The sequence below is a fragment of the Cellulomonas triticagri genome (assembly GCF_003696205.1).
GTDB classification, from domain to species: domain Bacteria; phylum Actinomycetota; class Actinomycetes; order Actinomycetales; family Cellulomonadaceae; genus Cellulomonas; species Cellulomonas triticagri.
The window spans coordinates 1-47,994 of record NZ_RFFI01000015.1; the positions used below are offsets into that span (position 1 = coordinate 1).

The 47,994-nt window shown below is 75.3% G+C and carries 44 protein-coding genes and 1 pseudogene; 12 read left to right on the plus strand and 33 right to left on the minus strand.

What is annotated here, in order from left to right:
- Positions 1 to 265: 265 nt before the first annotated feature.
- The 7 genes from EBM89_RS04250 to EBM89_RS04280 all read right to left on the minus strand — a co-directional run bounded on the left by EBM89_RS04250 (position 266) and on the right by EBM89_RS04280 (position 11,298).
- Positions 266 to 1,540, minus strand: a complete 1,275-nt coding sequence (locus EBM89_RS04250; RefSeq protein ID WP_122148219.1) for a hypothetical protein — start codon at positions 1,538 to 1,540, stop codon at positions 266 to 268.
- Between the two features lie 13 nt (positions 1,541 to 1,553).
- Positions 1,554 to 2,561: a sugar phosphate isomerase/epimerase family protein gene (locus tag EBM89_RS04255; protein WP_233571529.1), complete on the minus strand. Its 1,008-nt coding sequence runs from the start codon at positions 2,559 to 2,561 to the stop codon at positions 1,554 to 1,556.
- Between the two features lie 65 nt (positions 2,562 to 2,626).
- A complete protein-coding gene (locus tag EBM89_RS04260) occupies positions 2,627 to 6,031 on the minus strand; it encodes a PQQ-dependent sugar dehydrogenase (RefSeq protein ID WP_233571530.1) in 3,405 nt (1,134 codons plus the stop codon).
- 223 nt (positions 6,032 to 6,254) lie between these two features.
- Complete coding sequence (locus EBM89_RS04265) at positions 6,255 to 7,403, minus strand: Gfo/Idh/MocA family protein (RefSeq protein ID WP_122148257.1); 1,149 nt, start codon at positions 7,401 to 7,403, stop codon at positions 6,255 to 6,257.
- A gap of 121 nt (positions 7,404 to 7,524) precedes the next feature.
- Positions 7,525 to 8,592, minus strand: a complete 1,068-nt coding sequence (locus EBM89_RS04270; RefSeq protein WP_122148221.1) for a substrate-binding domain-containing protein — start codon at positions 8,590 to 8,592, stop codon at positions 7,525 to 7,527.
- 103 nt (positions 8,593 to 8,695) lie between these two features.
- Complete coding sequence (locus EBM89_RS04275) at positions 8,696 to 9,778, minus strand: ABC transporter permease (protein WP_122148222.1); 1,083 nt, start codon at positions 9,776 to 9,778, stop codon at positions 8,696 to 8,698.
- A complete protein-coding gene (locus EBM89_RS04280) occupies positions 9,775 to 11,298 on the minus strand; it encodes a sugar ABC transporter ATP-binding protein (RefSeq protein ID WP_122148223.1) in 1,524 nt (507 codons plus the stop codon). The genes EBM89_RS04275 and EBM89_RS04280 overlap by 4 nt, the downstream gene beginning before the upstream one ends.
- A gap of 117 nt (positions 11,299 to 11,415) precedes the next feature.
- Here EBM89_RS04280 and EBM89_RS04285 point away from each other — a divergent pair, with 117 nt between their 5' ends.
- The 3 genes from EBM89_RS04285 (at position 11,416) to EBM89_RS04295 (ending at position 13,565) form a co-directional block, all read left to right on the plus strand.
- Positions 11,416 to 12,651: an ROK family transcriptional regulator gene (locus EBM89_RS04285; RefSeq protein ID WP_122148224.1), complete on the plus strand. Its 1,236-nt coding sequence runs from the start codon at positions 11,416 to 11,418 to the stop codon at positions 12,649 to 12,651.
- 199 nt (positions 12,652 to 12,850) lie between these two features.
- Positions 12,851 to 13,072, plus strand: coding sequence for a hypothetical protein (locus EBM89_RS04290; protein WP_122148225.1), 222 nt, complete (start codon positions 12,851 to 12,853; stop codon positions 13,070 to 13,072).
- Positions 13,056 to 13,565, plus strand: coding sequence for a type II toxin-antitoxin system VapC family toxin (locus EBM89_RS04295; RefSeq protein ID WP_122148226.1), 510 nt, complete (start codon positions 13,056 to 13,058; stop codon positions 13,563 to 13,565). The genes EBM89_RS04290 and EBM89_RS04295 overlap by 17 nt, the downstream gene beginning before the upstream one ends.
- Here the strand turns inward: EBM89_RS04295 and EBM89_RS04300 are convergent.
- The 4 genes from EBM89_RS04300 to EBM89_RS04315 all read right to left on the minus strand — a co-directional run bounded on the left by EBM89_RS04300 (position 13,555) and on the right by EBM89_RS04315 (position 17,880).
- Positions 13,555 to 14,460: a 3-methyladenine DNA glycosylase gene (locus EBM89_RS04300; protein ID WP_439647161.1), complete on the minus strand. Its 906-nt coding sequence runs from the start codon at positions 14,458 to 14,460 to the stop codon at positions 13,555 to 13,557. The two genes, EBM89_RS04295 and EBM89_RS04300, sit on opposite strands and share 11 nt — an antisense overlap.
- Positions 14,457 to 15,395: a DMT family transporter gene (locus EBM89_RS04305; protein WP_439647162.1), complete on the minus strand. Its 939-nt coding sequence runs from the start codon at positions 15,393 to 15,395 to the stop codon at positions 14,457 to 14,459. Before EBM89_RS04305 ends, EBM89_RS04300 begins: the two co-directional genes overlap by 4 nt.
- A gap of 137 nt (positions 15,396 to 15,532) precedes the next feature.
- Entirely contained in the window at positions 15,533 to 16,120 is a 588-nt protein-coding gene (locus EBM89_RS04310) for a TetR/AcrR family transcriptional regulator (protein ID WP_122148227.1), read from the minus strand.
- A gap of 44 nt (positions 16,121 to 16,164) precedes the next feature.
- Entirely contained in the window at positions 16,165 to 17,880 is a 1,716-nt protein-coding gene (locus EBM89_RS04315; protein ID WP_233571531.1) for a bifunctional 3'-5' exonuclease/DNA polymerase, read from the minus strand.
- A gap of 54 nt (positions 17,881 to 17,934) precedes the next feature.
- On the opposite strand from EBM89_RS04315, the gene EBM89_RS04320 reads away from it, so the two are divergent.
- Positions 17,935 to 18,798 carry a PAC2 family protein gene (locus tag EBM89_RS04320; protein ID WP_122148228.1) on the plus strand — a complete coding sequence of 288 codons (864 nt, stop codon included), beginning with the start codon at positions 17,935 to 17,937 and terminating at the stop codon, positions 18,796 to 18,798.
- Between the two features lie 46 nt (positions 18,799 to 18,844).
- Here the strand turns inward: EBM89_RS04320 and EBM89_RS04325 are convergent, their stop codons facing one another.
- The 4 genes from EBM89_RS04325 to EBM89_RS04340 form a co-directional block, all read right to left on the minus strand.
- Entirely contained in the window at positions 18,845 to 20,761 is a 1,917-nt protein-coding gene (locus EBM89_RS04325; RefSeq protein WP_122148229.1) for a glycoside hydrolase family 127 protein, read from the minus strand.
- 29 nt (positions 20,762 to 20,790) lie between these two features.
- The gene (locus EBM89_RS04330; RefSeq protein ID WP_122148230.1) at positions 20,791 to 21,606 is read right to left on the minus strand and encodes a carbohydrate ABC transporter permease; all 816 of its coding nucleotides are present in this window, start codon (positions 21,604 to 21,606) and stop codon (positions 20,791 to 20,793) included.
- Positions 21,603 to 22,454 (minus strand): carbohydrate ABC transporter permease, encoded by an 852-nt coding sequence (locus tag EBM89_RS04335; protein WP_122148231.1) that lies wholly within the window; start codon positions 22,452 to 22,454, stop codon positions 21,603 to 21,605. Before EBM89_RS04335 ends, EBM89_RS04330 begins: the two co-directional genes overlap by 4 nt.
- Before the next feature lie 103 nt (positions 22,455 to 22,557).
- Positions 22,558 to 23,820 (minus strand): sugar ABC transporter substrate-binding protein, encoded by a 1,263-nt coding sequence (locus tag EBM89_RS04340; RefSeq protein ID WP_158609481.1) that lies wholly within the window; start codon positions 23,818 to 23,820, stop codon positions 22,558 to 22,560.
- Between the two features lie 196 nt (positions 23,821 to 24,016).
- Between EBM89_RS04340 and EBM89_RS04345 the strand changes: the two genes are divergently transcribed.
- The gene (locus tag EBM89_RS04345; protein ID WP_122148233.1) at positions 24,017 to 25,027 is read left to right on the plus strand and encodes a LacI family DNA-binding transcriptional regulator; all 1,011 of its coding nucleotides are present in this window, start codon (positions 24,017 to 24,019) and stop codon (positions 25,025 to 25,027) included.
- A gap of 4 nt (positions 25,028 to 25,031) precedes the next feature.
- Here the strand turns inward: EBM89_RS04345 and EBM89_RS04350 are convergent, their stop codons facing one another.
- The 8 genes from EBM89_RS04350 to mshC all read right to left on the minus strand — a co-directional run bounded on the left by EBM89_RS04350 (position 25,032) and on the right by mshC (position 31,163).
- Positions 25,032 to 25,967 (minus strand): sensor histidine kinase, encoded by a 936-nt coding sequence (locus EBM89_RS04350; RefSeq protein WP_122148234.1) that lies wholly within the window; start codon positions 25,965 to 25,967, stop codon positions 25,032 to 25,034.
- Positions 25,968 to 25,987: 20 nt separating this feature from the next.
- On the minus strand, positions 25,988 to 26,710 hold the full coding sequence (locus EBM89_RS04355; RefSeq protein ID WP_122148261.1) for a response regulator transcription factor: 723 nt from the start codon (positions 26,708 to 26,710) through the stop codon (positions 25,988 to 25,990).
- Positions 26,707 to 26,982, minus strand: coding sequence for a DUF4190 domain-containing protein (locus tag EBM89_RS04360; RefSeq protein WP_122148235.1), 276 nt, complete (start codon positions 26,980 to 26,982; stop codon positions 26,707 to 26,709). Before EBM89_RS04360 ends, EBM89_RS04355 begins: the two co-directional genes overlap by 4 nt.
- Before the next feature lie 40 nt (positions 26,983 to 27,022).
- Positions 27,023 to 27,511 carry a DUF3060 domain-containing protein gene (locus EBM89_RS04365; protein ID WP_122148236.1) on the minus strand — a complete coding sequence of 163 codons (489 nt, stop codon included), beginning with the start codon at positions 27,509 to 27,511 and terminating at the stop codon, positions 27,023 to 27,025.
- A complete protein-coding gene (locus EBM89_RS04370; RefSeq protein WP_122148237.1) occupies positions 27,508 to 28,716 on the minus strand; it encodes an OmpA family protein in 1,209 nt (402 codons plus the stop codon). The genes EBM89_RS04365 and EBM89_RS04370 overlap by 4 nt, the downstream gene beginning before the upstream one ends.
- Before the next feature lie 132 nt (positions 28,717 to 28,848).
- Positions 28,849 to 29,229 (minus strand): GNAT family N-acetyltransferase, encoded by a 381-nt coding sequence (locus EBM89_RS04375; RefSeq protein ID WP_122148238.1) that lies wholly within the window; start codon positions 29,227 to 29,229, stop codon positions 28,849 to 28,851.
- Positions 29,230 to 29,454: 225 nt separating this feature from the next.
- The gene (locus tag EBM89_RS04380) at positions 29,455 to 29,769 is read right to left on the minus strand and encodes a hypothetical protein (protein ID WP_147463446.1); all 315 of its coding nucleotides are present in this window, start codon (positions 29,767 to 29,769) and stop codon (positions 29,455 to 29,457) included.
- A 131-nt stretch (positions 29,770 to 29,900) separates the two neighbouring features.
- The gene (gene mshC / locus EBM89_RS04385; RefSeq protein WP_122148240.1) at positions 29,901 to 31,163 is read right to left on the minus strand and encodes a cysteine--1-D-myo-inosityl 2-amino-2-deoxy-alpha-D-glucopyranoside ligase; all 1,263 of its coding nucleotides are present in this window, start codon (positions 31,161 to 31,163) and stop codon (positions 29,901 to 29,903) included.
- Positions 31,164 to 31,321: 158 nt separating this feature from the next.
- On the opposite strand from mshC, the gene EBM89_RS04390 reads away from it, so the two are divergent.
- The gene (locus EBM89_RS04390; RefSeq protein ID WP_158609485.1) at positions 31,322 to 32,302 is read left to right on the plus strand and encodes a CorA family divalent cation transporter; all 981 of its coding nucleotides are present in this window, start codon (positions 31,322 to 31,324) and stop codon (positions 32,300 to 32,302) included.
- 6 nt (positions 32,303 to 32,308) lie between these two features.
- On the opposite strand, the gene EBM89_RS04395 is transcribed toward EBM89_RS04390, so the two are convergent.
- The gene (locus tag EBM89_RS04395) at positions 32,309 to 33,190 is read right to left on the minus strand and encodes an undecaprenyl-diphosphate phosphatase (protein WP_122148242.1); all 882 of its coding nucleotides are present in this window, start codon (positions 33,188 to 33,190) and stop codon (positions 32,309 to 32,311) included.
- A 109-nt stretch (positions 33,191 to 33,299) separates the two neighbouring features.
- On the opposite strand from EBM89_RS04395, the gene EBM89_RS04400 reads away from it, so the two are divergent.
- Entirely contained in the window at positions 33,300 to 34,262 is a 963-nt protein-coding gene (locus EBM89_RS04400; RefSeq protein ID WP_122148243.1) for an aldo/keto reductase, read from the plus strand.
- Between the two features lie 93 nt (positions 34,263 to 34,355).
- Here EBM89_RS04400 and EBM89_RS04405 read toward each other — a convergent pair whose 3' ends face one another.
- Positions 34,356 to 34,652: a primosomal protein gene (locus EBM89_RS04405; protein WP_122148244.1), complete on the minus strand. Its 297-nt coding sequence runs from the start codon at positions 34,650 to 34,652 to the stop codon at positions 34,356 to 34,358.
- A 72-nt stretch (positions 34,653 to 34,724) separates the two neighbouring features.
- On the opposite strand from EBM89_RS04405, the gene EBM89_RS04410 reads away from it, so the two are divergent.
- On the plus strand, positions 34,725 to 34,973 hold the full coding sequence (locus tag EBM89_RS04410; RefSeq protein ID WP_122148245.1) for a DUF5703 family protein: 249 nt from the start codon (positions 34,725 to 34,727) through the stop codon (positions 34,971 to 34,973).
- 62 nt (positions 34,974 to 35,035) lie between these two features.
- Here EBM89_RS04410 and EBM89_RS04415 read toward each other — a convergent pair whose 3' ends face one another.
- The 4 genes and pseudogenes from EBM89_RS04415 to ald form a co-directional block, all read right to left on the minus strand.
- A complete protein-coding gene (locus EBM89_RS04415) occupies positions 35,036 to 36,388 on the minus strand; it encodes a M20/M25/M40 family metallo-hydrolase (protein ID WP_122148246.1) in 1,353 nt (450 codons plus the stop codon).
- A gap of 59 nt (positions 36,389 to 36,447) precedes the next feature.
- Positions 36,448 to 38,508, minus strand: a complete 2,061-nt coding sequence (locus tag EBM89_RS04420) for a M3 family metallopeptidase (protein WP_233571533.1) — start codon at positions 38,506 to 38,508, stop codon at positions 36,448 to 36,450.
- 144 nt (positions 38,509 to 38,652) lie between these two features.
- A pseudogene (locus tag EBM89_RS21980) lies at positions 38,653 to 39,156 on the minus strand (GNAT family N-acetyltransferase); the annotation flags it as partial.
- 55 nt (positions 39,157 to 39,211) lie between these two features.
- Positions 39,212 to 40,336 (minus strand): alanine dehydrogenase, encoded by a 1,125-nt coding sequence (gene ald, locus EBM89_RS04425; RefSeq protein ID WP_122148248.1) that lies wholly within the window; start codon positions 40,334 to 40,336, stop codon positions 39,212 to 39,214.
- Between the two features lie 212 nt (positions 40,337 to 40,548).
- On the opposite strand from ald, the gene EBM89_RS04430 reads away from it, so the two are divergent.
- On the plus strand, positions 40,549 to 40,983 hold the full coding sequence (locus EBM89_RS04430) for an Lrp/AsnC family transcriptional regulator (protein ID WP_233571532.1): 435 nt from the start codon (positions 40,549 to 40,551) through the stop codon (positions 40,981 to 40,983).
- 4 nt (positions 40,984 to 40,987) lie between these two features.
- On the opposite strand, the gene EBM89_RS04435 is transcribed toward EBM89_RS04430, so the two are convergent.
- On the minus strand, positions 40,988 to 41,932 hold the full coding sequence (locus tag EBM89_RS04435) for an aminoglycoside phosphotransferase family protein (protein ID WP_122148250.1): 945 nt from the start codon (positions 41,930 to 41,932) through the stop codon (positions 40,988 to 40,990).
- A gap of 162 nt (positions 41,933 to 42,094) precedes the next feature.
- Between EBM89_RS04435 and EBM89_RS04440 the strand changes: the two genes are divergently transcribed.
- Positions 42,095 to 42,904, plus strand: coding sequence for a fructosamine kinase family protein (locus EBM89_RS04440; RefSeq protein ID WP_122148251.1), 810 nt, complete (start codon positions 42,095 to 42,097; stop codon positions 42,902 to 42,904).
- 367 nt (positions 42,905 to 43,271) lie between these two features.
- Here EBM89_RS04440 and EBM89_RS04445 read toward each other — a convergent pair whose 3' ends face one another.
- Positions 43,272 to 43,658 (minus strand): hypothetical protein, encoded by a 387-nt coding sequence (locus tag EBM89_RS04445; RefSeq protein WP_122148252.1) that lies wholly within the window; start codon positions 43,656 to 43,658, stop codon positions 43,272 to 43,274.
- Between the two features lie 302 nt (positions 43,659 to 43,960).
- On the minus strand, positions 43,961 to 44,920 hold the full coding sequence (locus EBM89_RS04450; protein WP_122148253.1) for a cation diffusion facilitator family transporter: 960 nt from the start codon (positions 44,918 to 44,920) through the stop codon (positions 43,961 to 43,963).
- A 100-nt stretch (positions 44,921 to 45,020) separates the two neighbouring features.
- Here EBM89_RS04450 and EBM89_RS04455 point away from each other — a divergent pair, with 100 nt between their 5' ends.
- Both EBM89_RS04455 and EBM89_RS04460 read left to right on the plus strand, forming a co-directional pair.
- The gene (locus EBM89_RS04455; protein ID WP_122148254.1) at positions 45,021 to 46,820 is read left to right on the plus strand and encodes a metallophosphoesterase family protein; all 1,800 of its coding nucleotides are present in this window, start codon (positions 45,021 to 45,023) and stop codon (positions 46,818 to 46,820) included.
- Positions 46,821 to 47,051: 231 nt separating this feature from the next.
- Entirely contained in the window at positions 47,052 to 47,480 is a 429-nt protein-coding gene (locus tag EBM89_RS04460; protein WP_122148255.1) for a winged helix-turn-helix domain-containing protein, read from the plus strand.
- 5 nt (positions 47,481 to 47,485) lie between these two features.
- Here EBM89_RS04460 and EBM89_RS04465 read toward each other — a convergent pair.
- A partial coding sequence (locus EBM89_RS04465) for a M15 family metallopeptidase (protein ID WP_199731971.1) occupies positions 47,486 to 47,994 on the minus strand: 509 nt, incomplete at its 5' end.

Below are 47,994 nucleotides of genomic sequence, written 5' to 3' on the forward strand. Positions count from 1 at the left end.
GGCGTCGGCGGCACCGGGGGCAGGGTCCGCCGGGGGCGCTGGTGCGGCTGCCACCGCGGGCGCCGCGCCGAGCACGGCGGCGACGGCGAGCGCGAGCAGGGCGGCGGGGACGCGGGTGCGGATCACGGCGGGGCCTCCGGGTCGACGGTGACGACGGGTGCGGGTGCTGCGGGGTGCTGCGAGGTTGCTGCGGGAGCGGGTGCCCGTCCCGCCCGCCGGCGACGAGGAGCCGGCGGGCGGGACGGACGGGACGGGTCGCCCGGTGCTAGCTGAGCGCGGTGAGCGTCAGCGTCGCGGTGAACGTGCCCGACGGGGTGTCGAGCGGGAGCTGCAGGTCGAGGTCCGCCCCGACGACCGAGGCACCCCGGGCGTGCCCGGTCTCGGCGCTCGCGAGCGTGCGGGCCACGGACAGGCCGTCGCCCTCCTCGAACCCGGACGGCACCGCGGGCCCGGCCACGGCGTCGCCGCCGTTCTCCAGGACCTCGGGCGTCCAGCCCAGGTGCTTCGCGGACAGGGTCTGGTCCCCGGCCGTGAAGTCGCTGACCTGCGCGGTGATCGACCACTCGGGGTCTCCCGCCCGGGTGTCCTGCACCCGGACCGGGACGATCTCGCCCGTGGCCTGGTACCGGTCCTCGAGCTCCTCGGCGACGCCGAGGTTCACCAGGCCGGAGGTGCCCTCCAGGGACCACACGAGCTCACCGGCCCGCTGCTCCGGGACGGTCACGGCGAGGGACTGGTCCCCCGCGGCGACCTCGCCCGGCGCGTCGCCGGTGTGCTCGCCGTCGACGGCCCCGGCGGTGTTGCCCGGCCCGAAGGCCGCCGCGGGGTCGTTGTCGGCGAGGCGGATCGTGCCGAGGACGGTGGTGCCCGCCACCCGCAGGTTCGCGGTGTTGCCGGTGAGCACGAGGTCCTGGCCGATGGTGTTGCCCCACGTGTCCGCCGCACCGTCGGCGGTGGCGCCGACGAGCACGTCCCGGCTGCTGCCGGTCACGGACACCGAGCCCCGGACGACCGCCCCGGCGACGGTGACGCCCCAGTCGGAGTCCGCGACGGCGACGTCGCCGCCGACACCGGTCTGCAGCAGGTCGACGTACGTCGCCGCCTGCGTCGTGAGGCTCCCGCCGATCTCCGACGCCGTGACCTCGACGTCGAGACCGCCCGCGGCGACGTCGCCGCCGACCGTGAGGTCGTTGAGGTACAGGAACCCGACGCGGCTGCCGGTGGTGTACGCCGACACGTCGCCGTCGACCCGCGTGCCGTCCAGCAGCACGCCGTACGGGTCGGTGGCGACGACGTCGCCGGTGACCGTCACCGACGTGGCGTCGAGCCAGCCGTCCGCCTCGACGGTGATGCTGCCCTCGACGGTCGCTCCGCCCAGGACGCAGGTGGCACCGGCGGGGACCCGCAGGTCGCCGGTGACGGCCTGGTCGCCCAGGTCGGTGGTGCAGTCGGTGCTGACCGCCTGCGCCGCCGTGGCGCCGAGGAGGACGAGCCCGACCGTCCCGACCAGCGCGGTCGGGACCGAGTAGATGCGCTTCATGGTCGTCTCCCTCTCAGCCGCGCAGGCCGGCGATGGCGTCGTAGCTGCGGTCCGCGTTGCCGAACGAGTCGACGGCGTTCGGCGGCACGGCCGTCGAGGACGCGTTGTCCTGCTCGTAGAGGCCGAAGTGCTGCCCGCGGGTGCGCAGCTGGGACAGGAACTGCTGGTAGGGCAGGTCGCCGGCGCCGAACTCGATGATGTCGTAGCCGTTGGCGCTGGCCTCGTTGGCCTTGCCGTCCTTCAGGTGCAGCAGCGGGTAGCGCCGCGGGTTGCGCAGGACGTAGTCCACCGGCTCGAAACCGGGGTACTTGTGCTGCCCGACGTAGGCCCAGTAGATGTCCATCTCCAGGTACACCAGGTCCGGGTCGGTGTTGTCGTAGAACACGTCGTACAGCCGCACGGACGGGTCGACCGGGTCGAACCGGAACTCCCCGTCGTGGTTGTGCTGGTAGAGCTTCAGCCCGGCGGCCCGGACCTGCTCGCCCCAGCCGTTCCACTCCTCCGCCGCGGCGAGGTAGCCCTCCTTCGTGGCGGTGTTGGTCGGGGCATTGCCGGTGCCGAGGTGCGGCATGCCGAGGGTGTGCGCGATGTCGATCTGGTTGGCCAGGTCGGTGCGCAGCAGCTGGGTGCTGACGTGGCTGCCCACGGCCCGCAGGCCGTTGTCGTCGAGCAGCGTCCGGATCTCCGCCGGGGTGATCGCCCCGACGTTGCCCTGCGTGTAGCCCGCGAACTCCACCTCGGCGTAGCCGATGCGGCCGAGCTCCTCGAACACGGCCCGGAAGCCGAGCGAGCTGACCTTGTCGCGGATGGTGAACAGCTGGATGCCGATGCGGTTGGCCGGGACGAGGCGGGTGCGCCCCACCCCCGGTGCCGCGGCGGGCAGCGGGCCCGCGGCGCCCGCGGCGGAGCTGCCGAGGGCGGTCCCGACGCCCACGGCCACCGTGGAGGCCGCGAGGGCCTTCATCAGCGACCGCCGGCTCATCGGCCGGGCGGGCAGGGAGGCGTGCTGGTGCGTGCTCATGTCTCTCCTTCGAGACGGCCGGTCCGGCCCGGGCTGACGCGCAGCCCGGGCCGGCCGGCGCGCGGTCAGCTGCGGACGGTCAGGGTGGTGCTCGCGGTGGCGCCGCCGATGCCGGGGGTCCCGGCGTAGGCGACGTCGACCTTGTAGGTGCCCACGGGCAGGCGCCCGAGGGTGACGACGCTCGCGCCGGAGGCGTCGAGGGTCCCGGTGAGCGTGGCCACCACCGCGTTGTTGCGCTTGACAGTCACGGTGACGTCGCCCGGGGCCGCGACGCCGCTGGCCGTGGTCACCTGGACGGTGGCCTTGGCGGCGACGGCGGGCTTGACCGGGTTGGGCGACACCGTGGCGGTCACGGTGGAGGTGGTGCGCGCGACGGTCAGCCGCACGGTGCCGGACGACGGCTGGAAGACCTCGCCGCCGAGGAAGGACGCGGTCACCGTGTGGGTGCCGACGCCCAGGGTCGGGTCGAGCGCGATCGACGCCGTGCCGTCCGCGCCGAGCTCGCCGCGGCCGACCTCGGTCTCGCCGACGGTGAGGACGACCTCGCCGGTCGCCGCGCCCTCGGCCGCCCCGACGACCACCGCGACCGCACCGGGGGCGCCGTAGGGCACCCGCGCCGCGGCGACGGTCGCCGTGGTGGTGGTGCCGACGGTCGGCTCCTCCGGGGCGTCCAGGTCGATGGTGAACGCGACCTGCCCGACCTCGGAGACCAGGCCCGCCGTGTCGGTGGCCCGGTACCGCAGGTCGTACGCGCCGCTCTCGGAGAACGTCACGCCGTACTGCTGGTTGGCGCTGAGGTTGACCCAGGTGGTCCCGCCGTCGCGCGAGTACTGCACGCTCGCGAGCGCGCCGTTCTCGGTCGGCTGCACGGAGAACCGCACCGGCTCGGTGTAGACGCCGCCGGCACCCGTGGGTGCCGCCGGGGCCAGGGTGTGCGCCACGGTCGGGGCCGTGACGTCGCCCGCACCGGCACCGACCATGGTGACGGCGTCGAGCGCGAGCTCGTCGGCCGAGGTGACGAACAGCTCGCCCGTGCCCTCGGGGGCGTCGAAGGTGATCTCGACGTCCTTCCAGCCGGACCCGGCCGGGATCGTGGCCGTCGCGAACGGTGCCGCGTCGGCCGCGCCCCAGCGGAGCTGGACCTCGCCGCCGCCGGACGCCCGGACCACGGCGCCCGTGATGCCGCCGAAGTTCACCGGCGCGTACCGCAGGCTGTCCCCGGCGCCGAGACCCCGGACGGCGCTGCCGCCGGAGGCGGACTCGTCGGCGTAGACCGCCACGCCCGTGCGGGTCGCGGCGTGCTCGGCCTGCTGCTCCTTCGGGTTGAGCCGCAGCGTCGCCTCGCCGGTGGCGGCGGGCAGGCCGTTCGCGCCCGCGTCGCGGTACGTGACCACGACCGCGCCGTACAGCAGCGCGCCCGGGCCGTGCTCCGGGGAGTTCACGTCGGTCTTCCACGCACCCGCGCAGCCCGTGCCCGAGACCTCGGGGTGGGCGTGCTCGTCGTGGCCGAGGCCGTACGTCCAGGACACGCGGCTGCACTCGGTGGCCGCGCCGTCCTCGGCGTCCTGCGTCGTCACCCGGTACGGGATGGCGTCGCCCCAGGAGAAGAACGCCCCGTCGCCGGGCTGGGCGATGGTCACCTCGGGCGCCTGGTTGCCGACCGAGATCACCCGGGAGGTGAGCGTGAACTTGCCCTCCGGGTCGGTGACCTTGAGCCGCGCCGTGTACGCCTTGATCTCGGTGTACGTGTGCTCCGCCGTGACACCGGTGGCGTCGAACGTGCCGTCCCCGTCGACGTCCCACTCGTACGTCAGGTCGCTGCCCTCGGGGTCGCTCGACGCCGAGGCGTCGAACTCGACCGTGAGCGGCGCCGTCGACGACGACGTCGGGGTCGCGGTGAACGCGGCGCGCGGCGCCTTGTTCCCCTCGGCGTAGGCGATCCGGTACAGCCCCGCGTCGGGGTTGGCCCGGAAGAAGCCGTCGCCGTAGTCGAGGACGTACATCGACCCGTCCGGGCCGAACTCGATGTCCATCGGGTTGTCGACCGGCGGCCAGCCCTCGGCCGTGATCGCCGCGTTCGGCGTGACGTCCTCGATGTGCGTGACCTCGAAGGTGTCCCAGTCGACGGTGAACGCCGCCAGGTAGTCCTGCGAGAACTCGCCGAAGAACGCCTTGCCCTCCCAGTACGCCGGCCAGGCGTCCGGTCCGGCGTCGTCCGGGCGGTGGTAGACCGGCCCGCCCATCGGGCCCTGGCCGTTCCCGGTGCCGAAGTTCACCAGCTCGTCCCACGGCTGGTCGCCCGGGGCGTCGCCGTAGTAGAGCGTGGCCGGGCGAGCAGGGGGCAGGTTCGTCAGGCCGGTGTTCCACCGCGAGTCGTTGACCAGGTTCTCCGGGTCGAAGAACGCCCCCGGCGTCGCCGTGGCGAAGTCCCAGTCGTTGTACGCGAAGTTGTCGCCGTGGACGTACGGCCAGCCGGAGTTGTGCGGGTCGTCCAGCGAGACGACGTTCCACTCCACCAGGCCCATCGGGCCGCGCCCCGCGGTGGCGGCGACGGCGGACGTGGCGTCCGGGCCGTAGTCACCCCAGGACAGCGAGTTCGTCTCCGGGTCGACGTCGATCTTGAACGGGTTGCGCACGCCCATCACGAAGATCTCCGGGCGCGTGTCCTCGGTCCCCTCGGGGAACAGGTTCCCCTCCGGGATCGTGTACGTCCCGTCCTCCTCGACGTGGATCCGCAGGATCTTGCCGCGCAGGTCGTTCGTGTTCCCCGCACCGCGGCGGGCGTCGAAGCCCGGGTTCATGCCCGGGGCGTCGTTGTTGGGCGCGAAGCCGTTGGCGCCCGGCGTGCCGGCGGGGGTGTTGTCACCGGTCGACAGGTACAGGTTGCCGTCGGCGTCCCAGTCGAAGTCGGCGCCCACGTGGCAGCACTGCCCGCGCTGGACCTCGACGTCGAGGATCTGCTGCTCGGACGCGAGGTCCAGGCCGCTGCCGGTCCACTGGAACCGCGAGAGCCGGTTCACGCCGACCCACTGGTCCCAGTAGGACTCGTCCTGCCCGGCGGGCAGCGTGTTCGGCGCCGACCCGGCGGGCGTGCCGCTGATCGGCGCGTACACCAGGTAGACCCAGTTGTTCTCCGCGAAGTCCGGGTCGATGCCGATGGACTGCAGCCCGTCCTCGGAGTTCGCGTACACCGGGATCGTGTTCGTGATCCGGGTGACGCCCGTGGCGGGGTCGGTGAGCCGCACGTCGCCGTTGCGGGCGGTGTGCAGCACGCGGCCGTCGGGCAGCACCGCGAGGTCCAGCGGCTCGCCGACGTCCTTGGTCAGGGTGGTCTTCTCGTAGTTGCCCCAGTCCAGCGCCGCGTCGGCACCGGGCTCGGCCCCGTGGTCCACGCCGTCGTGGGCCACCACGGGTGCGGCGCCCAGCGCCAGACCCGTCACGGTGAGCACGCCCGCGAGGGTGACGGCCACCGTTCTCCTGCCGCGGTGCGCCCGCGGCTCGATACGCTTCATGAGTGATGCAGCTCCTCTGGAGTGTCGTCACAGAGGTCGGGTTCTTGCGTCGTCCCCACGGTGTCGGAACCCGACCTCCTCACCCGGCCGACGTCGTCGTCCGCCGGTGGCACGAGTCCCCACCCCCTCTCCCCCTCGAGCGGTGCTCCGTCACGTCGGTGTGCTGGTGGCGCGTGCGACCTCAGGTCAGCGCGACCCAGCGGCTGCCGTCCGCGGCGCTGCGCTCGACGGCGTCGAGCACCCGCTGCACCGCCAGGCCGTCGGCGAACGACGGCGTCGGCTGCTCGCCGGCCGCGATCGCCCCGACCAGGTCGACCACCTGGTGCGTGAACGCGTGCTCGTACCCGAGCCCGTGCCCCGGCGGCCACCACTGCGCCACGTACGCGTGCTGCGGCTCCGTGACGACCACCCGGCGGAACCCGGCGGTCGTCGCGTCCTCGGTCGCGTCGTGGAAGTGCAGGACGTTCATGTCCTCGAAGTCGAACGCGAGGGACCCGCGCTCACCGTTCACCTCGAGCCGGATCGCGTTCTTGCGGCCCGTCGCGAACCGGGTGGCCTCGAAGACGCCGAGCCCACCGCCGGACAGCCGCGCCAGGAACACCGCCGCGTCGTCCACGGTCACCGGGCCGCGCGCGGCGTCCGGTCCGCTCGACCCGTGCAGCCCCGCGAACTCCGCCGCCACCGGCCGCTCGTGCACGAACGTCTCCAGCACCGCCGAGACGCCGGTCAGCCGCTCGCCCGTGACGAACTGCGCGAGGTCCACGGCGTGCGAGCCGATGTCCCCCAGGGCGCCCGACCCGGCCGCCTGCTTGTCGAGCCGCCACGACAGCGGCGCCTCGGGGTCGGCCAGCCAGTCCTGGAGGTACTGCACGCGCACGTGCCGCACCGTCCCGATCCGGCCGTCCGCGACCAGCTGGCGCGCGAGCTGCACCGCCGGCACCCGCCGGTAGGTGTAGCCGACCATCGACCGCACGCCCCGCACCGCCGCCGCCTCGGCCGCGGCGACCATCGCCTCGGCCTCCTCGATCGTGTTGGCCAGCGGCTTCTCGCACAGCACGTGCTTGCCCGCCTCCAGCGCCGCCACCGCGATCTCCGCGTGGGTGCGCCCGGGGGTGCACACGTCCACCAGGTCCACGTCCTCGCGGGCCACCAGGTCCTGCCACGACGTGGCGGTGTCCTGCCAGCCCAGCCGGTCCGCGGCGGCCTTGACCGCCACCGCGTCCCGTCCGCCCAGCACCCGCATGACCGGGGTGAGCGGCAGGTCGAAGAACCGGGGGGCGGTGCGCCACGCCTGCGAGTGCGCGGCGCCCATGAACGCGTACCCCACCATGCCGACGCCGAGCGTCGTCGTCTCGTCGGTCACGAGAGCCTCCTCGGGTGGGCGCGGCGGGGCCGGGCGGCCGGCGCCGGGGAGGTCCCCGACGCGCCGACCGGCCCTGCCGCGACCCGGGTCAGGACTCGAAGGCCGAGTCGATGTACTGGTCGACGTTGTCCGCCGTCACGACGGGCGCGTACAGCTGGATCGTGCGCGGCACGCCGGACGACGCCAGGTCGGCCAGCGACTTGTCGTGCGCCACCAGGCGGGCCAGGCGGATGCCGTCCGCCGCCTGCGTCGACGGGTAGATGACCGTCGCCTGCAGCACCGAGTCGCCGCTCTGGATCTCCCGCATGACGTTCGCGGAGCCCGCACCGCCGACCATGAAGAACTCGTCGCGGCCCGCGTTCTCGATGGCCGCGAGCACGCCGACGCCCTGGTCGTCGTCGTGGTTCCAGATGGCGTCGATCTCGGGCGCCGCCTGCAGCAGGTTCGCCGCCGCCTGCTCGCCGCCCTGGACCGTGAAGTCCGCCGCGACGCGGTTGCTCACCTCGAGGCCGCAGCCGTCCAGCGCGTCGGCGAAGCCCTGGCTGCGGTCCTGGGTCAGCGGCAGCGAGTCGATGCCGGCGATCTCCGCGACCACGGCCGACGAGTCGTCGCCCAGCTGCTCGCAGATGTACATGCCGGCCGACACGCCCATGCCGTAGTTGTCGCCGAGCACGGTGGCGCGGGACGCGAACGGGCTGGAGAACTCCCGGTCCACGTTGATCACCGGGATGCCGGCCTCCATGGCCTGCGTGGCGACGTCGGTGAGCGCACCGCCGTCGAACGGCAGCAGCACGATCGCGTCGACGCCGTCGTTGATGAACTGCTCGATCTGGCTGATCTGCAGGTTCACGTCGTTGGTGCCCTCGGCGACCCGGAGCTCGACGTCCTCGTACTTCTCGGCCTCGGCCTGCGCGGCCGTGGTGATCGCGCCCATCCAGCCGTGGTCGGCGGCGGGGGCGGAGAAGCCGATGACGACGGTCTCGCCCGGCTCGTCGTTGTCGGACACCGCGACCGGGGCCGCGTCCGTGCCGCCGCCCTCCTCCTCGGCCGGGGCGTTCGAGGTGCAGGCGGCCAGCAGCCCGACCGTGAGCAGGGCCGTCGCGGCGAGCGCGGGACGACGACGTCGGGCGCGGCGCGGGGTGAGCGAGGTGGACATGGGATCTCCTTCGACGATGTCCGGGTGGCTGGGTGGGCGTGGTTCGGGGTGTGCGGTGCCGCGGCCGCCGCGGGGCGGCGTCCGTGGGGGTGCGTGTGCGTGCCTAGGTACCGCTGCGCGGGGTGCGCGTGGTGAACCGCTGCTGCAGGAGGACGGCGGCGATGATGATCGCGCCCTTGACGACCGACTGGACCGAGGAGTCCAGGTTGTTCTGCACGAAGATGTTGGTCAGCGTCGCGAAGATCAGGACGCCGAGCACCGTGCCGACGATGGTGCCGCGGCCACCGGCCAGCAGCGTGCCGCCGACGACCACCGCGGCGATGGCGTCCAGCTCGTAGAGCGTGCCGTTCGTGGACGACCCGGCGCCGGTGCGGGCCAGCATCATCACGCCCGCGATGCCCGCGGTCAGGCCGCACAGCGCGTACAGGTACATCGTGTGCCGCTTGACCGCGATGCCGGCGAGGCGCGCGGCCTCCGGGTTGCCACCCACCGCGATCGTGCGGCGGCCGAACGTCGTGCGGTTCAGCACGAACCACCCGGCGACAGCGACCACCGCGAAGATCCACACGATCTTCGGCACGCCGAGCAGGTCGCCCTTGAACGTCGAGGAGAACGAGTCCACGTTCACCAGCTGCGTGCGGCGACCCGCGATGAGCTCGGCGAGACCACGCGCCGCGACCAGCATGGCGAGCGTCGCGATGAACCCGACCACCCGGCCGTACGCGATCAGCACACCGTTGATCAGGCCCGCGGCGAGGCCGACCGCGAGGGCGCACCCGACCATGACGATCCAGCCGTACTGGTCCGCCATCGTCTGCGTCGCCACGGTCGTCGCCCACACGGACGACAGCCCCAGCACGGACCCGACCGACAGGTCGATGCCGCCCGCGGTGATGACGAACGTCATCCCGATGCTCACCACCCCGATGATGGAGGCGGTGCTCACGATCACCGTGAGGTTGTCCAGGCTGGCGAACCGGCTGCCCGAGGTGACGGCCCCGACCACGCAGATCGCGGCCAGCGCGACGACGAGGCCGAGGATGCGGGCGGCGCCGCCCGACGACCCGCCGCGGCGGGTGCGGCCCGAGGCCTCCCGGGCGACCTGCTCGACCCGGGCCGACTCGTCGGCGGCGGGCGGGGCGGGGGTCGTGCCCGGGGGCTGGGCGGAGAGCTGGTGCTCGCTCACGCGGCACTTCCTTCCATGACGAGGTCGAGCACGGCGTGCTCGTCGATGGCGGTGGCGGGGCCCTGGTGGACGACCCGGCCGTCGGACACGACCAGCACCCGGTCCGACAGACCGAGCACCTCGGGGATCTCGGAGGACACGACCACGACGGCGGCCCCCTCGTCGGCGAGCCGGCGCACCAGGGCGTAGATCTCGGCGCGGGCGCCGACGTCCACGCCGCGGGTCGGCTCGTCCAGCAGCAGCACCCGGCAGCCGTGCACCAGCCAGCGGGCGAGCATCGCCTTCTGCTGGTTGCCGCCGGACAGGGTGCGGATGGCGCGGTCGACGCCGGTCGGGCGCAGGTCGAGCGCCTCGGCCTGCTCCTGGGCGGTGCGGCGCTCGGCGCGCTCGTCCAGCATCCCGCCCTTCGCGAACCGGCCGAACGTCGACAGCGTGATGTTGCGGTAGACCGGCTCGTCCAGCAGCAGGCCCTGCGCCTTGCGCTCCTCGGGGGCGAGGCCCACGCCCGCCCGCACGGCGGCCTGGACCTGGCCCGGACGCAGCCGGCGACCCGCCACCTCGACGGTGCCGGTGGTGGCGCGGCGCGCGCCGTACACGGTCTCCAGGATCTCGGAGCGGCCCGAGCCGACCAGGCCCGCGAGCCCGACGATCTCCCCCGCCCGCACCTGGAACGTCACGTCCGTGAACGCCCCGCGCAGCGACAGCCCCGCCACGTCGAGCACCACGGGGGCGTCGGCGGGCAGGTCCGTGCCCTCCGGGAACGCGTACTCGACCGAGCGGCCCGTCATCAGCCGGATCAGCTCGCGGGTGGGCGTCGACGCCACCGGCAGGTCCCGGGCGACCGTGCGGCCGTCCTTGAGGACCGTGATCCGGTCGCCGATCGCGCGGATCTCCTCCATGCGATGCGAGATGTAGACGATGGCGACGCCCGCGGCGGTGAGCTCCCGCACGACGCGGAACAGGTTCTCCACCTCGTCCGAGTCCAGCACCGCCGACGGCTCGTCCATGACGATGACGCGGGCGTCGTGGGACAGCGCGCGGGCCATCGACACGATCTGCTGCGCGGCGGCGGGCAGCGAGCCGACCTCGTGGTGCGGGGAGATCTCTGGGTGCCCGAGGCGGGCCAGGATCTCGCGGGTGCGGCGCCGCGCCTCCCGGCGGCGGGACACGCCCGCCGTCGCGAGCTCGTGCCCGAGGAAGACGTTCTCGGCGACGGTGAGGCCGGCCACGACGTCGAGCTCCTGGTACATCGTCGCGACGCCGAGCCGCAGCGCGGCGACCGGGTTCGCGATGGTGACGACCTCGCCGTCGACCAGCACCTCGCCCTCGGTGGGCTGGTGGGCGCCGGCGAGCACCTTGATGAGCGTCGACTTGCCCGCGCCGTTCTGGCCGAGCAGGCAGTGCACCTCGCCCGGCACGACGTCCAGGTCCACGCCGTCCAGGGCGCGGGCGCCGGGGAACTGCTTGACGATGCTGCGCATCTGGAGCAGCGGGGGCTGCTGGGGGTCCACGGTGACCATGTGGCGAACCTAGGCGGCACTTCTGTCGGGCGTCAAGCATAAGTTCGACCTGGTTTGTCCGAGTTACCGTTTCGTGACCGTCACAAGTGGTGGGACTTTTCTGGTTCACTGGGCTCCATGCAGGACGTCGTCAGGCTCCCCACCCGCCACGCGGGCGCCGGTGAGCTGTTCCAGCTGCTCCGCGACGGGCGGCCGCGCACCCGCGCCGACCTGGCCGCCGCCACCGGGCAGGCCCGCTCCACCATCACCGCGCGCGTCGACGTCCTCATGGCCGCCGAGCTCATCGCCCCCGCCGGAGAGGCGTCCTCCACCGGCGGCCGGCCCCCCACCACCTTCGCGTTCCGGCCCAGCGCCCGCGTCGTCCTCGCCGTCGACCTCGGCGCCACCCACGCGCGCCTCGCCGTCACCGACCTCGCGTCGACCGTGCTCGCGTCCACCGAGGCCAGCATCGCCATCGCCGACGGGCCCGAGGCCGTCCTGGGCTGGATCGCCGAGCACGGCCGCGCCCTCGTCGCCAGCACCGGGCGCCCCCTCGACGACCTCGTCTCCGTCGGCGTCGGCCTGCCCGGGCCCGTCGAGCACTCCACCGGCCGGCCCATCAACCCGCCGATCATGCCGTCCTGGGACGACGCCGACGTCCGCGGCATCCTGTCCGACGCGCTCGGCGGGCCCGAGGTCCTCGTCGACAACGACGTCAACCTCATGGCCCTCGGCGAGCACCGGTCCGCCTGGCCCGACGTCAGCGACATGCTCTTCGTCAAGGTCGCCACCGGCATCGGGTCCGGGATCATCTCCGACGGGCGGCTGCGCCGCGGGGCCCAGGGCGCCGCGGGCGACATCGGCCACATCGCCGTGCCCGGTGCCGACGACGTCCCCTGCCGCTGCGGCAACCTCGGGTGCCTCGAGGCCGTCGCCTCCGGGCGGGCCGTCGCCGAGCACCTGCGTCGCGCGGGGCTCGACGCCCAGACCGGCGCCGACGTCGTCGCCCTCGTCCGCTCCGGGGACCTCGCCGCCGGGCGCGCCGTCCGGCAGGCCGGGCGCGAGCTCGGCTCCGTGCTCGCGGCCTGCGTCAGCCTCCTCAACCCGTCGCTCGTCGTCATCGGCGGTGTCGTCGCCGAGGCCGGGGAGCACCTCATCGCCGGGATCCGCGAGGTCGTCTACCAGCGGTCGCTGCCGCTCGCGACACAGCACCTGCGGATCGTCACCTCGCAGGCCCGGTCGCAGGTCGGCATCCTCGGGGCGTCCGCGATGGCCGTCGACCACGTCCTGTCCCCCGCGGCCGTCGACCGGCTGCTGGACGCGATGGTCGCGGACGGCGAGGTCGCGGAGGCCGCGGGGTCGGACGCGGGCTGAGCGGGTCCGCGCCGGTCGAGGAGCGGGCACCGAGCCGTCCACAGGCGGCTCGGGCGTGCACCGTCCCCAGGCCTGCGGGTGGCGGGTCCTGTCACGCGATACGCGCCACCTAGCGTCATCGGCACGGGGTGACCGCCCCGTCCGCAGCAGGGTCGGCCGCACCACTCAACGGCTCCGACCCGCTGCTACGTTCCGCCAGATGGAGAAGGTGCCCGTGACCACGACCCAGGACCGCCACGTCCCCGATCCGACGCGCGACGGCGAGTCGACCGACGAGTTCTTCGCCCGCCTCGTCGCCGAGGGCCGGTTGATCCCCGCACGCCTGCCGCTGTCCGCGGTGCGCCTCCCGGATCACCCGCGGCGCAGCCACGAGGAGATCGACCGGATCCTCATCGAGCTCGGCTATGACGTCGCGCACTGAGACCCGCTGCTACCTCGACTCCTCCGTCGCCATCCACGTGCTCGACAGCACGCGACGAGCGCGCGCCTGGTTCGACGCCCAGGTCGGCCACCGGAGACCGCTCGTCTCGTCGGGCCTCCTCGGGCTGGAGGTCGCCCGCTACCTCGTCCGGGTCGGCGCGCCAGGCGCATGCTCGGCGGTCGATCTCCTCGACGCGGTCGAGCACCTCCCGGTGGACGACGACCTGCTGACCGAGGCCGCAGCCGTGCCGACGCCGTTGAAGTCCCTCGACTGCCTGCACCTCGCGTCCGCCGTGCGGGTCGGCCCCGGGCGCGTCATCGTCGCGACGCACGACAAGGCCCTGGCCCGGGCCGCGGCGGCGATGGGGTTCGAGACGACCGACCCGCTCGCCCACGAGCACGGCGGCGAGCACGACGTCGCGCACCCGGAGGACGGTGCCAGCCCTCGCGGCGCCGGGCTGCCGCACGAGGGCACCGCCTCGGTCAGGGGCTGACCACGTCCAGCGCCGCGAGCAGGCGGGCGCGCAGCACCTGGGACCGGGCGGCGAAGTCGCGCTGCCGGCGGACGTACTCGGCCTTGCCCTCGGGCGTCTCGATCGCGACGGCCTCCAGCCCGTAGGACGACACGTCATAGGGCGATGCCTGCATGTCGGTGGACCGGATCGCGAGCGCGAGCTCGAAGCAGTCGAGCAGCAGGTCACCGGGGACGACGGGACCGAGCTTCAGCGCCCACTTGTACAGGTCCATGTTCGCGTGCAGGCAGCCCGGCTGCTCCATCGCGACCTGCGTCTCCCGCGTCGGCTGCAGCGTGTTGCGCGGGACCGCGTCGGGGGTGAAGAACCGGAACGCGTCGATGTGCGTGCACCGGATGCGGTGGCCTTCCACGACCGCGTCCGTGCCCTCCTCGCCCAGGCGCAGCGGCAGGGGGTGGCGGTGCGCGTCGCCCTCGCGGTAGACCATCGCCCACTCGTGCAGCCCGAAGCAGCCCGTCGCGGCGGGGCGGGACGCCGTGGCGGACAGCAGGGCGCGGACGTACTCCACGGTGCTCCCGCGGTCGGCGAGGAACGCCTCGACGTCGAGCGCCACCGTCGCGTCCGCGGCGGTGCGGTACCAGCGCCACGCCGCCTGCGGGGCGTCGGCGGCGTCGGCCAGGGCGGATCCGGCGCCGGGGTGCCAGCGGCGCAGGTGGGCGGGCTTCGCCGGGTAGTACTCGAACAGGAAGTCCTCGATGGCGTGCCGCTCGCCGCTGGCGCGCCGCGCCCGGTGCCCGGCGGTCAGCGCGTCGGCCCGCTCGGCGTGCGCGTCCGCCCGAGCGCGCCAGGTCGCGGCGTCGAGCACCACGCGCTCGGCCGTCGGCGACGGGGCGGGGTGCGGCTCGGTGACGGTCACGGGGTCCAGCGTAGGAGGCGACGGCGCCGCAGCCGACGCCCGGCGCCCGCCCCCACGGGAACCGTGAGCACCACCAGGCAGACGACCACGAGGCCGGTGCCCGCCCAGCCGACCGCCGGGAGGCGCTCCCCCACGACCAGCACCGCCAGCACGGCGGCGACCGCCGGTTCGAGCAGGGTCAGCGTGGTCGCGGTGCTCACCGGGACGTGCGCGAGCCCGAGGCCGAAGAGCACGTAGCCCACGAACATCGGGACCAGCGCCATGTACGCACCGACGGCGGCGTTCCCCCACGACGCGAGCAGCGGCGCCCCCGTCACCGCCAGCACGGGCAGGAGCAGCACGCCGCCGACGCCGAACACCGCCCCCATCGCCGCGCGCGACGGCACCCCGCCGAGCATCAGGCGGTGCGCGACCCAGGAGTACAGCGCGTACGTCAGCCCCGCGACCAGGCCCCACGCGATCCCGAGCAGCGACCCCGCGCCCCCGGGACCGGCACCCGCGACACCCGGGCCCGACCCGCCGCCGAGCACCTTCCCGAGGCAGAGCAGCACGATGCCGACCAGCCCGGTCGCGGCGGCCGCGACCCAGCGCCCCGACAGCCGTCGGCCGTCCACGACGCGCTCGACCAGCGCCGCCGCCAGGGGCGCGGAGCCCAACGAGACGACCGTGCCGACGGCGACGCCCGCGACGTGCATGGACGAGTAGAACGCCAGCGGGTAGACGGCGACGGCGAGGCCGCCCAACGCGACCAGACCCGGGCGCCGGCGCAGCGCGGCCCCGTGGGCGCGGACGAGCCGCCACGCCGTCGCCGCCTGGAGCAGGCCGCCGACGCCCATCGCCGCCGCGCCGATGGCCAGCGGACCGACGTCCGGGGCCAGCGTCGCGGCGGTGCCGGTCGTGCCCCACAGCACCGACGCGACGAGGACCGCCAGCACACCGACCGCGGGCCCACGCCCCGGGGCGGGCGGCGCGGCGCCGAGTGCCGCCGGGACCGTCGGACCGGCGCCCCGACCCGTCCCCGCACCTGCTCCTGTCGCCGTACCCGTGCCCGCGCGCACCGGGCCCGGTGCCGTCACCGGGCGTCCAGCAGGTCCACCGCGATCGCACGGGCGTGGCGGATGCGCCGGTCGTCGCCCTCCAGCCCGGCGCGGGACGTGCTGCCCTCCAGCAGGAACGCCAGGTGCTCGGCGAGCGCGGCGGCACGCGGCACGTCGTCGGGCAGCAGGTCGCGCAGGTGCGCGGCGACGATCGCCTCGACCTCCTCCTTCTGCGCCCGGATGGTGGCGCGTCCCGGATCGCCCGCGGGCAGCTCCCCGGCGGCGTTGAGCAGGCCGCAGCCGCGGAAGCCGTCGGGGTAGAACGCGTCGGCGTGGTCGAGGTACGCGTCGAAGACGGCGAGCACCCGGGCACGCGGGTCGTCCCCGGCGGCGGCGACCCGGTCGCGGTAGAGCGCCAGCCACTCGGCGTGCCGGGCGTCGAGGTACGCGTCGACCAGGTGCGCCTTGGAGGGGAAGTTGTTGTAGAGGCTCATCTTGGCGACGCCCGCCTCGGCGGTGATCGTGTCGACACCGGTCGCCGCGATGCCGTCGGCGTAGAACCGGGCGGACGCGGCAGCGAGCAGCCGCTCGCGGGCGGGTCGCCGCCTCGTGCTCGGCACCATCTGCCCGCCCTTCCGTTAAGTAGACCGTCCTACCTAACGAAGCGTCACACAGCATCCGCGTAGCTGTCCACCACCGAGACGTCGAGCGCGAACTCGACCGGGGTGTCCCCGAACAGCAGGCGGCCCGCCTCCACCGCCGCCTCGCGGACGATCGTCGCGACCTCGTCGGCGACGGGGGCCGGGGCGTGGACCATCACCTCGTCGTGCAGGAAGAAGACCAGGTGCGCCCCGCCGGGGACGTCCGCGAGCCGGGTCCGCAGCACGGCCATCCAGCACAGCGCCCACTCGGCCGCCGTGCCCTGGACGACGAAGTTGCGGGTGAACCGCCCCCAGTCGCGCGAGCGCCGCCGGGCGTCCCGGGCGTCCTCGGGCGCGGCGCCCTCGGCCGAGGCCGCCTGCCGCGCGGCGAGCCACGCGGCACCGGGCAGCGGCGACGAGCGACCGAGCCAGGTCGTGACCTGCTCGCCACGCTCCCCCGCGCGCGCCGCCTCCTCGACCAGCGCCACCGCGCGCGGGTAGGCGCGGGCGAGCTGCGGCATCAGCGCCGCGCTCGCCCCGGTGGTCGCTCCGTAGATCGCGCCGAGCATCGCGTACTTCGCGTGCTGCCGGTCCGGCACGATGCCGGCCGCGACGACGCCCGCGTACAGGTCCGCCTGCCGCCCTGCCGCCGCCATCGCCCCATCGCCCGACATCGCGGCGAGCACGCGCGGCTCGAGCTGCGCGGCGTCCGCCACGACGAGCCGCCACCCCGGGTCGGCGCGCACCGCGTCTCGGATGACGGACGGCAGCTGCAGCGCGCCGCCGCCGCTGCTCGCCCACCGCCCGGTCACGACACCCGCGGGCACGTAGTCGGGCCGGAACCGGCCGTGCTGCACCCACCGGTCCATCCAGACCCACCCGTTCGCGGACAGCAGCCGGGCGAGCTTCTTGTACTCCAGCAGCGGGTCGCGCACCGGGTGGTCGACCGCGCGGATCTCCGCGGTCCGGGTCGAGGCGACGTCGACGCCCGCCGCCCGCAGCGCGCGCAGCAGGTCGGGCTGCGAGTCCGGGTTCACGCCCGGCCGGTCGAGGGCCGCGCCGATCCGCTCGGCCAGCGCGGCGAGGCGGTCCGGGCGGTCACCGTCCCGCGCCGGGCGCGGGCCGAGCAGTCCGGTGAGCAGCGCGTCGTGGACGTCGGTGCGGAACGGCAGGCCGTCGTGCCGCATCTCCGCGGCGATCAGCGCGCCGACGGACTCGGCGGCCACGAGCAGACGCAGCCGGCCGTCGTCGCCCGCCTCGGTGAGGGCGCGGAGCTGGCGGGCGAGCTCGGCCGCGACGTCCAGGACGGGCACGGACTCCGGCGGCGCGTCGTCGGGCAGGTCGTCGAACAGGCTGGGCTCCGCGACCTCGGGCTCGTCCGGGTGCGTCGCGGGCGCCAGCAGGTCCCACGGTCCCTCGGGCGACCGGGCGAGGGTGGTCGCGGCGGTGCGGGTGCTCCGGCGCAGGACGGTGTGCGCGAGGCGCAGGTCGTGGGCGCGCCGCACCCGGACCCCGGCGGTCAGCAGGTCCGGGTACCACCGCTCGGTGTCCTCCCAGACCCAGCGCGGCGGGTCGGCGGCGTCCCGGGACTCTCGCTCGGCCACGACCCCCGGCAGGTCGGCGAGCCCCACGCGCTGCTCGGGGCCCAGGTCGCCGGCCGCCGCTGCCGCCGCGTCCGCGGCCTCGCGCAGCACGACGCCACCCGGACGCTCCGGGTCGGCGGCGACGAGGACGTGCGGCACGCAGCACATCATCCCTGCCGCGTCCGACACCCCCGCACGTCATAGGGTGGGCGGATGACCGAGCAGGCGAGCACCCCCGCGGGGCAGGACGAGCAGGGCCCCATCCTGCTGGCCGCGTTCGAGGGGTGGAACGACGCCGGGTCGGCGGCGAGCCAGGCGCTGGAGCACCTGCACGAGGTGTGGGGCGCCGAGCAGGTGGACGAGCTCGACCCCGAGGAGTACCACGACTTCCAGGTGAACCGCCCCGTCGTCGGGGCCGGTCCGGACGGGCGCCGCGAGATCACCTGGCCGTCCACGGCGGTCGCCGTCGCCACCGCGCCCCGCAGCGGCCGCACCGTCGTCCTGGTGCACGGCATCGAGCCCTCGATGCGCTGGCGCCGGTACAGCCGCGAGCTGCTGGACATCGCCGACGGCCTGCACGTCCAGACCGTCGTGACGCTCGGCGCGCTGCTCGCCGACGTCCCGCACACCCGGCCCATCCCGGTGACGGCGACCTCCGAGGACGCCGCCGTGCGCGAGGAGCTCGACGTCGAGTCGAACTCCTACGAGGGCCCGACCGGCATCGTCGGGGTGCTGCAGCACGAGGCCGCCGCGCGCGGGCTGCGCACCGTCTCGCTGTGGGCCGCCGTGCCGCACTACGTCGCGCACCCGCCGTCGCCCAAGGCGACTCTCGCGCTGCTGCAGCGCATCGAGGCGCTGACCGGCGAGAGCATCCCGCTCGGCGACCTGCCCGAGGACGCCGCGGCGTGGCAGGACGGCGTGGACGAGCTCGCGGGCGAGGACGAGGAGATCGCCGAGTACGTGCGCCAGCTCGAGGAGGCGAAGGACACCGCCGACCTGCCCGAGGCGTCCGGCGAGGCCATCGCCCAGGAGTTCGAGCGGTACCTGCGGCGGCGCGACAAGGGCGTCGGGGGCTGAGCGTCGGGGGTCGCCGCCCGCACCAGCGGACGACGACCCCCGACCTTCAGCCGACCGGCAGCCAGACCCGCATCGTCGACGGGCCGCGGTTCCCCCACGCGTGGTACGCCACGAGCGGCACCTCGCGCGCGTCCGGCACCGACGCGCCCGCGCGTCCGCCGTCGTCCGTCGCGCCGGCACCGGCGTACGGCCAGTCCTCCTCCGCCACGGCGACGACCTGGGCCCGCACCGTGACGGACCCGTCCCGCACCCGCGGCGTCCGGGTCGCGTCGACGCGCACCTGCGCGACGTCCACGCCGAGGTCGACCGACTCCACCGCGTAGACCAGCGGTCCGGCCTCGACGGCGACCTGGCCCCGCACCGCGTCCACCCGCGGGTCCGCGACGGTGAACCGCGGCGCGACGGGGAGGTCCAGGACGACCTGCCCCCCGGCGGCCGGGCCCGTGACGGCGACGTACCCGGGCGCGACCGGGAGGTCGTCCACGGTGGCGCCCGCGGCCCAGGCCGGGACCCGGAGCGTCAGGGTCCACGCGTCCGGCGCCTCCTCGACGGACACGACGACCCGCCCGTCGTGCGGGTACGCGGTCGCGACGCGCAGCCGCACCGGCCCGCCCGGGAGCGTCGCCGCGACGGTCCCGGCGGCGTACTGGTGCAGCTGCACCCCGTCGTCGTCGCTGCTCGCGACGTAGGCGCCGAGCGACGCGACGGTGCGGGTGACGTTCGTCGGGCAGCAGGACACGTGGAACCAGGGCGCCCGCAGGCTGGACGACGCGCGGGGACTGGCGACGTCCGGGTCCGGGACCTCGCCCGGGACGCGCTGCTGGAGCGGGTTCGTGTAGAAGAACGCGGTGCCCTCGGCCGACGGCGACGCAGCGAGCACGTTGAACAGCGTGCGCTCGACGGCGTCGGCGTGCCGGGCGTCGCCGGACTGCAGCAGCAGCCGGTGGTTCGCCATGACGGAGCCGATCCCGGCGCAGGTCTCGGCGTAGGCCCGGTCCGGCGGGAGCTCGAAGTCGAGGCCGAACGACTCCCCCTCGTGGTGGGCACCCATGCCGCCCGTCAGGTAGGTACGACGCGCGAGGGCCGACCGGACCTGCCGCTCCACGGCACCGAGCAGGTCGGCGTCACCGTCCTCGACCGCGACGTCCGCGGCGCCCGCCGCCAGGTACAGCGCGCGGACGGCGTGCCCGCGCAGCGTCGTGGCCGCGCGGACCGGCTCGTCGTCCTGGAAGTACGACCGGCCGAGCTCGATGTCGGCGAGCACCCCGTGCCCGCGACGCTCCACGAACAGGCGCGCCTGGTCGAGGTACCGGCGTTCACCGGTGAGCCGGTAGAGCTCGACCAGCGCGGGCTCGATCTCGGGGTGCCCGTCGACGCCCTGGCGCCCGTCTGGGCCGAAGACGTCGCACACGTGGTCGGCGGCACGGACGGCGACCCCCACCAGCTCGTCGTCGCCGTACGTCCGGGCCCGGGCGACGCCGGCCTGGATCAGGTGGCCGAGGCAGTAGAGCTCGTGGCCCCACTCGGGGTCGGACCAGCGAGCGCCCTGCCCGGGCCGGCCGAACATCGTGGACAGGTAGCCGTCCGGCTCCTGCGCGGCCGCGACCCGCGACGCCAGCGCCCGGAGCCGCCGGTCCAGGTCGAGGTCACCGGTGCGGCCGACCTCCCAGGACATCGCCTCCAGCAGCTTGTAGATCTCGGAGTCGGAGAACTCCCGCCCGCGGCGGCCCTCGGGCAGCGTGCCCGCGGCCGCGAGGTCGAAGTTGGCCGCCCAGCCCATCCGCTCCACCCAGTGCTCGGTGTGGGCGATCATCGCGGTGGCGTTGCGCTGCTGCAGGTCGCCCCAGAACCCACCATCGAGGTGGACGTCGGCGATCCCGAGGGGGCGCCAGCGGGCGGTGGACGGGACCACGGGGCGGCCGTGCTGCGCGGCGCGGTCGGTGCGGGTGGACGTGTCGGTCATGTCGCCTCCAGGGCGCGGTCGGGCGGCGGTCACTTCACGGCGCCGACGGTCAGGCCGTCGCGCAGCAGCCGGTAGGTGCTGCTGAACACGACGAGGATCGGGATCGAGGTGAGGACGGCCAGCGCCATCAGGCCCGGCCAGTTGATGCCGAACGCGCTCACCTGCTGGGCGAGCAGCGCGGACAGCGGGTACTGCCCGGGCGTCAGGTAGAAGTTCACGGCGTACAGGAACTCGCCCCACGCCAGCAGGAACGTCAGGGTCCCGACGGTGGCGACGCCGTTGCGGGCGACCGGCAGGACGACCGACCAGAAGGTGCGGAGCACGCCCGCGCCGTCGATGGACGACGCCTCCTCGATCTGCGGCGGCACCGCCCGGAAGAACGGCCGCAGCAGCAGGGTGGCGAACGGGGTGAGCAGCGCCGCGTCGGCGAGCACCACGGCGGCCGTCGTGTCGAGCAGCCGCCAGCCGCTGAACGCCTGGAACAGCGGGATGACGGTGGCGGTCTGCGGCATCATCTGCAGCACGATCAGCAGCCCGAGCGCCGCGGTGGGCAGCCAGCCGCGGGTGCGCGCCAGGCCGTAGGCCGCCGGGATCGCGATGACCAGGACCAGCGCGGTCGCGCAGGTCGCGATCGTCACCGACTGCAGCAGCGCCCGCAGCAGGTCGCCGTCCAGCGCCTCGACGTACGCCGTGGTCACGGGCCGGAACAGGAACGTGCGGCCCGGGTCGAAGACGTCGTCCGACGACTTCACCGACGTCAGGAGGATCCACAGGATCGGCACGCCGTACATTCCGGTGAGCAGGACCTTGGCGGCGACCGCCAGCGGGCCGGCCTTGACGCTCATCCGTCCGCCTCCTCGCGCTTGATGCTCCGGGCGTAGACCACGGCGAGCACGAGCACGCCGACGACGGCGAGCGCGGAGGTCGCCGCGCCGAGCCCGTAGTCGTAGCGGACGAACGCCTGCAGGTAGCCCAGGAACGGCAGGGTGTTGGTCGCGGTGCCCGGGCCGCCGTACGTCATCACGTAGATGAAGTCGAAGGACCGGAACCCGTAGACCAGGGTCAGGATCAGCAGCACGAGCGTGGTCGGGCGGACCGACGGCACCATGATGTGCCGGATCTGCTGCCACTTGCTCGCGCCGTCGAGCTGCGCGGCCTCGAACACCTCGGGGTCGATGGTCATGAGCGCCGCCCGGAACACCAGCGTGTTGAACGGGATCACCGCGAACGCGTTGACGAACGCGACGGAGAACAGCGCCCAGTGCTGGTCGTAGAGGAACGGCACCGGCGTGTCCCGCAGGCCGGTGCTCAGCAGCACCGTGTTGAGCAGCCCGGCGTCGTTGAGCAGGAACTTCCAGACCGACCCGTTCACCACCGGCGGCAGCGCCCAGACGAACACCATGAGGGCGAGCAGCCACGCCGACCAGCGGCCCGTGGTGCGCAGCGCGATCGCCGCGCCGAAGCCCACCAGCATGCCGAGCACCGTGACCACGACGACGAAGACCAGCGTGCGGCTGATCGCGGGGCCGGTCTGCCCGGTCTCGAAGCCACGGCGGACGTTGTCGAGGCCCGTGAGCACCCAGTCGGCGTTCAACGTGGCCGCGGTGACCTGGCTGACGGCCATCCGGACGAGCTGGACGAGCGGGTACAGGCTGAACAGGCCGAGGAACACGGCCGCGGGCAGCAGGAACACGATCCGGCTGCCGCCCCGACGACGCCGGGTCGTGGGGGCGGCGCCGTCCCGTGGAGCCCGCGGGGTCGTGACCGGCGCCGGGGTTACGGGTGCGGACACCTCGTCAGCCGATCTGGCCGGTGAGCGCCGCGACCGCCTGGTCGGCCGCGTCCCGCGGGGACTGCTGACCGCCGATGACCGCGGACCACGCCTGGCCGACGGTGAGCTGCACGTCCGCGACGGCGGCGGGCGGGATCGCGGGCGACGGGTAGCTCGCGCCGAAGTCGGCGATGGTGCGGGCGAACGGGTCGAGCAGGTCGTTGCCGGTCACGACGTCGGCCTGGGCGGTGTCCGCCCGGGACGGGATGGAGCCCACCAGGTCGGGCGCGAGCTCCTGGCCCTCGACGTCGAGGTAGGTGCTCTGCAGGTAGTCCCACGCGAGGTCCGGGTCGTCGGCGTGCGCGCCGATGGCCTGGCCCTCGCCCCCGAGGTACACCCCGCCCGTGCTGCCGAGCGGCAGCGGGACCACGCCGTAGGCGAAGTCGGCGTCGGACTCGGCGGTGCCGATCTGCCAGTTGCCGTTCTGCGCGAACGCGGTCCGCCCGGCGGCGAACTGCTGGAACGGCACGGTCTGGTCCCAGGTGACGGCCTCCTGGGTCAGCCAGCCGTCGTCCACCCAGCCGCGCACGCGCTCGAAACCGGAGGCCAGGGCGTCGGCGTCGAGGTTCTCGTAGTCGAAGCCCGCGTCGCTGATCCACGGGTACGCCTGCCACTCGCCCTGCGACTGCGGCAGCCCGGACAGCGTGATGCCGCCGTACCCGGCGTCCGTCGCGGCGGCCATGGCGTCCTCGAGCTCGTCCATCGTGGTGGGCGGCTCGACGCCGATCTCGTCGAGGATGTCCTGGTTGTACCAGAGGCCCAGCAGGTTCACGTAGCCCTGCACGGCGTACAGGGTGCCGTCCACGCGGTGCAGCACGGAGTCGGGGAGCTGGTCGGCGTCGGCGAAGCCGTCCCACTGCTCGTCCAGCGGGGCGAGCGCCCCGGCGAGGGCGAGGGTCGCGGCCTCCGCGCCGTTGAACACCACGACGTCGGGGCCGGTGCCCGCGCCCGCGGCCGACACGAGCTTGGAGTTCATCTGGTCGTACGGGACGTAGACGTTCTCGACGGTGGCGTCGTGCTCCGCCTCGAACTTCTCCTGGTAGGCGTCCATGAGCGCGACCTGGTTCGGGTCGGAGAAGTAGTGCCAGACGGTGACGACGCCGTCGCCCCCGCCCTCGCCGTCGGACGTGGCGCCACCTCCCCCGGCGCTGGTCCCGCCGGAGCAGGCGGTGAGCCCGAGCGCGCCCGCGGCGGCCAGGGCGATGAGGCTGGAGCGACGTGCGTTCATGCGGACCGGTCTCCTCGTCGAGTGCGGTCGGTGGCCGGGCGTCGGTGCCGCGGCCATCGGTCGTGCGTCGCCCGGGACGAAACGTCCCGAAACGGTTTTCGGGACGCTAGCACCGCGATGATGTCCCGGTCAACGGGGTCCCCGGGCGAGACGTTTTCGTCGTACGCTGCCCACCGAGCACCAGGAGGGGGCACCCATGACCACCGACGCACCCGGCAGACGCCAGGTCACGCTGCGCGACGTCGCGCAGCTCGCCGGCGTCTCGGTCGCCACGGCGTCCAAGGCGATCAACGGCAAGGCCGAGGTCAGCCCCGACACCCGGCGCCGCGTCCTCGACGTCGCCGAGCGGCTGTCGTTCACGCCGAACGCCCTCGCCCGGGCCATGCTCGACGGGCACACCGGGACGGTCGGCCTGCTCACCCACGACCTGGAGGGTCGGTTCTCGCTGCCGATCCTCATGGGCGCCGAGGACGCGTTCGGCGCCGGGCGGTCCAGCGTCCTGCTCTGCGACTCCCGGGGCGACGCGATCCGCGAGCAGCACCACCTGTCCACTCTGCTCGGCCGCCGGGTCGACGGGCTGATCGTCGTCGGGTCGCAGACCGACGCCCGACCCCCGCTGGGCAGCGACCTGCCCGTCCCGGTCGTCTACACGTACGCCCCGTCCACCGACCCCGCCGACGCGTCCGTCGTCCCCGACAACGTGACCGCGGGTCGGATCGCCGTCGAGCACCTGCTCGCCACCGGCCGCCGCCGCATCGCCCACGTCTCGGGCGACCTCACGTACGCCGCCGCGACCGACCGGGCCGCCGGGGCCGACGCCGCCCTCGCCGAGCACGGGGTCGAGCGCGTCGGCCCGGTCCGGTACGGGTCGTGGTCCGAGGCGTGGGGCCGCTCCTGCGTCGCGGCGCTGCTGGAGCAGGACGTCGACGCCGTCGTCTGCGGCTCCGACCAGATCGCCCGCGGCGTCCTCGACGCGCTGCACGACCGCGGGGTGCGGGTGCCCGACGACGTCGCCGTGATCGGGTTCGACAACTGGGAGCCCATGATCGCCGGGTGCCGGCCCGCGCTGACCAGCATCGACATGAACTTCCAGATGATGGGCCGCCGCGCCGCCGAGCGGCTGTTCGCCTCGCTGGAGGACCGCGACCCGGGCGGTGTCGAGACGGTGACGCCGCGCGTCATCGTCCGCGAGTCGACCGGCGGCTGAGTTCTCAGCCGACCGGCAGCCGCAGCCGCGCGCTGGTCCCCCGGCCCGGCCGGGACCGCAGGGTCACGCTGCCGCCGTGCCGCTGGGCGACCACGCGCACGAGCGCGAGCCCGAGGCCCGAGCCCGGCGTCCCCCGCGCCCCCTCCCCGCGGGCCAGCTCGTCGAAGACGAGGTCGAGCTCGTGCTCCGGGATGCCCGTCCCGGAGTCGGCGACCTCGACCACCACGACGCCGTCGTCCTCGGAGCCGCGGACCTCGACGCCCGAGGTGACGGGCGAGAACTTCAGCGCGTTCGCCAGCAGGTTCGACACGGCGAGGTACAGCAGGTCGACGTCGCCTCGCACCGTCGGCAGCGGCCACGGCGCCCGCGGCATGCTCACGACCACCGTGCGCGGCACGCCGGAGGCGGCGGCCTGGTCGGACAGGTCCGCCACCGCGTCCCGCACCACCTGCTCCAGGTCCACCTCCTCGTGCTCAAGCGGCCGGGTCTCGAGCTCGGCGAGCTTGCGCAGCTCCGCGACCAGCCCGGACAGCCGCAGCGTCTGCTGCTGCAGCGTCGCGTGCGCGCGGGCCCGCGCCGGGTCCAGGGCATGCGGGTCCGGCACCACGCCGGGCAGGGCGGCCCGGATCGCGGTCACCGGGTTCTTCATCTCGTGGTCCAGGCGGGCGAGGAACCGGCGGTGCGCCCCGCGCCCCGCCTCCTGCCCCGCGGCCTCCCCCGCCATCCGCGCGGCGGCGACCGCCCGGCGCCGGTCGGCCACCAGCGCGAGCGCGGCCGCCAGCACCGCCCCGAGCGCCAGCCCGCTGCCGGCGAGCACGACCGGCAGGGGTGCGCCGACCAGCACCCGCAGCGACCGGCCCGACACCAGCACCACGACCGCGGCGAGCAGGCCGAGCAGGACCGGCACCCCGACCAGCACGACAGGCAGCACCCGTCGCACGCCCGGAGGGGGCGTCGGGGTCACGGTCGCGCCCCGCGCCGCACCGGACCGCAGAACCGGTAGCCGAGCGACGGCACCGTCTCCACGAACCGCGGCGCCGCCGCGTCGTCGCCCAGCACCCGGCGGATCTCCGCGACGCGGTGGTCCACCGCGCGGCTGCTCACCGCGAGCTCGAACCCCCACAGCGCCTCCAGCAGCCGCTCGCGGGTGTGCAGCTCGTCGGGGTGGGTCATCAGGTAGTCCAGCAGCAGGGACGCGCGGGGTGTCAGCGTGACCTCGCGGCCGTCCAGCCACACCCGGCGCGCCGTGCGGTCGAGCAGCAGCCCACCGCTCTCGAGGCGCTCGGCCGCCGCCAGCGACGGCTGACCCGGCACCGCCCGGCGGAGCACGGCGCGCACGCGGGCGTGCAGCTCCTGGGGGTCGAACGGCTTGTTCAGGTAGTCGTCGGCACCCTCGTCCAGCGCCGCCGACCGCTCGGAGGACTCGCCGACCTGGGTCAGCAGCACCACCGGGGTCCAGTCGCCCGCGGCTCGCAGACGACGCACGACCGAGCGCCCGTCGAGGCGCGGCATCAGCACGTCGCAGACCAGGATGTCCGGCCGCCACCGGGCGTGCGTCGCGAGCGCCTCCTCGCCGTCCGCAGCAGTCGCCACGTCGAGCCCGCTGCGTGCGAGGAACGACGCCAGGCCCTCGCGCACCGCCTCCTCGTCGTCCACGAGCAGCACCCGCGGGGCGCCCGTCACGACGCGCCGCCCCACACGACGAACCCGGCCACGACGAGCAGCAGCACCAGCGCGTACGCCGCCGCGGCGAGATAGCCCAGCACCAGCCCGACGACCGCCAGGGCGGTGCCGCCGTCACCGGTGCGCCGGATCTGCGCCAGCGCCACGTGCCCGGTGACGACCGGCAGCACGGCGAACCCGCACAGCCCGAGGACCAGCGTCACGACCGCCAGCGGGTTGGTCCGGCGCGGCGCGACCGGGTACGGGTACGGGTACGGCTGGGGTGCGCTCACGGGGTGCTCCTCGGCTGGGGCCGGGGGTCCGGGGACCGGGTCACGGGGCGGCCGTGCCGTACGTGCCGCCTGCGGCGTGGTCCGTCACCCGGGGGCTCCCGCCCTCCCACGCGACGGTCACGTCGGCGGCGTCGATGGTCACGGACGCCGCGCTGCGCACCACGACGGTCGCCCCGGCGCCCGCGACGACCAGGTCAGTGACCTCCCCCGCCACGACCACCGCCGCAGCGCCGGACACGGTCAGGGTCGCGCAGTCGTCCACGACCTCGGCCGTCGTCCCGGCGACCGGGAGGTCCAGGTCGCCGCCGCCGCAGGTGTGCTCGGTCCTGAGGTCGCGCAGCAGGTCGGCGCGGGTGGGCAGCCCGGTCGCGGCGCTGGTCCCCCCGGGCAGACCGGGCTTGGTCGGGTCCGTCGTGCCGGGCGCGTCGGCGGGTCGCGTGGCGTCGTCGTCGACGACCTCCACGCTGCACCCGCCCAGCAGCACCGCCGCGCAGCCGAGGGTGAGGACGCCCGCTCGCAGGCGCGTCACGACGTCACCGACGGCAGCAGGATCTCCACCCGGCGGTTGAGCTGGCGCCCCGCGGGGTTGTCCTGGCCCGCGACCTCGTTGGGCGCGACCGGCTGGTCCTCCCCGCGGCCCACCACGTCGAAGGCGGTGGTGACGCCGCGGTCGGCGAGCGCGGCGGCCACCGCGTCCGCGCGGTCCTCGGACAGCCGCTGGTTGAGCTCCGCCGAGGACACCGAGTCGGTGTGCCCCGCGACGGTGCCCGCGGGTGAAGCGACGTCGGCGAGGGCGGCGGCGAGGGTGTCCAGGGCGGCGGCCGCGTCGGGCCGGATCTCGGCGGAGCCGAAGTCGAACAGCACCCCCGCGTCGAGCGTGAGCGTCGCCCCGCAGGACTCCACGGGGGCGATGACGCCCATCGACGGGAACGCCCCGAGGGGCGGCACGACGGGCAGCGGGTCCACCTCGACGGGCACGCCGTCCACGGTCCCGGTGCCATCCCCCCAGTTCTGGACGACGAGGTCGCCGTCGTCGTAGAGCCCGGAGCCGTCCCCGTAGTTGACGACCCGGGTCGCGCCGTCGGTGTACAGGCCGGAGCCGTCCCCGTAGTTGACGATCGAGCGGTCTCCCCGTGCCCACGATCCGGACCCGTCGCTGTGGATGGTCACCGCGGTGGTGCCGTCGTCGTACAGCCCGGAGCCGTCCCCGTAGGCGACCACCTGGGTGCCGCCCGCGGAGTACGTCCCGGACCCGTCGCCGTAGACGGTGACCGTGGTGCCGGCGATCGTGTAGGTCCCCGACCCGTCGCCGTAGTTGACGACGCCGCCGTCCGGACCGGTGAACACCCCGGACCCGTCGCCGTACGCGAGCAGCGCGCCGCGGCTGGACTCGACGGCGCCGGTGGTCGCGTCGCACCGCGTCGGGGTGACGGTGATCCCGGGCAGGTCGCCCACGGCCGCGTCCAGGTCGAGCGCGAACCCGGCGAGCGACGCGTCCAGCATCGACAGGTCGGGCAGCACCACGAGCGGGACGGGCGGGATCTCCCCGGGCGCGTACCCGGTGACGGCGGGGCGCGCGTCCCGCTGCGCCGCGGAGGCGCTCGGGGTGGGCGCGGCGGCCTCGGCGGGACGGTCGGCGGACCGCTCGGGGGTGGGCTTCCCCGCCGAGCACGCCGGGAGCAGCAGCAGGGAGACGGTGAGGGCGGCCGCGCGGACGCGGGTGACGGCTGGCATGGCAGCACCGTAAGCGACATTCCGGACAGGGAGGTCGCGGGTCCGTCGCGGCGCTGTCGCAGTCCTGCGACAGACGCGACCTGCGGCATCACCCGACGGAGTGACCCCGCGGCGGGTGCGGCCGAGGGCCGGTCAGGCCGGCGGGACGTGGAAGTACGGCGCGCGGGTCACCGGCACGAAGTCCGCCGACCGTGCGAGGCGGACCGACCCCGCGTTGTCCTCGCGGCAGGACCACACCGGGACGAGCCCCGCGGCGCCCACCCGCCGCACCATCGCCGTCGCCGCGAGGCGGGCGAGGCCGCGCCCCCGGTGCACGGGGCGGGTCTCGATGCCGATCTCCAGGCGGTCGTCCCACCGGTAGCAGGCGAACGCGACGGCCGCGGGCTCCCCGTCCTGCTCGACCACGACGCCCCGCCCGCACGCAGGAACGCGGCGGCGTCCGGCCAGAACGCCGCCGGGACGACCGCGCCGGGGAAGCCCAGGCCCTCCGGCCCCGCGTCGCGGACCCCGCACCCCCGACCAGCGGCAGCGGCCCGCTGCCGGACGTCGGGTCCAGCGCGAAGTTCACCCGTGCGTGGCGTCGCACCCCGCCGGTCCCGGGCGCGTCGTGCGCGACCGCGCCGAGCGCGCCGTCCCAGTCGAGGCCGTGCCAGCGCGGGTCGACCTGCAACCACTCCCCCGAGCCGCCCGCCGCGCGGCCCCGGACGTGCGCGACCACGTAGCCCAGGACGGGGCGACCTAGGTCCCGGACGGCGGACGGACCTCGGCGACCGTCTCGCCGACCAGCACGCGGTCCGGCGGGCAGACCGGCCCCGGGAGGACCGTCTCCACGCCGGAGGCGCGCCGCACGACGACGTCACCGTCGGTGCAGCCGTTCTCCAGGAGCAGCACCCCGCCGTCGCCGGTGACGTCGTGCTCCTGGCCGTCCACCACGACCACGACGTCCTCGGGGCCTGTGTTGCTGATCTCCAGGTCGCCGGGAGCGCTGCACGCCGCCAGCGCGACCACGCCCAGCACCGTCACACCGAGCACCCGTCCTGCGTCGCGTCCCACGTCTGCCCCCCTCGCGCCCATGATCCGACGCCGCAGACGCTAGCGACGGCCCGACCCGGTGGGGGCGGCGTTCACCACTCCCGCCACCGACGCGCGCACGACCTGCGCCGACGCGGGCCGCGGCGTGCGCGCTACAGCCGGACGCCCAGCAGGGCGTTGACAGCGCGGGCGATGACGCCGGGCGCGCCCTCGACGGTGTCGGCGTCGGCCACGCCCGTGAGCGAGCGCTCCGCCCACGCGTCGACGGCCCGCAGCGCGCGCGGCGCGTCGAGGTCCTCGGCGAGCGCGGCGCGCACGGCCGCGAGCGTGCTGTCGGGGTCGGGGCCACCGTTGCCGGACACGGCGGCGCGCCACCGCTCCAGGCGGGCCTGCGCGGTGCGCAGCACCTCGTCGGTCCACTCCCAGTCGGTCGCGTAGTGGTGGTCGAGGATCGCCAGGCGCACGGCCATGGCGTCGACGCCCTGCTCGCGCAGCCGGGAGACGAGGACGAGGTTGCCGAGCGACTTGCTCATCTTCTCGCCGTCGAGCCCGACCATGCCGGTGTGCACGTGCGTGCGGGCGCCGTGCCCGGAGTCGAGCAGCCGGGCGTGCGAGGTGCTCATCTCGTGGTGCGGGAACCGCAGGTCGGAGCCGCCGCCCTGGACGTCGAAGGGCAGCCCGAGGCCGTCGCGGGCGATGACGGCGCACTCGATGTGCCAGCCGGGGCGTCCGGGGCCGAGGTCGCCGCCGTCCCAGGAGGGCTCGCCGGGGCGGGCCGCGCGCCACAGCAGCGGGTCGAGGGGGTCGCGCTTGCCGGGGCGGTCGGGGTCGCCGCCGCGCTCGCCGAACAGGGCGGACATCTGCGCGCGGTCGAACCCGGCGACCCGGCCGAAGTCGGGGTCGGCGGACAGGTCCGCGTACACGTCGCCGCTGCCCGCGCCCGTGGCGTCGGGCGCGCCCACGACGTAGGCCCCGCCGGAGGCGACCAGCGCCCGCACCGCGGCGGCGACGTCCGGGACGGACTCGACCGCGCCGGTGTACACGTCCGGGGGGACGACGCCGAGCGCCGTCATGTCCTCCAGGTACAGGGCGGTCTGGTCGGCCGCCAGGTCGCGCCAGTCCACGCCGGTGGCCTCGGCGCGCTCCAGCAGCGGGTCGTCGACGTCGGTGACGTTGGACGCGTACCGGACGCGCTTGCCCTCGTCGAGCCACCCGCGCACCAGCAGGTCGAACGCGACGTAGGTCGCGGCGTGGCCCATGTGGGTGGCGTCGTACGGGGTGATGCCGCAGACGTAGAGGGTGGCGTCGGCACCGGGTGCCGCGACGACGAGGTCCCCGGTCGACGTGTCGCGGACACGGACCGGACCTCCCTGGCCGGGGAGCTGCGGGATCTGCGGGGCGGGCCAGGTCAGCACGCGCCGAGCCTAACCGCCGCGACGGCTCCCCCGGTCCCGGGGCCTGCCCGCCGTGACGCACGCCACGGGCCCGCGGTGGGTGTCTCACCCGTCGGCATGTGGGAGACGGCGGCGTGGCGGGGCGCGCGACCGGGCGCACCGGCCAGCACAATGCCTCCGTGGAGAGCGCGTGGGTGCAGGGCGGGGACGGGTGGACGGCGACGCCGCCGGACGGGTTGCTGGCGCTGCTGGCCGCCCCGGAGCCCCCGGCGGCGTGGGTGCACGTCGACTCGGTGGACCACCTCGCCGAGGCGGCCCGCCAGGCGGGGCTCCCGGAGTCCGTGGTGCGGCGCGCGGTCGAGGGCGGGCTGTCCGACGACCCGCGGCACCCGCAGGTGCGCAAGCTGCCCGGCGGCGGGCAGTACCTCGTGAGCCCGACGCTGGCGTACGACGGCCGCACCCGGGACGTGACGACCGGCCTGTGGGCGGCGCTCGTCGTGGACGACGTGACGATCACCGCCGAGGAGGGCGGCACGGGGCTGCTGGACGACGTGCTGGAGCACCTCGCGGACGCCGAGCGGCTGCCGCAGGACAGCACGCACCAGGTGTTCGCGGCGGCGCTGATGGCCCTGGTGCACCGCGCGAGCGCGGTCGAGGTGGGCATCGGCGAGGCCGTCGCCGACGTCGAGCAGCAGGTGTTCACCCCGGGCACCCCCGACCCGGCCGAGGTGGTCTACGACCTCAAGCGGGAGATCGCGGAGGCGCGGCGGGCGCTGGTCCCGCTGCTCGCGGTGCTGCCGGAGCTCATCTCCGAGGAGGAGGACGCGCGCCGCGAGACCCGCACCATGCGGTGGCTGCGGCGCCTCGACACGGCCCTCGGCAAGGTCGACCGGCACCTCGACGGCCACGACGCGCTGCTCGGCGACATGCTGTCGGTGCACCTGTCGCGGGTGTCGGTGCGGCAGAACGAGGACATGCGGAAGATCTCCGCGTGGGCGGCGATCATCGCCGTGCCGACGCTGGTCGCCGGGATCTACGGGATGAACTTCGACCACATGCCGGAGCTGCACTGGCTCGCGGGGTACCCGCTGGCGCTGGTGCTCATGGCGGGCGCCGCGACGGTGCTGTTCCGGCTGTTCAAGCGGTCCCGCTGGCTCTGAGGCGGCTCAGGCGCCGGCGAGCGGGTCCAGCACGCCGCTGACCAGCAGCAGCGCCACGACCACGGCCAGGCCGATCCGGTAGACCACGAACGGCCGGTACGAGTACGTCGAGACGATCTTCAGGAAGCCGATGATCACGACGTACCCGACGACGAACGCGATGACCGTCGCGAGCAGCGTCACCCCGAACCCCGGGGTCCCGGCGTCGCCGAACGACCCGACGCTCTTGGCGAGCTGGTAGAGCCCGGACCCGAGCACCGCGGGGATGGCCAGCAGGAACGAGTACCGCGCCGCGGCCTCCCGGCTGTAGCCCATGAGGCGCCCGGCGGTGATCGTGCCGCCGGACCGGGACACGCCCGGGACCAGCGCCATCGCCTGCGCGAGCCCGAAGTACAGCGCGTGCCGCGGGGTGAGGTCGGTGAGCTGCCGCTCGCTCGACGCGCGGCGGTCCGCCCAGTCGAGGACCAGCGCGAAGCCCGCGAGGGTCAGCACGATCAGCCACAGGTTCCGGAACGGCTGCTCGATGGCGTCCTGGAACAGCAGGCCGAGCACGACGATCGGGATGGACCCGAGCGCGATGTACCAGGCCATCTGCGCGTCCGGGTCCCGGCGACCGCCCACCGGCGCGCCCGTGCGGGACCGCCAGTCCGTGCCCAGGTCGCCGTGCACCGCGCGCCACCAGGCCACGCAGATCCGCGCGATGTCGCGGCGGAAGTACAGCAGCACCGCGGTCTCGGTGCCGATCTGGGTGATCGCCGTGAACGCCGCGCCCGGGTCGCCGGAGCCGATGAGCTCGCCGACGATCCGCAGGTGCGCGCTGGACGACACCGGCAGGAACTCCGTGAGCCCCTGCACGAGGCCGAGGACGATCGCCTCCCAGACGCTCATGCGCGGGGACCGGTCAGGGAGGGGGTGTTCGCTGCCACGAGGCGCCACGATAGCGGCTGGCCGCACCGACCTGCCCGGACGCCCGCCGTCTCCCCGATACCCTCACAGCATGGAGAAGCGCCTGCTCGGACGGACCGGCCTGCGGGTCTCGCACCTCGGACTCGGCACGCTCACGTGGAGCAGGGACACCGACGAGCACGACGCCGCCGAGCAGCTGCGGGACTTCGCGGACGCCGGCGGCACGCTGGTCGACACCTCGGCGTCCTACGCGGACGGAGGCGCGGAGGAGCTGCTGGGCTCCCTGCTGGGCCGGGTCGTCCCCCGCGACGAGGTCGTGCTGTGCACCAAGGCGGGTGTGCGGCGCACCCCCGAGGGCGGGGTGGTGGACGCGTCGCGCGGCGCCCTGCTGGACACCCTGGACGCCTCACTGCGGCGCCTGGGCACCGACCACGTCGACCTGTGGCTCGTGCAGACCCCGGACCCGCGCACGCCGCTGGCCGAGACGGTGTCCGCGCTGCGGCGCGCCGTCGACTCCGGGCGCGCCCGGTACGTCGGGCTGTCGAACCACGCGGGCTGGCAGGTCGCGCGCGCCGCGACCCTGCTCGGCGAGGACCCCGGGCTCGCCGCCGTCGAGGCCGAGTACTCGCTGCTGCAGCGCGGCATCGAGCGCGAGGTGCTGCCCGCCGCCGCCGACCTCGGCGTGGGCGTCCTCGCCTGGTCGCCGCTCGGACGCGGCGTGCTCACCGGCAAGTACCGGCGCACCGTCCCCGCGGACTCCCGGGCGGCGTCCCCGCACCTCGCCGGGTTCGTGGAGCCGTACCTCGGGTCCGTGGCCGCCGCCGTGGTCGAGGCCGTCGTCATCGCCGCGCAGGGCCTGGACCGGGCGCCGCTGGAGGTCGCGCTCGCCTGGCTGCGGGTGCGCACGCAGGTCGCGTCCGCGATCGTGGGCGCCCGCACCCCCGGTCAGCTGCGGGCGTCGCTCGCCGCCGACGACGTCGAGCTGCCGCCGGAGATCCTCCGGGCGCTGGACGAGGTCAGCGCCCCCGCGCTGGGGTACCCCGAGCGGCGGTGACGCCGCGCCCGACCGTCTGCACCGCCCGCACCGTCGCCGCGCCCGACCGCTCGTGAGCGGTCCGGGCGCGCGGTGGTCTGGGCGGGGGCGGGTTCAGCGGTGCAGCGGGACGTCGTCCTCGTCGTCCACGCCGTCGGCGTCGACGTCGACCGCGTCGTCGTAGTCGTCCTCGTCGTCCTCGTCGTCGTCCTCCTCCGCGAGGTAGAACGGCGTGGCCTCCCCGTGCACGGTCCCCAGCGCCTCGTCGTACACCTCGAAGGCGTCCGCGAGCACGTCGTACGCGTCGTCCACGCGCGGGTCGTCCTCGTCCTGCCGGGTCGCGACAGCGGTGTAGTGCGCCTCGAGTGCGGCGATGAGGCGGTCCAGTGCCGCGCGCGGGTCGATTGCCATGCGATGACCGTAGCGCCGCACCAGGCACAATGGCACGCACGATCCACCCGAACGGGAGAGGTAGGTGGTGGCATGGCCCGCAAGGACCCGGCCACGGGACGCCCTTCGAGCCTCGAGGCGGCTCGCCAGTACGAGTACCGCGTCCTCACGATCCCCCGCGCGACGAGCCGGAACGAGGCGTCCCGGCTGCTCACGGACGAGGCCGAGCACGGCCGCTGGGAGCTCGCGCGCACGCTGCTGTACACCGGCGGCGAGCGGAAGGTGTGGCTGCGCCGGCGGATCATCCGGGTGCGCAGCACGCTCAGCACCGGCACGGGCTGACCGACGACCGCCACCCCGCGCGCCCCGTCGCCCCCACGGGCGGCGCGGCGCGCGGGCTCGTCTCAGGCCTGGCGCAGCAGCCCGTCCAGCACGCGGACGCCGAACCGGAGCGAGTCCGTCGGGACGCGCTCGTCCACGCCGTGGAACAGCGCGGTGAAGTCGAGGTCCGCGGGCAGGCGCAGCGGCGCGAAGCCGTAGCCGTGGATGCCCAGGCGGGCCAGCGACTTGTTGTCGGTGCCCGCGGACAGCATGTACGGCAGCACGACCGCCTCGGGGTCCTGCTCGCGCAGCACGTCGGTCATGGTGTCGACCAGCGCACCGGTCGCGGGGACCTCCAGGCCGATGTCCAGGTGCTCGGGCTCGACCCGGACGTGCGGGCCGGCGAGCTCGCGGACCTTCGCGAGGACGGCCTCGTGGTCGCCGGGCAGCGGCCGGACGTCGACCGTCGCGGTGGCCCGACCCGGGATGACGTTGGTCTTGTACCCGGCGTGCAGCTGCGTCGGGTTCGCGAGCGTCCGGATGGACGAGCCCACGAACCGCCGGGCCGGGCCGAGCGCCCCGATGAGCCGGTCGATCGCCAGCGGGTCGTCCACGTCCAGCGGCAGGCCGGTGAGGTCCGCGACGCCCTCCAGCAGGCTCAGCACCGTCGGGGTGAGCCGGGTGTCCCACTGGTACGCGCCGATCCGGGCGATGGCGCCCGCGAGCTCGGTGACGGCGTTGTCGGCGTTCACGGCCGAGCCGTGGCCCGCGGTGCCGTCCGCGATCAGGCGCAGCCAGGCGATGCCCTTCTCGGCGGTCTGCAGCAGGTAGGCGCGCCGCCCGTCGACGTCGACGGAGAACCCGCCGACCTCGGACACGGCCTCGGTCGCGCCCTCGAACAGCTCCGGCCGCTGGTCGACGAGGTACCGGGCGCCGAACTTCCCGCCCGCCTCCTCGTCGGCGAACATCGCGACGACGACGTCCCGCGCGGGCTTGCGGCCCTCCCGGACCATCTGCCGCACGACGGACAGGATCATCGCGTCCATGCCCTTCATGTCGACGGCGCCGCGACCCCAGACCATGCCGTCGAACTCCTCGCCCGCGAACGGGTCGACCTTCCAGTCCTTCGCCTCGGCGGGGACCACGTCGGTGTGCCCGTGCAGCACCAGCGCGGGGCGGGACCGGTCCTCGCCCTCCAGGCGCACGACGACGTTCGCGCGACCCGGCTCGGACTCGATGAGCTCCGGGTCGAGGCCGACCTCCTGGAGCAGGCCCATCACGTGCTCGGCGGCGGCGCGCTCGCCGGGCCCGGAGCCGTCGCCGTAGTTGGACGTGTCGATCCGGATGAGCTCCTGGGCCAGCCGGACGACCTCGGCCTCCGCGGCGCTGGGGGCACCCGTGGGCGCGTCGGTGCTGGTACGGCCGTCGGGAGTCATGCCCCCACGGTACCGGGCCGGGTCCCGGGACTCGTGCCCCGGGACCCGGCGGGCGGGTGCTACGCCTCCAGGCCGCGGCGGACCAGCAGCGGGGCGATCTCCGGGTCGCGGCCGCGCAGGTCGCGGAACGCGGCCATCGGGTCGACGCTGCCGCCGCGCGACAGCAGACGCGCCCGGAAGGTGTCGCCGTTCTCCCGCTTCAGGCCGCCGTTCTCCTCGAACCAGGTCACGGTGTCGGCGTCCAGCACCTCGGACCAGATGTACGAGTAGTACCCGGCCGAGTAGCCGCCGCCGAACACGTGGTTGAAGTACGTCGTGCGGTACCGCGGCGGCACCGGCGCGAACGCGACGCCCGCGGCCTCCAGCGCGGCGGCCTCGAACGGCTCGACCTGCGCGACGTCCGTCGGGACGTCCTGCGGCGCCAGCCGGTACCAGGCCTGGTCCAGCAGGGCGGCGGCCAGGTACTCCGTGGTCGCGAAGCCCTCGCCGTCCTGCCGCGACGCGGCCATCGTCTCGATCCACTCGCGCGGCATCGGCTCGCCGGTCTCGTGGTGCACCGCGTAGGACGCCAGCACGGTCGGCTCCCACGCCCACATCTCGTTGACCTGCGACGGGTACTCCACGAAGTCGCGCGGCACCTCGGTGCCCGACTGCGACGGGTACCGCACGGCCGAGAACAGGCCGTGCAGCGCGTGCCCGAACTCGTGGAACAGCGTGATGACCTCGTCCCAGGTGAGCAGCGTCGGCTCCCCCGCCGGCGGCTTCGGGATGTTGAGGTTGTTCACCACCACGGGCTGCTCGTCCAGCAGCGTCGACTGGTCCACGAGGTTGTTCATCCACGCGCCGCCGCGCTTGGAGTCACGGGTCCAGAAGTCGCCGAGGAACAGGCCGAGGCCGGACCCGTCGGCGTCGCCGACCTCGAACACGCGGACGTCCGGGTGGTAGCCGACGAGGTCGGTGCGCTCGGTGAACACCAGGCCGTACAGGTCGCCCGCGGCCTTGAAGACGCCGTCGCGCAGGACGCGGTCGAGCTCCAGGTACGGGCGCAGCAGGCCGTCGTCCAGCGAGCGGCGCTGCTTGCGCACCTGCTCGGCGTAGTAGGACCAGTCCCAGGCCTCCAGCGTCGCGCCCGGCACGTCGGCCCGCAGGGCGGCCTCCAGGTCGGCGGCCTCGGCGCGCGCGTTCGCGACGGCGGCCGGGGCGAGCCGCGCGAGCATCTCGGCGACGGCCTCGGGGGTCTTGGCGGTGGCGTCCTCGACGACGTACGCCGCGTGGTGCGGGTACCCGAGCAGCTGCGCGCGCTCGGCCCGGAGCCGGGCCAGCGCCAGCAGGGTCGCGCGGGTGTCGTGCTCGCCGCCCTGGCCGCCACGGCGGACCGAGGCGGTGTGCAGGCGCTCGCGCAGCCCCCGGTCGCGCAGCGAAGCGAGCGCGGGCTGCTGGGTCGGCAGGATCAGGTCGATCAGCCAGCCCCCGGCGTGCCCGCGCCGCGTCGCGGCCTCCGCGGCGGCGGCGCGCGCGTCGTCGGCGAGGCCGTCGAGCTCGGCCTCGTCGGTCACCAGCACCGCGGACGCGTTGGTCTCGGCGAGCAGCTGGCGGCCGAACACGGTCTCCAGCCGGGTGATCTCGGCGTTCAGCTCCCGCAAGCGGGTCTGCGCGGCGTCGTCCAGCCGGACGCCCGCGCGCACGAACGCGGTGTGCTGGCGGTCCAGCAGCCACGCGGTGTCCGGGGCGAGGTCGAGGTCGCCGTCGTGCAGGGCCTCGACACGGGCGAACAGGCGGCGGTCCAGGTAGATGGCGTCGTGGTGCGCGGCGAGCAGCGGCGCGATCTCCTCCTCCAGGGCCTCCAGGCCCGGGGTGGAGTCGGACGACGACTGGTTGAAGAAGGCGATGGCGGCCCGGTGCAGCAGCCGGCCCGAGCGCTCCAGGGCCTCGAGGGTGTTCTCGACCGTCGGGTCCTCGGGGTCGGTGGCGATCGCCTCGACCTCCTCGCGCTGCACCGCCATGCCCGCGACGAGCGCGGGCCGGTAGTGCGCCTCGGTGATCCGGGCGAAGTCGGGCAGGCCGTAGGGCAGGGCGGACGGTGCGGCGAACGGGTTGTCCGCGTCGAGCAGGGTGGTCATCGGGCCATCATGTCCCACGGCACCCACGGCACCCACGGCGCCCACGCGTCCCGCGTCGCCGGGGTCGAGCGTCCCGACCCACTCGGCGCGCGGCACGCCCCGGTGGTCCGCGGTCTGCTCCCCGGGCGCGACCCGGAACCCCGCCCGCTCGGCGACCCGGCGGCTGGGGCCGTTGCCGACGAACGCCCGCCAGGTGAGCCGGGGCAGGTCGAGCCGCCCGAACCCGACCGGGACGACCAGCGCGACCGCGCGCGCCATGAGCCCGCGTCCCCGCGCGTCGGCGGCGAGCCAGTAGCCGATCTCCCCCGCGCCGTCCGCGCGCACGGCGATGCCGACCATGCCGACCAGCACGTCCGACGCCGCGTCGCGCACGGCCCAGTTGAACTGGGAGCCGTCCGCCCACCCGGACCGGACCATGCCGGTGACGAACCCGAGCGCGTCCTCGCGGCCGTACGGGCTCGGCACCGTCGTCCACTCCTGGATCGCCGGGTCCTGGCAGAGCGCGGTGATGCGGTCGACGTCCGCCTCGCCGGGCACGCGCAGCAGGACGACGCCGTCGGTCAGCTCGAAGGGTTCCACGGGGACACCGTGCCACCCGGGAGCACCCCCTGTCCCGGGAGCTGAGTACCCGGGGGCCGCGTCACCCACCTGCCGCGAGGACTCACCCCGGGACCGGGCCGGGCGGAGCCGACCGAGGACGCGGTCATCGCGCCCCCGCGAGGACGCCCGCGGGGTCGGCGAGCGGCAGGTCGTGCGCCGCCGCGACCCCGGCGTGCAGCAGCGCGCCGGCGTGCGTGGACAGGCCGCGGGCGAGCGCCGGGTCCGCGGCGACGGCGTCCCGCCAGCCCTGGTCCGCCAGCGCCGTCAGGTACGGCAGCGTGGCGTTGGTCAGCGCGTGCGTCGAGGTCACCGGGACGGCGCCGGGCATGTTCGCGACGCAGTAGAACACCGCGTCGTGCACCGGGAACGTGGGGTCGGCGTGGGTGGTCGGGCGGGTGGACTCGAAGCAGCCGCCCTGGTCCACCGCGACGTCCACGAGCACCGACCCGGGCCGCATCCCGGCGACCATCTCGTCCGTGACGAGGCGCGGCGCCCGCGCGCCGGGCACCAGCACGGCCCCGACGACGAGGTCCGCGTCCGCCACGGCCTCCCGGACCGCGTACGCCGAGGACGCCACGGTGCGCACCCGCCCGCCGAAGGCGGTGTCGAGCTCGCGCAGCCGCGGGACCGACAGGTCGAGGACGGTGACGTCGGCGCGCATGCCCAGCGCGACCTCGGCCGCGTGCTGGCCCGCCACGCCGCCGCCGATGACGACGACCTTCGCGGCCGGGACGCCCGGGACGCCGCCGAGCAGCCGCCCGGACCCGCCCGCGCTGCGCATCAGGTGGTAGGCGCCGACCTGGGCGGCGAGCCGGCCCGCGACCTCGCTCATCGGGGCGAGCAGCGGCAGCGAGCCGTCGGCGAGCTGCACCGTCTCGTACGCGATGGCGGTGACCCCCGAGGCGAGCAGCGCGTCCGTCTGCGGCCGGTCGGCGGCCAGGTGCAGGTAGGTGAACAGCACCAGGCCCTCGCGCAGGTACCCGTACTCGGACGGGACGGGCTCCTTGACCTTGCACACCAGGTCGGCGGCGGCCCACACCTCGGCGGCCGTGGCGACGATCCGCGCACCGGCGGCGGCGTACGCGTCGTCCGAGATCGCGGAGCCCGTGCCCGCACCGGACTGCACCAGCACGTCGTGCCCCGCGGCCACCAGCTGGTGCACGCCCGCGGGCGTGATCGCGACGCGGTACTCGTGGTTCTTGACCTCGGCGGGGATCGAGATCCTCATGACCGGCTCCTCGGCTCACGCGGGGCCGCCAACCGGCACCCGTCGTCCTCCAGCGTGAACTTCCGTCTGTGTCCTGCGCGTAACGGTTCGTGTCGGTTCGTTACGCTGCCACCATGGCCGAACATCCTGCGGTGGCGCCTGCGACGTCGGTCACACCGGCGAACGATGTTCGGCGCGCGCCGGCCGGACCCCCGCGCCCGACTCTGGACACCGTGGACCGCCGGCTCGTCCGGCTGCTGCAGGAGGACGGGCGGATGGCGAACAACGCCCTCGCCCAGGCCGCGGGCATCGCGCCGTCGACGTGCCTCGCCCGGGTCCGGGCGCTGCGGGCCGCCGGGGTGATCCGGGGATTCCACGCCGACGTCGACCCCGAGGCGCTGGGACGCGGGCTGCGCGCGATGGTCGCGGTGCGGATGGCCGCCGGGTCGCGCGCGACGCTGGAGCCGTTCGCGCGCTCGGTCGCGGCGCGGCCCGAGGTGCTGGACGTGTACTTCCTCGCCGGGGCGGACGACTTCCTGCTGCACGTCGCCGTGCGGGACACCGACGAGCTGCGCCGGTTCGTGGTCGAGCGGCTCAGCGACCGTCCCGACGTCGCGTCCACGGAGACCAGCCTCGTCTTCGACCACCTGCGCGGCGCGGTCGGCTGACCGGTCAGCCGGTGACCGCGTCCCGGACCCGCAGCCAGTCGCCCGCCGCCGCCAGACGCCGCCGGAGCGCGGGGGCGCGCAGGCCGTGCTGCCAGCCCCAGAACGCGGCCTCCACCGCGCGGGCCGCCGCCCACGCGGCCACCGCGGCCGGGTCCAGGCCCGCACGGTCGCCGACCAGGTCGAGGCGGGCACCCAGGGTCCGCACGGGGTCTGGGGTCCGCCACGGGGCGCCGACCTGCTCCAGCAGCGGCCCCGCGTCGTAGGCCGCCTCGCCGCGCAGCGCCTTCGGGTCGATGGCGCACCAGCGGCGATCATCCGCGCCCGCGTCGAGCAGCAGCAGGTTGCCGGGGTTGAGGTCGCCGTGCAGCAGCACCGGACGCGTGGACGATCCCGCGTGGCCCGCGTCGAGCACCGCGAGAGCGGCGCGCAGCAGCGCCGGATCCATGCGGATGCCCCCGCGCGCTGCACGGACGGCACGGTCGCGGAGGACGTCGGCGAGACCCGCGGTGACCGAGCCGAGGTCGGGCACCGCGTCCGGTGCCTCGCCCGTCGTCTGGCTCGGTGCCTGGTCCGGTGCCTGGTCCGGCGCCTGGTCCGGCGCCGCGACGGCGTGCAGGTCGCGCAGCACGTCGGCCGCGGCGGTGAGCCGGTGCGCCACCGGGGTCCGCACGGCCCGCATCGGCGTGCCCGGGCGCACCCGCTCGAGCAGCAGCGCCCAGTCCCCCGCGTCCGCGTCGACCAGCCGGACCGCCCCGTGCCCGTGCCACGCGCGCAGCACGGCCGCCTCGTGCCGGGCCTCGTCGTGCGGGAACGAGATCTTCAGCACGAGGTCCTCGGGGCCGCGGCGCACCGGGGCGCACCACGACGCCGAGCCGGACGGGAACGGGCCGCCGACGTCCAGCGACCACCGGTCCCGGGCTCGCGCGACCAGCGCGGGCAGGTGCGCCATCCACGCCCCACCCTCGGGGGTCCGCCCCGCCCCGGTCCGCAACGCCGCGGGCACGGGCAGCGCAGGTACGGGCAGCGCAGGCACGGGATCGGGCTGCGTCGGTGCGGGCACGCCGCCAGACTAGGGGGCGGCAGCCACCGACCGCCGGACCCGAGGGAGCGCATGACGCAGCCGGCAGACACCTTCCGCAAGCAGCGCGCGGGCGCGCCCGCGGGGTTCTTCGCCTGCGAGGCGGCGGGGCTCGCGTGGCTGGACGTCCCCGGTGGCGCACCCGTGGTGCGGGTGCGGTCCGTGGGCGCGGACCACCTGGACCTGGACCGGCTCACCGAGGTCGCCCCGACGCGGGAGGCGGCCCGGACGTTCGGGCGCCGCCTGGCGGTGACCCACGACGCCGGGGCGCCGGCATTCGGCAGCCCGCCGGCGGGGTGGTCGGGCGACGGCTTCTTCGGGCCGCTGGACCGGCCGCTGCCCATGCCAGCGGGCGAGCACGCCACGTGGGGAGCGTTCGTGGCGGACTGCCGGGTGGAGCCGCTGGCACGCGACGGTGCCCGCGCCGGGGTGCTCGACGGGTCGGACGTCGACCGGCTGCGGCGCCTCGCGGACGTGCTGCGCTCGGGGGCGTGGGACGACGACGACCCGCCCGCGCGGGTGCACGGGGACCTGTGGTCGGGGAACGTGCTGTGGAGCGCGGCGGGCGCGACGCTGATCGACCCGGCGGCGCACGGCGGGCACCGGGAGTCCGACCTCGCGATGCTGGCGCTGTTCGGGGCCCCGCACCTGGACGAGGTGCTGTCCGGGTACCAGGAGGTGCACCCGCTGCGCCGGGGCTGGCAGCACCGGGTGGGCCTGCACCAGGTGTACCCGGTGGGGATGCACGCCGTGCTGTTCGGGGGCGGCTACGTGGGGCAGCTGCGCGACCTGGTCGAGCGCGCCCTGCGCCGCGCGCGGTCCGCCGACCGGCCCACGACATGAGGGGTGGTCGCGAACCCGGCCACCCTGCCCGGGGAACACGTCGGCCCCGGGGGACCCGCCGGCTCTCGCCTGCAGATCGACCCCGGGGCCGTCGGCGCCAGGTGCAGCATCCGTACGCCGCCGTCCACCGCGCCCGCTTGTCCTTCTCACGCGCGGCCTGAACCGTCCCGGCCTCGTTGAGGACCGTCGGCGACGAGCCACCCGGTCCGTGTCCGTCCACCCCTCACCAGGGGCGCGTGCTCCACGACCGGGCCGGTCCGCCCGCGGTGGGATGCTGCCTCCACCGTGCGGACCGGGAGATCTCAGTCTCGCCCGGTACAGCGCGGTGGGGCCAGCGATTATTCCGGGAGTCCCGGAACGGGTGCGATCAGTTCGCCGGGTCGGTGGTCATGCGCACCGTGAGGGTGACCTCGGTGCCCGGCTCGACGGTCCCGGTGATCGGGTCCTGGGTGACGACGACCCACTGGGTCGGGTCGTCGATGGTGCGGCCCTGGCCCGACGCGTCCGCGACGAGCACCTCGAGGCCGCGGGCCTCCAGGGTCTCCTGCGCGGTGGCGAGGAGCAGGTTGGTCTGGTCGATCACCGTGACGTCGGCGGCCGCGGCGGCGGCGGTCGACTCGTCGTCGGTGGAACCCGCGGTGGTGCCCGTGCCGGAGGCGCAGGCGGCGAGCAGGGAGACCGTCGCGACGGCGGCGGCGACCACGCCGAGGGTGCGCGTGGTCGGACGTCCGGCTCGGGCGATGGACATGTTCATCGGAGGCCCTCCAGGGCTGTGCTGTGCTTCCTCGGCCGCGCGCCCCAGGATCACCGGGGTGCGCGGAGGGCGCGGCGACAGGTGCGCGCCACGCCGCGAGTCGCGGCCGCACGCCTGGGGCTGTCGAGCGGCCGCCCGGGAGATCCCGACGGAGCGACACGCCCTCGTGGACGTACTCTACGCCTGTCGACCGACAGGTTTCGTCCGTGTTTCGCCCGTTCGGGCACGTGGAGACGCCCGGAACCGCCCGGATGCCGGGTTCTTCACCCCGGCCGGCGTCCCGCCCCGAGGCCGACCGGGGCTCAGGCGGGGTCGAGCGACGGGTCCAGCGACGGCTCCTCGGGCTCGGACAGCGACAGCACCGCGCCGACGATCCCCGGGTGCGCGGCGACGCGGCGCTCCACCGCGGCGAGCACGTGCGCGGCCTCGTCCTCGGCGGGGTTGCCCGCCAGGTCGACCGCCCCGGTCAGGTAGAGCTGCCGGGCGCCGACGACCTCCAGCCGCAGCTGCGTGACCCGCGCGACCTCCGGCAGGTCCAGCAGCGCGCGTACGGCCGCCCGCCGCAGCGCCGGGTCGGCGACCTCCCCCACCAGGAACCGCCGGTTGCGGTCGATGAGCACCACCGCGACGACGGCGAGCAGCACGCCGACCAGGATCGACCCCACCGCGTCCGGCACGGCGGACCCGGTGACCTGGTGCGCCGCGATCCCGCCCGCCGCGATCAGCAGGCCGACCAGCGCGGCGGCGTCCTCGAAGAACACGGCCCGCACCGTGGGGTCCGACGTGTCCAGGACGTGCTGCCACAGGTCGACGTCCCGGCGCGCCGCCCCCGCGCGCGCCTGCCGCCACGCCTGCAGGAACGACGTGCCCTCCAGCAGGAACGCCACCCCGAGCACCACGTACGCGACCACGAACGACCCCGCGGGCTCCGGGTCCAGCAGCTCCTGGACCCCGTGGGTCACCGACACCCCGGCGCCGACGGCGAACAGCCCGATCGCGGCGAACAGCGACCACACGTAGACCTCGCGCCCGTACCCGAGCGGGTGGTCCGCGTCCGGGCGGCGGGCGGCCCGGCGCTGCGCGACCAGCAGGAACACCTCGTTGCCGGTGTCCGCCCACGAGTGCGCGGCCTCCGCGAGCATCGACGCCGCACCGGTCAGCACCGCCGCGACCGTCTTCGCGAGGGCGATCAGGGCGTTCGCCCCGAAGGCGACCAGCACGGTCAGGGTGCTCTCGGACGAGGCCGGACCGCGGGACGCCATGGTCCTGGGATAGCACGGCGGGGTCGCGACGGCGACCGGGTCGCGAGGGTCGGCGGCCCCGTCGCGACGGCACGGACCTGCGCGTCTAGGCTCGGGGGCGATGTCCGACGAGCACCCCCGCACCGAGCCCGCGGCCGAGCAGCCGACCGCCCCCACGACGCCCGGCGCCCGGCTGCGCCGCTGGGTCGCGCCCGTCGCGCGGCGCCTGCGCCCGCGCCGACCCCGGGCCCGCACCGTCGTCCTCGGGGCGCTCGCCGTGCTGGTGTCGCTCGTCGCGGGGGTCACCACCGCGCAGGCGCAGCTGAGCTTCGGGCCGCACGAGGCCCGGTACGACGTCACCACGGACGCCACCATCACCGTGGACCTCGGTCCGCTGGGCACCCTGCAGATCGACTCGCCGCTGCCCCTGTGGCTCGGCGCCCGGGTCACGGTCGAGGAGATCCCCGCCGGGGTCGATGCGCTGCACGACGTCGACACCCTCCAGGCGCTCACCGGGGACCTCAACTCCTACCTGCAGTTCTTCACCGGCCCGCAGGCGGCCATCGAGAACGCGGTCCGGGCGCTCGTCGCCGACGCGGCGCTGCGCACCCTCGTCACCCTCGCCGTCGTCCTCGCGGCGTGGTTCGTCGTCAAGGGGCTGCTCGGCGCCGCCCGCCGTCGCGAGCTCGGCTCCCGGCTGCGCCCGCACGCCACCCAGCTCGTCGCGGGCGGCGTCGCGGTCGTCCTCGTCGGGACGCTCGTCACGGCCAGCGAGCACGGCCGCGCGCGGTCCCGCGTGGTGGCGACGCCCGCCTCGGAGGTCTTCGACGGCACGCCGCTGGAGGGCGCCCGGGTCACCGGGCGGCTGGGCGGCGTCGTCGACACGTACGGCGGTCTCGTGGTCCGGGCGTTCCGGGACAACGAGGAGTTCTACGACACCGCCGGCGAGGCCCTGGTCACCGCGTGGGACGACTGGGAGGAGCGCCGGCCCGAGGTCGAGCGCGAGGCCGCCTCCGCCGCCGCCTCGGCCGCAGCGTCCGCCTCCCCCGCGCCCGGCGCCACCGACGGCACCACGGCGTCCCCGTCGCCGACGCCCACGACGGAGGGCAGCGACCCCATCACGTTCCTGCTCATCTCCGACCTGCACTGCAACGTCGGCATGGCTCCGCTCATCACCTCGATCACCGAGATGTCCGGCGCGGTCGCCGTGCTGGACGCCGGGGACACCACGATGAACGGCAGCACCGTGGAGCAGTACTGCGTCACCACGTTCGCGCGCGCCATCCCGGACGGCGTCGACCTCATCACGGCCCCCGGCAACCACGACTCCGCGCACACCACGGCGCAGTACGCCCGCGCGGGTGCGGTGGTGCTCGACGGCGGCGTCATCGACGTGCACGGCATGCGCCTGCTCGGCGACCACGACCCCAAGGCCAACCGCCTGCTGCAGCAGCCCACCCAGGACGAGTCGTACGCCGACGTCGGCACCCGGCTCGCCGAGGTCGCCTGCGAGGACTCCGACGGCGTGGACGTCGTGATGTTCCACAACCCGCGCGTCGCCCCGAACCTGCTGGCCGACGGGTGCGTCCCCGCCCTGCTGTCCGGGCACATGCACACCCGCACCGACCCGGAGCAGATCGGCGAGGGCATCCGGTACACCTCGTCCTCCACCGCCGGGGCGCAGGAGAACGAGCCCCGCATCGGCCCGCTCAAGGGCACCGCGGAGATGACGCTCCTGCGCTGGGACCCCGACACCCGCCGCATCGTCGACTGGCAGCTCATCGAGGTCGGCACGGACGCCAGCGCGACGGTGCACGACCCGACGCCGTGGCCGGTCGTCGTCCCGGACCCCGACCCGGACGCCGACGACGACCCCGCGCCGACGCCCACCCAGGACGTCACCGAGCCGCCCGCGGGCTGACGTCACACGCGTCCGGGTCGTGAGACGACCCGGCTCTGCCGCTGTGCGGGCGGGCGTGGCGTGCCATGATGCCGCCATGTCCGCCGCGCACCCCGCCAGCCGCCCCGTGCGGCTCGCCTGCGCACGCACGCTCTGTCGGGCCTGACCGCCACCCCAGCCGTCAGCACCCGCGCGGGACCCCGAGGTCCCGCCCCGCCGCAGCCGCGCGGCGGACCCCCGAGGAGCACCCGCATGTCCGTCCTGACCCCCGCCGCACCCGTCCGCCGTCCCACCACCGGCCACCACGCCGACGTCCCGGCCCCGCGGCCCGCCGACGACCTGCGCGGCTTCGAGGCGCTGCTCGCCTCCCTGCCGCTCGCCCCGACCGTCCTCGTCGACCTGCCCGGGCGCCGCCTCGTCGTGGACGACGTCGCCGTCGACCTCACCCGGCAGGAGTTCGACCTCGTCGCGTACCTCGCGACGTCCGCCGGGCGCGTGGTCACCCGCGACGAGCTCTACGCCGCCGCGTGGCGCACCCAGGACCTGTCCGAGGGCACCCGGACGGTGGACGTGCACGTCCGGCGGGTCCGGGCCAAGTCCGGGCTCGACGGGCTGATCACGACCGTGCGCGGCGTCGGGTACCGGTTGAACCCGGTGGACGGGCTGCACGTCGCGGGGTGAGCGCTCTACCGGCCGGTCTGCGGCTCGGTCCCCGCGAACTCCCAGTGCCACGGCTCCTGCGGCCCGCCGCCGCCCGGTCCGAGCTCGGCCGGGTGCACCCAGCCGTAGGCGGGTGCGTGCTCGACCATCCACCGGAACAGGGGCGTGTCGAACTGGCCGACGCCCCCGAACCCCTCGAAGTCCACCGCCACGCCCCACCCGTGGTGCGACGTCCCGGGCGGCGCGGCGAGCCCGCCCTTCGCCGCGCGCAGCCGCACCTGCTCCGCGTACGAGCGGTACGTGCCGCCGACGGGCAGGTCCTCGCCGTGGTCCGCGCGGAACACCTCGTTGAGCGCGACCAGCGCCTCGACCGCGTCGCAGCGCAGCAGCGCCCCCGGCGCGAACGGCACGGGGCAGAGCGTCGCGGGGTCGACCGTGCCGTCCCCGCGCAGCAGGCCGGGGGTCGCGCGGGCTGGCCCCGGGCCGACGAGGTCGGCGCCCAGCCCGTGCCCGGCCTCCGGCAGCAGATCGGAAG

Bases quoted from the DNA above. Each gene is read 5' to 3' on its own strand.
- EBM89_RS04250 (WP_122148219.1), bottom strand. From the start codon at position 1,540: ATGAAGCGCATCTACTCGGTCCCGACCGCGCTGGTCGGGACGGTCGGG.
- EBM89_RS04255 (WP_233571529.1), bottom strand. From the start codon at position 2,561: ATGAGCACGCACCAGCACGCCTCCCTGCCCGCCCGGCCGATGAGCCGG.
- EBM89_RS04265 (WP_122148257.1), bottom strand. From the start codon at position 7,403: ATGGTGGGGTACGCGTTCATGGGCGCCGCGCACTCGCAGGCGTGGCGC.
- EBM89_RS04270 (WP_122148221.1), bottom strand. From the start codon at position 8,592: ATGTCCACCTCGCTCACCCCGCGCCGCGCCCGACGTCGTCGTCCCGCG.
- EBM89_RS04280 (WP_122148223.1), bottom strand. From the start codon at position 11,298: ATGGTCACCGTGGACCCCCAGCAGCCCCCGCTGCTCCAGATGCGCAGC.
- EBM89_RS04285 (WP_122148224.1), top strand. From the start codon at position 11,416: ATGCAGGACGTCGTCAGGCTCCCCACCCGCCACGCGGGCGCCGGTGAG.
- EBM89_RS04290 (WP_122148225.1), top strand. From the start codon at position 12,851: ATGGAGAAGGTGCCCGTGACCACGACCCAGGACCGCCACGTCCCCGAT.
- EBM89_RS04295 (WP_122148226.1), top strand. From the start codon at position 13,056: ATGACGTCGCGCACTGAGACCCGCTGCTACCTCGACTCCTCCGTCGCC.
- EBM89_RS04310 (WP_122148227.1), bottom strand. From the start codon at position 16,120: ATGGTGCCGAGCACGAGGCGGCGACCCGCCCGCGAGCGGCTGCTCGCT.
- EBM89_RS04320 (WP_122148228.1), top strand. From the start codon at position 17,935: ATGACCGAGCAGGCGAGCACCCCCGCGGGGCAGGACGAGCAGGGCCCC.
- EBM89_RS04325 (WP_122148229.1), bottom strand. From the start codon at position 20,761: ATGACCGACACGTCCACCCGCACCGACCGCGCCGCGCAGCACGGCCGC.
- EBM89_RS04330 (WP_122148230.1), bottom strand. From the start codon at position 21,606: ATGAGCGTCAAGGCCGGCCCGCTGGCGGTCGCCGCCAAGGTCCTGCTC.
- EBM89_RS04340 (WP_158609481.1), bottom strand. From the start codon at position 23,820: ATGAACGCACGTCGCTCCAGCCTCATCGCCCTGGCCGCCGCGGGCGCG.
- EBM89_RS04345 (WP_122148233.1), top strand. From the start codon at position 24,017: ATGACCACCGACGCACCCGGCAGACGCCAGGTCACGCTGCGCGACGTC.
- EBM89_RS04370 (WP_122148237.1), bottom strand. From the start codon at position 28,716: ATGCCAGCCGTCACCCGCGTCCGCGCGGCCGCCCTCACCGTCTCCCTG.
- EBM89_RS04395 (WP_122148242.1), bottom strand. From the start codon at position 33,190: ATGAGCGTCTGGGAGGCGATCGTCCTCGGCCTCGTGCAGGGGCTCACG.
- EBM89_RS04400 (WP_122148243.1), top strand. From the start codon at position 33,300: ATGGAGAAGCGCCTGCTCGGACGGACCGGCCTGCGGGTCTCGCACCTC.
- EBM89_RS04405 (WP_122148244.1), bottom strand. From the start codon at position 34,652: ATGGCAATCGACCCGCGCGCGGCACTGGACCGCCTCATCGCCGCACTC.
- EBM89_RS04410 (WP_122148245.1), top strand. From the start codon at position 34,725: ATGGCCCGCAAGGACCCGGCCACGGGACGCCCTTCGAGCCTCGAGGCG.
- EBM89_RS04415 (WP_122148246.1), bottom strand. From the start codon at position 36,388: ATGACTCCCGACGGCCGTACCAGCACCGACGCGCCCACGGGTGCCCCC.
- EBM89_RS04420 (WP_233571533.1), bottom strand. From the start codon at position 38,508: ATGACCACCCTGCTCGACGCGGACAACCCGTTCGCCGCACCGTCCGCC.
- ald (WP_122148248.1), bottom strand. From the start codon at position 40,336: ATGAGGATCTCGATCCCCGCCGAGGTCAAGAACCACGAGTACCGCGTC.
- EBM89_RS04435 (WP_122148250.1), bottom strand. From the start codon at position 41,932: ATGGCGCACCTGCCCGCGCTGGTCGCGCGAGCCCGGGACCGGTGGTCG.
- EBM89_RS04440 (WP_122148251.1), top strand. From the start codon at position 42,095: ATGACGCAGCCGGCAGACACCTTCCGCAAGCAGCGCGCGGGCGCGCCC.
- EBM89_RS04445 (WP_122148252.1), bottom strand. From the start codon at position 43,658: ATGAACATGTCCATCGCCCGAGCCGGACGTCCGACCACGCGCACCCTC.
- EBM89_RS04450 (WP_122148253.1), bottom strand. From the start codon at position 44,920: ATGGCGTCCCGCGGTCCGGCCTCGTCCGAGAGCACCCTGACCGTGCTG.
- EBM89_RS04455 (WP_122148254.1), top strand. From the start codon at position 45,021: ATGTCCGACGAGCACCCCCGCACCGAGCCCGCGGCCGAGCAGCCGACC.
- EBM89_RS04460 (WP_122148255.1), top strand. From the start codon at position 47,052: ATGTCCGTCCTGACCCCCGCCGCACCCGTCCGCCGTCCCACCACCGGC.